This window comes from Catenulispora sp. GAS73 (assembly GCF_041262085.1).
In the GTDB taxonomy this organism is placed as follows: Bacteria; Actinomycetota; Actinomycetes; order Streptomycetales; family Catenulisporaceae; genus Catenulispora.
The window spans coordinates 115,344-173,014 of the sequence record NZ_JBGCCM010000016.1; the positions used below are offsets into that span (position 1 = coordinate 115,344).

At 69.0% G+C, this 57,671-nt stretch carries 48 protein-coding genes and 1 pseudogene (2 of these 49 cut by a window edge); 35 read left to right on the forward strand and 14 right to left on the reverse strand.

The features are described from left to right. Positions 1 to 211: the 3' portion of an EthD family reductase gene (locus ABH935_RS24260; RefSeq protein ID WP_370380212.1), read on the forward strand. Its footprint begins 113 nt before the window's first position; only the last 211 of its 324 coding nucleotides appear in the window; the start codon falls outside the window, past its left edge; its stop codon occupies positions 209 to 211. A gap of 76 nt (positions 212 to 287) precedes the next feature. Here the strand turns inward: ABH935_RS24260 and ABH935_RS24265 are convergent, their stop codons facing one another. Both ABH935_RS24265 and ABH935_RS24270 read right to left on the reverse strand, forming a co-directional pair. Next, positions 288 to 692, reverse strand: coding sequence for a PIN domain nuclease (locus tag ABH935_RS24265; protein WP_370380213.1), 405 nt, complete (start codon positions 690 to 692; stop codon positions 288 to 290). 23 nt (positions 693 to 715) lie between these two features. Further along, a complete protein-coding gene (locus ABH935_RS24270) occupies positions 716 to 922 on the reverse strand; it encodes a type II toxin-antitoxin system VapB family antitoxin (protein WP_370380214.1) in 207 nt (68 codons plus the stop codon). A gap of 136 nt (positions 923 to 1,058) precedes the next feature. Between ABH935_RS24270 and ABH935_RS24275 the strand changes: the two genes are divergently transcribed. From ABH935_RS24275 to ABH935_RS24295, 5 genes are all read left to right on the forward strand, one after another. Beyond that, entirely contained in the window at positions 1,059 to 2,351 is a 1,293-nt protein-coding gene (locus tag ABH935_RS24275; RefSeq protein ID WP_370380215.1) for a deoxyguanosinetriphosphate triphosphohydrolase, read from the forward strand. Between the two features lie 21 nt (positions 2,352 to 2,372). Further along, the gene (gene dnaG / locus ABH935_RS24280) at positions 2,373 to 4,517 is read left to right on the forward strand and encodes a DNA primase (RefSeq protein ID WP_370380216.1); all 2,145 of its coding nucleotides are present in this window, start codon (positions 2,373 to 2,375) and stop codon (positions 4,515 to 4,517) included. Between the two features lie 127 nt (positions 4,518 to 4,644). Continuing rightward, positions 4,645 to 5,817: an RNA polymerase sigma factor gene (locus ABH935_RS24285; protein WP_370380217.1), complete on the forward strand. Its 1,173-nt coding sequence runs from the start codon at positions 4,645 to 4,647 to the stop codon at positions 5,815 to 5,817. A gap of 101 nt (positions 5,818 to 5,918) precedes the next feature. Next, positions 5,919 to 7,571 (forward strand): FGGY family carbohydrate kinase, encoded by a 1,653-nt coding sequence (locus ABH935_RS24290; RefSeq protein WP_370380218.1) that lies wholly within the window; start codon positions 5,919 to 5,921, stop codon positions 7,569 to 7,571. 259 nt (positions 7,572 to 7,830) lie between these two features. After that, entirely contained in the window at positions 7,831 to 8,775 is a 945-nt protein-coding gene (locus ABH935_RS24295) for a hypothetical protein (RefSeq protein WP_370380219.1), read from the forward strand. An 895-nt stretch (positions 8,776 to 9,670) separates the two neighbouring features. Here the strand turns inward: ABH935_RS24295 and ABH935_RS24300 are convergent. Then, positions 9,671 to 10,630: a hypothetical protein gene (locus ABH935_RS24300; RefSeq protein WP_370380220.1), complete on the reverse strand. Its 960-nt coding sequence runs from the start codon at positions 10,628 to 10,630 to the stop codon at positions 9,671 to 9,673. 377 nt (positions 10,631 to 11,007) lie between these two features. Here ABH935_RS24300 and ABH935_RS24305 point away from each other — a divergent pair, with 377 nt between their 5' ends. The 3 genes from ABH935_RS24305 to ABH935_RS24315 all read left to right on the forward strand — a co-directional run bounded on the left by ABH935_RS24305 (position 11,008) and on the right by ABH935_RS24315 (position 13,844). Beyond that, positions 11,008 to 12,282 (forward strand): alpha/beta fold hydrolase, encoded by a 1,275-nt coding sequence (locus ABH935_RS24305; RefSeq protein ID WP_370380221.1) that lies wholly within the window; start codon positions 11,008 to 11,010, stop codon positions 12,280 to 12,282. Between the two features lie 75 nt (positions 12,283 to 12,357). Further along, positions 12,358 to 13,491, forward strand: a complete 1,134-nt coding sequence (locus ABH935_RS24310) for a hypothetical protein (protein ID WP_370380222.1) — start codon at positions 12,358 to 12,360, stop codon at positions 13,489 to 13,491. 119 nt (positions 13,492 to 13,610) lie between these two features. Then, complete coding sequence (locus ABH935_RS24315) at positions 13,611 to 13,844, forward strand: anti-sigma factor (RefSeq protein ID WP_370380223.1); 234 nt, start codon at positions 13,611 to 13,613, stop codon at positions 13,842 to 13,844. Between the two features lie 7 nt (positions 13,845 to 13,851). Here the strand turns inward: ABH935_RS24315 and ABH935_RS24320 are convergent, their stop codons facing one another. Beyond that, positions 13,852 to 14,592: an RNA polymerase sigma factor gene (locus ABH935_RS24320; RefSeq protein WP_370380224.1), complete on the reverse strand. Its 741-nt coding sequence runs from the start codon at positions 14,590 to 14,592 to the stop codon at positions 13,852 to 13,854. Positions 14,593 to 14,808: 216 nt separating this feature from the next. On the opposite strand from ABH935_RS24320, the gene ABH935_RS24325 reads away from it, so the two are divergent. After that, complete coding sequence (locus ABH935_RS24325) at positions 14,809 to 15,978, forward strand: lactonase family protein (protein WP_370380225.1); 1,170 nt, start codon at positions 14,809 to 14,811, stop codon at positions 15,976 to 15,978. A 339-nt stretch (positions 15,979 to 16,317) separates the two neighbouring features. Next, positions 16,318 to 16,908 carry a hypothetical protein gene (locus ABH935_RS24330; RefSeq protein ID WP_370380322.1) on the forward strand — a complete coding sequence of 197 codons (591 nt, stop codon included), beginning with the start codon at positions 16,318 to 16,320 and terminating at the stop codon, positions 16,906 to 16,908. Between the two features lie 238 nt (positions 16,909 to 17,146). On the opposite strand, the gene ABH935_RS24335 is transcribed toward ABH935_RS24330, so the two are convergent. Then, positions 17,147 to 19,591, reverse strand: a complete 2,445-nt coding sequence (locus tag ABH935_RS24335; protein WP_370380226.1) for a putative Ig domain-containing protein — start codon at positions 19,589 to 19,591, stop codon at positions 17,147 to 17,149. A gap of 402 nt (positions 19,592 to 19,993) precedes the next feature. Between ABH935_RS24335 and ABH935_RS24340 the strand changes: the two genes are divergently transcribed. Further along, positions 19,994 to 20,842: an alpha/beta fold hydrolase gene (locus ABH935_RS24340; RefSeq protein ID WP_370380227.1), complete on the forward strand. Its 849-nt coding sequence runs from the start codon at positions 19,994 to 19,996 to the stop codon at positions 20,840 to 20,842. Between the two features lie 46 nt (positions 20,843 to 20,888). On the opposite strand, the gene ABH935_RS24345 is transcribed toward ABH935_RS24340, so the two are convergent. Then, positions 20,889 to 22,142: an arginase family protein gene (locus tag ABH935_RS24345; protein ID WP_370380228.1), complete on the reverse strand. Its 1,254-nt coding sequence runs from the start codon at positions 22,140 to 22,142 to the stop codon at positions 20,889 to 20,891. Beyond that, positions 22,139 to 22,363, reverse strand: coding sequence for a hypothetical protein (locus ABH935_RS24350; RefSeq protein ID WP_370380229.1), 225 nt, complete (start codon positions 22,361 to 22,363; stop codon positions 22,139 to 22,141). The genes ABH935_RS24345 and ABH935_RS24350 overlap by 4 nt, the downstream gene beginning before the upstream one ends. A gap of 724 nt (positions 22,364 to 23,087) precedes the next feature. On the opposite strand from ABH935_RS24350, the gene ABH935_RS24355 reads away from it, so the two are divergent. Next, positions 23,088 to 24,110: a LacI family DNA-binding transcriptional regulator gene (locus ABH935_RS24355; protein ID WP_370380230.1), complete on the forward strand. Its 1,023-nt coding sequence runs from the start codon at positions 23,088 to 23,090 to the stop codon at positions 24,108 to 24,110. A gap of 48 nt (positions 24,111 to 24,158) precedes the next feature. On the opposite strand, the gene ABH935_RS24360 is transcribed toward ABH935_RS24355, so the two are convergent. Next, entirely contained in the window at positions 24,159 to 24,896 is a 738-nt protein-coding gene (locus ABH935_RS24360; protein ID WP_370380231.1) for a family 16 glycoside hydrolase, read from the reverse strand. A gap of 425 nt (positions 24,897 to 25,321) precedes the next feature. Between ABH935_RS24360 and ABH935_RS24365 the strand changes: the two genes are divergently transcribed. Continuing rightward, positions 25,322 to 27,379, forward strand: coding sequence for a choice-of-anchor P family protein (locus ABH935_RS24365; protein ID WP_370380232.1), 2,058 nt, complete (start codon positions 25,322 to 25,324; stop codon positions 27,377 to 27,379). A gap of 222 nt (positions 27,380 to 27,601) precedes the next feature. Next, positions 27,602 to 28,141: a hypothetical protein gene (locus ABH935_RS24370; protein WP_370380233.1), complete on the forward strand. Its 540-nt coding sequence runs from the start codon at positions 27,602 to 27,604 to the stop codon at positions 28,139 to 28,141. A gap of 59 nt (positions 28,142 to 28,200) precedes the next feature. Here the strand turns inward: ABH935_RS24370 and ABH935_RS24375 are convergent, their stop codons facing one another. Continuing rightward, the gene (locus ABH935_RS24375; protein ID WP_370380234.1) at positions 28,201 to 30,030 is read right to left on the reverse strand and encodes a cell wall-binding repeat-containing protein; all 1,830 of its coding nucleotides are present in this window, start codon (positions 30,028 to 30,030) and stop codon (positions 28,201 to 28,203) included. Between the two features lie 408 nt (positions 30,031 to 30,438). Between ABH935_RS24375 and ABH935_RS24380 the strand changes: the two genes are divergently transcribed. From ABH935_RS24380 to ABH935_RS24405, 6 genes are all read left to right on the forward strand, one after another. Next, entirely contained in the window at positions 30,439 to 31,242 is an 804-nt protein-coding gene (locus ABH935_RS24380) for an IclR family transcriptional regulator (RefSeq protein ID WP_370380235.1), read from the forward strand. A gap of 106 nt (positions 31,243 to 31,348) precedes the next feature. Next, positions 31,349 to 32,002: a hypothetical protein gene (locus tag ABH935_RS24385; protein WP_370380236.1), complete on the forward strand. Its 654-nt coding sequence runs from the start codon at positions 31,349 to 31,351 to the stop codon at positions 32,000 to 32,002. Between the two features lie 340 nt (positions 32,003 to 32,342). Further along, positions 32,343 to 34,745, forward strand: a complete 2,403-nt coding sequence (locus ABH935_RS24390) for an IPT/TIG domain-containing protein (RefSeq protein WP_370380237.1) — start codon at positions 32,343 to 32,345, stop codon at positions 34,743 to 34,745. Between the two features lie 264 nt (positions 34,746 to 35,009). Beyond that, positions 35,010 to 35,219, forward strand: a complete 210-nt coding sequence (locus ABH935_RS24395) for a hypothetical protein (RefSeq protein WP_370380238.1) — start codon at positions 35,010 to 35,012, stop codon at positions 35,217 to 35,219. 319 nt (positions 35,220 to 35,538) lie between these two features. Then, a complete protein-coding gene (locus tag ABH935_RS24400; RefSeq protein WP_370380239.1) occupies positions 35,539 to 36,066 on the forward strand; it encodes a SigE family RNA polymerase sigma factor in 528 nt (175 codons plus the stop codon). Positions 36,067 to 36,071: 5 nt separating this feature from the next. After that, complete coding sequence (locus ABH935_RS24405; RefSeq protein ID WP_370380240.1) at positions 36,072 to 37,244, forward strand: hypothetical protein; 1,173 nt, start codon at positions 36,072 to 36,074, stop codon at positions 37,242 to 37,244. A 288-nt stretch (positions 37,245 to 37,532) separates the two neighbouring features. Here ABH935_RS24405 and ABH935_RS24410 read toward each other — a convergent pair whose 3' ends face one another. After that, complete coding sequence (locus tag ABH935_RS24410) at positions 37,533 to 38,240, reverse strand: hypothetical protein (protein WP_370380241.1); 708 nt, start codon at positions 38,238 to 38,240, stop codon at positions 37,533 to 37,535. A gap of 566 nt (positions 38,241 to 38,806) precedes the next feature. Then, complete coding sequence (locus tag ABH935_RS24415; protein ID WP_370380329.1) at positions 38,807 to 38,959, reverse strand: hypothetical protein; 153 nt, start codon at positions 38,957 to 38,959, stop codon at positions 38,807 to 38,809. 169 nt (positions 38,960 to 39,128) lie between these two features. Between ABH935_RS24415 and ABH935_RS24420 the strand changes: the two genes are divergently transcribed. The 9 genes from ABH935_RS24420 (at position 39,129) to ABH935_RS24460 (ending at position 45,988) form a co-directional block, all read left to right on the forward strand. Next, positions 39,129 to 39,773, forward strand: coding sequence for a hypothetical protein (locus tag ABH935_RS24420; protein WP_370380323.1), 645 nt, complete (start codon positions 39,129 to 39,131; stop codon positions 39,771 to 39,773). Positions 39,774 to 39,897: 124 nt separating this feature from the next. Then, positions 39,898 to 40,224 carry an SPASM domain-containing protein gene (locus ABH935_RS24425; protein ID WP_370380324.1) on the forward strand — a complete coding sequence of 109 codons (327 nt, stop codon included), beginning with the start codon at positions 39,898 to 39,900 and terminating at the stop codon, positions 40,222 to 40,224. A 25-nt stretch (positions 40,225 to 40,249) separates the two neighbouring features. After that, positions 40,250 to 40,444 carry a hypothetical protein gene (locus ABH935_RS24430; protein ID WP_370380242.1) on the forward strand — a complete coding sequence of 65 codons (195 nt, stop codon included), beginning with the start codon at positions 40,250 to 40,252 and terminating at the stop codon, positions 40,442 to 40,444. Positions 40,445 to 40,702: 258 nt separating this feature from the next. Beyond that, the gene (locus tag ABH935_RS24435) at positions 40,703 to 41,701 is read left to right on the forward strand and encodes a hypothetical protein (RefSeq protein ID WP_370380243.1); all 999 of its coding nucleotides are present in this window, start codon (positions 40,703 to 40,705) and stop codon (positions 41,699 to 41,701) included. A 222-nt stretch (positions 41,702 to 41,923) separates the two neighbouring features. Beyond that, the gene (locus ABH935_RS24440; RefSeq protein WP_370380244.1) at positions 41,924 to 42,886 is read left to right on the forward strand and encodes a helix-turn-helix domain-containing protein; all 963 of its coding nucleotides are present in this window, start codon (positions 41,924 to 41,926) and stop codon (positions 42,884 to 42,886) included. Positions 42,887 to 43,044: 158 nt separating this feature from the next. After that, positions 43,045 to 44,001 (forward strand): hypothetical protein, encoded by a 957-nt coding sequence (locus ABH935_RS24445; RefSeq protein ID WP_370380245.1) that lies wholly within the window; start codon positions 43,045 to 43,047, stop codon positions 43,999 to 44,001. 5 nt (positions 44,002 to 44,006) lie between these two features. Next, positions 44,007 to 44,531, forward strand: a complete 525-nt coding sequence (locus ABH935_RS24450) for a PH domain-containing protein (protein WP_370380246.1) — start codon at positions 44,007 to 44,009, stop codon at positions 44,529 to 44,531. 520 nt (positions 44,532 to 45,051) lie between these two features. Beyond that, positions 45,052 to 45,339 carry a DUF6294 family protein gene (locus tag ABH935_RS24455; protein WP_370380247.1) on the forward strand — a complete coding sequence of 96 codons (288 nt, stop codon included), beginning with the start codon at positions 45,052 to 45,054 and terminating at the stop codon, positions 45,337 to 45,339. 31 nt (positions 45,340 to 45,370) lie between these two features. After that, positions 45,371 to 45,988: a hypothetical protein gene (locus ABH935_RS24460; protein ID WP_370380248.1), complete on the forward strand. Its 618-nt coding sequence runs from the start codon at positions 45,371 to 45,373 to the stop codon at positions 45,986 to 45,988. Between the two features lie 71 nt (positions 45,989 to 46,059). On the opposite strand, the gene ABH935_RS24465 is transcribed toward ABH935_RS24460, so the two are convergent. Together ABH935_RS24465 and ABH935_RS24470 are read right to left on the reverse strand one after the other, a co-directional pair. Then, on the reverse strand, positions 46,060 to 49,107 hold the full coding sequence (locus ABH935_RS24465) for a tetratricopeptide repeat protein (protein WP_370380249.1): 3,048 nt from the start codon (positions 49,105 to 49,107) through the stop codon (positions 46,060 to 46,062). Between the two features lie 180 nt (positions 49,108 to 49,287). Then, positions 49,288 to 49,740 carry a hypothetical protein gene (locus ABH935_RS24470; RefSeq protein WP_370380250.1) on the reverse strand — a complete coding sequence of 151 codons (453 nt, stop codon included), beginning with the start codon at positions 49,738 to 49,740 and terminating at the stop codon, positions 49,288 to 49,290. Between the two features lie 162 nt (positions 49,741 to 49,902). Here ABH935_RS24470 and ABH935_RS24475 point away from each other — a divergent pair, with 162 nt between their 5' ends. From ABH935_RS24475 to ABH935_RS24485, 3 genes and pseudogenes are all read left to right on the forward strand, one after another. Further along, complete coding sequence (locus tag ABH935_RS24475) at positions 49,903 to 54,333, forward strand: S8 family serine peptidase (RefSeq protein ID WP_370380251.1); 4,431 nt, start codon at positions 49,903 to 49,905, stop codon at positions 54,331 to 54,333. Positions 54,334 to 54,641: 308 nt separating this feature from the next. Then, positions 54,642 to 54,764 (forward strand): annotated as a pseudogene (locus ABH935_RS24480) (helix-turn-helix domain-containing protein); the annotation flags it as partial. A 296-nt stretch (positions 54,765 to 55,060) separates the two neighbouring features. Next, positions 55,061 to 55,507 (forward strand): hypothetical protein, encoded by a 447-nt coding sequence (locus tag ABH935_RS24485; RefSeq protein WP_370380325.1) that lies wholly within the window; start codon positions 55,061 to 55,063, stop codon positions 55,505 to 55,507. 82 nt (positions 55,508 to 55,589) lie between these two features. Here ABH935_RS24485 and ABH935_RS24490 read toward each other — a convergent pair whose 3' ends face one another. Then, on the reverse strand, positions 55,590 to 56,267 hold the full coding sequence (locus ABH935_RS24490; protein WP_370380252.1) for a DUF4352 domain-containing protein: 678 nt from the start codon (positions 56,265 to 56,267) through the stop codon (positions 55,590 to 55,592). Positions 56,268 to 57,027: 760 nt separating this feature from the next. On the opposite strand from ABH935_RS24490, the gene ABH935_RS24495 reads away from it, so the two are divergent. Continuing rightward, complete coding sequence (locus ABH935_RS24495) at positions 57,028 to 57,339, forward strand: hypothetical protein (protein ID WP_370380253.1); 312 nt, start codon at positions 57,028 to 57,030, stop codon at positions 57,337 to 57,339. A 207-nt stretch (positions 57,340 to 57,546) separates the two neighbouring features. Further along, on the forward strand, positions 57,547 to 57,671 hold the beginning of the coding sequence (locus ABH935_RS24500) for a hypothetical protein (protein ID WP_370380254.1). It continues 292 nt past the right edge of the window; the window shows 125 of its 417 coding nt (coding positions 1-125); the start codon lies at positions 57,547 to 57,549; its stop codon lies beyond the right edge, outside the window.

Genomic DNA, 57,671 nt, shown 5'->3' on the forward strand with positions numbered 1-57,671 from the left:
GCTGCGCTCCTACGCCATCACCGACAACCCCGTCCCGGTCCGCGGCGAGCCCTTCTTCCGCATCGCCGAGCTCCGCTGGGACACGATGGACGACCTGCGCGCCGGCCTCGACTCGCCGGAGGCCCGCGCGGTCGCCGCCGACGTCGACAAGCTGGCCGTCTACGCGACCTGCCGCAACATGGTCATCGAGCCCTTCGAGGAACTGCTTTAAAGACAGCAGAAGCAACGGCGAGCAGCAGCGGCCGCCAGGGCCCCTTCCCAGGCGGCCGCAGCGGTTCATGATCTTCTTAGTCCACTGTCCCCGCCGGAGCCACCCACCGATGCGTGAACGTGTCACCGGCCAACGCGGCGATCTGCTCGAAGTCCTGGTCATAGTGCAGCGTGGTAGCGCTATGGCGCTCGGCGACAGCGCAGATGAGGAGATCGGTGGTGGACAGGGCGCGGTGGTTGCCGCGTGCCACGGCCTGCCGGCGCAGGTTCAGCGCACGCGTCCACGCTTCGTCATCGCACGGCAGATAATCGAAGCCTGACAGGAAGGAACGAAGTTCCATCGCCTCCTTTCCATTGCGGGCGGAGTACATGACCTCCATCTCGATCGGCCCGGTGACAGCCAGCAGCCCGCGCTCGTGCAGCGGATCCAGCACGGCGGCGACCGAAGGCTGACGCCACCGGGCGAACGCGGAGTTGTCCACGAGGAACAGGGCCGTGCGATGGTTCACGCGGTGTCCGTTTCCGTGCCGGCCTTCTGGTCCTCGATGAGGAGTTCCCCGGACTTGAGCATGTCGATACCCACCTGGCGGCGGCGGCGCTTCACCACGTCCTCCAGGGCGGCCCGCACGGCTTGCGCTTTGACGGTGGTTCCGAATATCTCCATGACCTCGGCAACGGTCGCCTCGTCCAAGTCGATGACGGTTCTGGCCATGGTGGGCTCCTCGCGCTGGCGATATCGTTTCCCGCGTAAAAACGATATCATTTCGCGGTCCTGCCGCCGAGCCAGAGTCACCGCGCCACCGCCGAGTCTTCAGTTTCCGTTGGCCCGCGCGGGTTACCGTGGGGCGGTGACCGATGCCAAGACCGACGCTTACACCGACGCCGACCGGCAGCGGCACCTGCCGGACCACCCCAGCAACAACCGCCGCACCGCCTTCGAGCGGGACCGCGCCCGGGTGCTGCACAGCTCGGCGCTGCGCCGGCTGGCGGCCAAGACCCAGGTGGTGGCGCCGGGCTCGAACGACTCGGCCTTCGGCGCCTACATGGACAGCCCCCGCACCCGGCTCACTCACAGCCTGGAGTGCGCGCAGATCGGCCGGGAGCTGGGCAAGGAGCTCGGCGCCGATCCGGATCTGATGGAGACCGCCTGTCTGTCCCACGACCTGGGCCACCCGCCGTTCGGCCATACCGGCGAGGAGGCGCTGGCCCTGGCCGCGGCCGAATGCGGCGGCTTCGAGGGCAACGCGCAGTCCTTCCGCATCCTGGTCCGGCTGGAGGCCAAGGCGCTGGGCCCGGACGGCGAGCCCGGCGGGCTGAACCTGACCCGGGCCGCGCTGGACGCCGCGACGAAGTACCCGTGGACCCGCGCCGAGGGCCAGGCGCGCGGCACCGGGAAGTTCGGCGTCTACGCCGACGACGAGCCGGTCTTCGAGTGGATGCGCACCGGCGCCACGCTCGGCCGGACCTGCTTCGAGGCGCAGGTGATGGACTGGTCCGACGACGTCGCCTACTCGGTCCACGACCTGGAGGACGCGCTGCACGCCGGCCACCTGGTCCCCAAGAACCTGCTGTCGTTGGTCGAGCAGACCGAGCTGTTCGAGCTGACCGAGATCCGTTACGCGCCGGGCGCGAGCGCGGCCGAGCTGTCCGACGCGCTCGGCAGGCTGATGGCCCTGGACTACTGGCCCGGCGACTACGACGGCTCCTTCGCCGCGCAGGCCGCGCTGAAGAACGCCACCAGCAGTCTGATCGGCCGCTTCTGCCAGTCCGCGGCCGCCGCCACCCGCGACCGGGCCGGCGAACTCGCCGCCGACGGAGCCACCGGGCCCCTGACCCGCTACGCCGCCGACCTGATCGTCCCCCGCGAGACCCGCCTGGAATGCGCGCTGCTCAAGGCCGTCACCGCGCGCTACGTCATGCAGCGCGACGACGCCCGCGAACGCCGCCGGCTCCAGCGCGAACTGGTCTCCAGCCTGGTCGAGGGCCTGTCCGCGCTGCCGGACCACCTGGAGCCGGCCTTCCGCGCCTGGTACGCCGACGCCACCGACGACTGCACCCGGCTGCGAGTGGTCGTGGACCAGGTCGCGTCCCTCACTGATGACGCCGCGTATGCCCTGAGCAGGAGAATGGGTACCGTCTGACAGCGCCTATAAACTCTGTCTGTGGCTGGACGGATCAATGACGACGACATCGAGCGAGTACGCAAGGCGGCCTCGATCGTCGATGTCGTCGGCGCCGTGGTCCAACTCCGCAACGGCGGCGGCGGGAACCTGAAGGGCCTGTGCCCCTTCCATGACGAGAAGTCGCCGTCCTTCCAGGTCAGCCCGGCCAAGAACTTCTACCACTGCTTCGGCTGCGGGGTCGGCGGCGACGTCATCAAGTTCATGATGGAGTACGACCACCTCACCTTCGCCGAGGCGGTCGAGCGGCTGGCGAGTCAGTACAACATCGAGCTGCGCTACACCGAGGGCGGCTACACGAAGCAGGGGGAGGGGCGCAGCGAGCGCACCCGGCTGATCGACGCGCACAAGGTCGCCACCGAGTACTTCGTCGACCAGCTCTCCACCCCGGCCGCCGCCAAGGCCCGGGAAGTCCTGAGCGCGCGCGGCTTCGACGCCTCGGCGATCGAGCAGTTCCGCGTCGGGTTCGCCCCGGAATCGTGGGAATCGCTGGTCCGCCACCTGCGCGCCCGCGGCTTCACCGACAAGGAGATCCTGACCGGCGGTCTGGCCTCCGAGGGCAGCCGCGGCGCGATGGACCGCTTCCGCAACCGGCTGATGTGGCCGATCGCCGACCTGTCCGGCGACGTCATCGGGTTCGGCGGGCGCCGGCTCACCGACGACCCGGACACTCCGAAGTACCTCAACAGCCCCGAGACGCCGATCTACAAGAAGTCCTCGGTGCTCTACGGCCTGGAGATGGCGCGCAAGGAGATCGTCAAGCAGGAGCGGGCGGTCGTGGTCGAGGGCTACACCGACGTGATGGCCTGCCATCTGGCCGGCGTCCCGACCGCGGTGGCCACCTGCGGCACCGCGTTCGGCGAGGAGCACATCAAGATCCTGCGACGGCTGCTGGCCGACCGGAACCAGTTCCTCGGTGTCGAGGTGGTCTTCACCTTCGACGGTGACTCCGCCGGGCAGAAAGCCGCTATGCGTGCCTATCTCGACGAGGACAAGTTCGTCACGCAGACCTTCGTCGCCGTCGAGCCCAGCGGCATGGACCCGTGCGATCTGCGGCTGGCCAAGGGCGACGCGGCGGTGCGCGAGCTGGTCGCGACCCGGACCCGGCTGTTCGAGTTCGTGATCCGTGCCGAGCTGGCCAAGCAGAACCTCGACGAGTCCGAGGGCCGGGTGCACGCCCTGCGCACCACCGCGCCGATCGTGGCGAAGATCCGCGACTCGGCGCTGCGCAACGACTACACGCGCCGGCTGGCCGGCTGGCTCGGGCTGGAGGAGCGGGACGTGCAGGCCACGGTCCGCCGGCTGCTCGCGGCTTCCGGGGTTCGGCCGGAGGTGCCGGTCTCCGGCGGACCGGGCGGTGGCGGCCAGGGCGGCGGATACGGGTCCTCTCCGGGCCGTGGCGGCGACTGGGGCGACCGCCGGGGGAATCAGGGCTCGAACAGCCGGCGCGGCGGCTACGGAGGCGGCCAGGGCGGTTCGGGCGGCCGGGACGGCGGCGGCTACGGCGGCGGTCGCGGCAGTGGCCGGGGCGGCGGACGTGACGACCGGGGCGGGTACGGCGGCCGCGACGATCGAGGCGGCTACGGCGGCGGTTATGGAGGCGGCGGATACGGCTCGCCGAACCAGGACGGCCTGTTCGGCGCCGAGGCCGCGACCGTTCCGGGACACCGCGATCCGGTCGCCGGCGCCGAGCGCGAGGCGTTGAAGATGGCGTTGCAATTCCCGCAACTGGCCGGCGTCACTTTCGACGGCCTGGCGCCCGAGGAGTTCACCGTTCCCGCGTATGCCGCGGTGTGCGCCGCGGTGCGCGCGGCCGGCGGCTGCACCACCGGCAATGACAACAACTGGACCGGCCGGGTTCAAGATCAGGCCCCTGACGACGCCATCCGCGGCCTGGTCACCGAGCTGACCGTGGAGCCGGTGCACTCGCGCGGCCCTGCGGACGAACGGTATGTCGCCGAAGTCATGACAAGGGTCCGCATCCACACTGTCGACCGCCGTATCAAGGGCGTGAGATCCAAACTGCAGCGGTTGAATCCCGTTACCGGACAAGAGGAATACAACAAACTCTTCGGTGAACTCGTGGCGTTGGAGCAATACAAGCGTGGCCTGGCGGAAGTCTCATAACGGTCACGGTTTCGTGACCGGCGGGCGACACTGATCTTGGACTGGTTTCCGTTATCTGGGATAGCTCTGCGGCGCGCGGGGTAAGCGTGTGGCGAAGACGTCGCGAACCCCCACCTTGGAGCTTGTCGTGAACAGTGCTGTCGCACAGGGACCGGTGGCCCTCCTCGACACCCTCGCGCCGACCCCCCACCCCACTTCTTCGTCCGCGGCTGAGGCCCGGACCGCTGTCGGTCTGGGCGAGCCGGAGGAACTAGGTCCCCTGCGAGTCCCAAGCCCTGCCGGGCCGGAGATCGCAGAGCTCGAAGCGGTGCTGGAGGAAGAGGCCGAAACCGAGCCGGAGAAGGAAGCCGAGGCGGATTCTAAGGTCAACGCCTGGGCCGACTCCGCCGGACCGGCCGGCGACCTGTTCCGGCAGTACCTGCGGGAAATCGGTCGGGTGCCGCTGCTCAACGCGGTGCTGGAGGTGGAACTCGCGCAGGCCGTCGAGGCCGGCCTGTTCGCCGAGGAGAAGTTGACCTACGAGACCCACCTCAAGCCGCAACTGCGCCGCGAACTGGCGATCCTGGTCCTGGAGGGCCAGGCCGCCAAGCGCCGCCTGATCGAGGCGAACCTGCGGCTGGTGGTGTCGATCGCCAAGCGCTACCTCGGCCGCGGCATGTCGATCCTGGACCTGGTCCAGGAGGGCAACCTCGGTCTGATCCGCGCGGTCGAGAAGTTCGACTACACCCGCGGCTACAAGTTCTCGACGTATGCCACCTGGTGGATCCGGCAGGCGATGAGCCGCGCGCTGGCCGACCAGGCCCGCACCATCCGGGTGCCGGTGCACGTGGTCGAGCTGATGAACCGCGTGGTCCGGCTGCAGCGCCGGCTGTTGCAGGAGAACGGCGTCGAGCCGTCGCCGGACGACATCGCGGAGGTCCTGGGCGTCGCGGTGGAGCGCGTCGTCGAAGTGCTGCGCCTGGCCCAGGAGCCGGTGTCGCTGCACGCGCCGGTCGGCGAAGAGGACGACGTGGCGCTCGGCGACCTCATCGAGGACGCCGACGCGGTCTCCCCGGCCGACTCGGTCGCCGTGGTGATGCTGCGCGAGCACCTGGACGCGCTGCTGTCCACGCTCGGCGAGCGGGAGAAGCGCGTGGTGCAACTGCGCTACGGGCTCACCGACGGCCAGCCGCACACGCTGGAGGAGATCGGGCGCACGTTCGGCGTGACGCGGGAGCGGATCCGGCAGATCGAGGCCAAGACGCTGGCCAAGCTGCGCGGGCACACCTACGCCGATCAGCTGCTTGACTACCTGCGATGACGGTGGGTCACCAACAGGACACTGAATCGCACCGGACCTGCGGAACTCCTTTGGGCGGGACCTGTTTCCGGCGCGCGGCGCATACGGCATGATCTGGCGTCATGCCGATCGTCGCGGGTATCGATTCCTCGCCCAGCACCACACGGGTCGTCGTCTGCGATGCCCTGAGCGGGAAGGTGATCCGGAAATCGGCGGTGGCCCACCCCGCCGCCGGTGACGACGACCCGCGCGAGTGGTGGAACGCGCTCGTCAAAGCCTGCGACGGCGACATCCTGGACGGGGTCCAGGCGGTCGCCGTCTCCGGGCAGCGCCAGGCGCTGGTCGCGCTGGACAACGCCGGGGGAGTGGTACGCCCGGCGCTGATGTCCACCGACTTCCGCGCCGCCAACTCCGCCGACGACCTCGTCGTCGAGGGCGGCGGGCCGGGCGCCTGGGCGACCGCGGTCGGCTCGGTGCCGACCGCCGCCTTCCCGATAGCCAAGCTGCGCTGGCTGGCGCAGCGCGAGCCGGAGAACGCCGCGCGGGTGGCCGCCGCGCTCCAGCCGCACGACTGGCTCACCTGGCTGCTCCTCGGCGCCTCCGCCGCGCCGGTCACCGACCGCGGCGAGGCCTCCGGCACCGGCTACTGGTCGCCGTTCTCCAACGACTACCGCACGGCCCTGCTGATCCACGCCTTCGGCCGGGAACTGGCCGTGCCGCGAGTACTCGGCCCGGTCGAGCCGGCCGGGACCACCAACGCCGGGGTTTTAGTGGCGCCCGGCACCGGCTCGGCGATGGCGCAGGTGCTCGGCCTGTCCGCGGAGCCCGGCGACGTCGTGATCAGCGTCGGCGCCACCGGCACGCTGTTCGCCGGCGGCCTGGAGCGCCCGATCGCCGACCCGAGCGGCACCGTCTCCGGGTTCGCCGACGCCACCGGCGCCTTCCTGGCCATGGCCCGCACCGGCGAGGCGATGCCGACGCTGGAGGCCGCCGCGAAGATGACCGGCGTGGACCTGCAGGGCCTGTCTCGGCTCGCGCTGGAGTCCACCCCCGGCGCGCAGGGCGTGGTCCTGGTGCCGCCGATGGCCGGCCAGCCCGGCTCGCTGACCGGACTCCGGCTGGCCCGGATGACCGCGCCGAACCTGGCTCGCGCGGCGGTGGAGGGGATGCTCTGCGGGATAGCCGAGGGCCTGGACGCGCTGGGCGCGCAGATGGCCGCGGTGGGAACCCCGCTGCGGCGCGTGATACTCACCGGCAAGGGCGCGCGGCTGGACGCGGTGCGGCTGATAGCCCCGGCGATCTTCGGGGTGCCGGTCGCGGTCGCGGTGTCCGGCTCGTTCGAGGACGGACCCGGCGGCGGCCTGACGTCCACCGGTGTGTTCGCGGCCCTGGACGCCACCGGCGTGCCGCGTCCCGGGTCGGGGCGGCCCACCGGCGCGGTGATGCTCGGCGGCAGCGAGATCATGGCGATCGGCGCGGCCCGGCAGGCGGCGTGGGTGCTGGCGGCGTCCACGGCGCCCGGCGGCGAGGCGCCGAAGGCGCCGCCTACGTGGAACGAGGCGGTGATGTTCAAGGACTCGCCGAACGTTAAGGCTGGTATTGGGGCAGGGGTGCGGGCGCAGTATGCGGGGGCTCGGGAGGCCATGATGGCGTCTATGGAGGTGCTGGCTACTCCGACGCCGCCTGGGGGTGGGGGCTCGGGCGGGGGTGCTGGTGCGGGTCAAGGTGGGAATGCCGTAGGAAGTACCGTCCCGGCTGGGGTACTGCCGCAGTAGCCTGCGCTCTCCGTGTGAGGACACACCAGGGGGAGCGATGCGTGGGTGGGGAACGGCTGGGTGCAGGGGGTCGGCGGGCAGGGCGATACTGGGTTTGTCATTGGCGGGATCAGTGGGGTTGGCGGGGTTGGCAGGATTGGCGGGGCTGGCGGGCTGCTCCACCTCCGGGACCGTGGGTGCCGTCGGGAAACCCTCAGGCAGCACCGCTCCGACCGGCGGGCCCAGCAGTAGTTCGGCTGCGCCGACGCATCAGTCTGGGGTGCCGGACAGCTCGACCTCGGCCTCGTCGTCGGCCTCGTCGTCGGCGGTGCCGGACGCCACCGTGTCCCAGGACGATGCTGCGGCGGCGCTGAAGGCGTATCAGGCTGAGAACAACGCCGCGAACGCTGCCTTGGACACCACCGCGATCGCTAAGGCCGAGAGCGGATCGTTGCTGGCACTGGACCAGTGCAACATGGTCTACGACCAGGGCGCCGGGGGGACCCGGGCTAAGCAGGACGAGGCGGCGATCGCGCTGAACAACGCGGCGTTCTATCCCGTGCGCGCTACGGATTATCCGAGGGCGTTCTTCGCCACGGCGACAGGCGTCCAGTCCGGTCAGCCGAACAGCTCGGTCCTGATCCACTTTATACAGGATAAATCGGGCGCGCCGTGGCTGGTGGACTTCGACGTGGCCCTCACCTCGGGCCAGCAGTGGCCGGCGTTCGCCGTCGACTCCAGCGGCGCGCTGGACTACACCGCGACACACCTGGACCAGCTGGCGCTGAGCACGGTGGACTTGGCCGCCGCCGACCGGACCGTGCTCGCAGATAACAACGCGGGCCAGCCCGGCTCGCCGTTCCTCAGCGACGACGCGACGAATGCCGAGCAGAAGTGGATCACGAACGAGGGTAGTAGTGAGGCCGGCGCCACCTCGTCGTTGACGGTGACTACGGATCTGAACCCGGCGCCGACGTACATCCCGCTTAAGGACGGCGGTGAGCTGGCGCTGTACGGGACCCGGACCGCGGTGCGCACGGCGGAATCGGGGCACACGTTCACGTTCGGCGATCGGGGGTGGGCGAAGGTGGCGGGGGCTGACAGTGTGGTCGGGGGCTTTACTGCGGAGGCGGTGTGGATGAACGCTGCGATCGATCCGGCGGATAGGGCGGCGAAGATTCAGAAGATTGCTTACGGCGGTGGGTTGGTTTCGGTGCATGGGTGAGGGGCTTGGGTGGTTTTGCGGGTGCGGGTGCAGGTGCGGTTGTTTTGTTGGTTTGCAGGCGATTTTTACGGCTTCGCGCAGGGGATGATGGCCTCGCAGGGGACGCAGTTCGGTTGTGCCCCGCAGGTCGCGCTGGCGGGTGGCGGCTGGCGGTTTTGGTGTCGGTGTCGGCGGCGCGTGCTATATCTATGTATAAGGGGCGATAATTCCATAACAAAATGCCGGCATGATCGACTCGCACACCAGGCTGCGCTGGCGGCTGGCGGTTTTCGTGGGCAAGACCGCGCGGCGGTCCGAGTCACTGCGCATGTCGTAGGCGGCAATCGTCGTGCGTGGTGGGCACCTTGAGGCCTCCGGCGGGCGCTCTACAGCGAGGGGGCGACCCGTGCGACCTGCTGTCTGGCGGCGGCCCGCGACTGGTCGGCTCCCTTTACGCTGTTGCCTGCGTCGCGCTGCTTGCCGGCGGTCGCTGCTTGTGGTCACCAGGGTTCTGTGCCCCTCGCCACGTCGTCGCCTTACGGAACCAGCCCGGTTTGGTGGCGTCAAGCCGCATCGCTGTTGCTGTGGTGCTGCCTCGTCCGGCTGGACACCACCAAACCGGGCAGGTTGGCTTCGCCCGCCGACGCGGCGAGGGACCCAGAACCAACACCCCGCATGGTCCTTCGGACCCCCTCACCGCGTGGTCGGCCACGCTGGCCCGTCGCCCCCGAAGTCTCAGCTCCGACTACCGGCTTGGCAGCTGTGCCGCTGCGGCCGGGCGCTGGGCGCTGGCGCGGTCGTGCGCGCCGATAGCGCAGGGCCGGCCCCCGCGCGGACGGGGACCGGCTCTGGCGTTTCTCACTTCAGGAAGCTGACCCGCGTCGGATCAGGCATCCGTTTGGTGACCGTTGGTTCCTCAGCCCGACATCGCGCAGCCGTTGGCTGCGTTGCTCCACGTCGGCTGCATGGCGAAGCTGCCGGTGGAGAGGCTGATCGAGCCGAGGTTGTACCAGGCGCACAGGTCGCCGTTTTCTTCGCCGTCGCTGGCTACCCAGCCTGAGGAGGGCTGGGGGTCGGTGGCTGATTCGGCGTATTCGTGGCCTTCTACGATGCTGAAGCCGTCGAGCTGGCTGGAGACGCTGTTCGCGCCGCAGCTGCTGCCGGCGTCCAGGACGTACGGCATGTTGGTGTAGGACACCGTGCCGTCGTAGTCGTGCCAGGCGCAGAAGCCGGAGTTCGGGAAGCCGTCGGGGTTGGTGCCGGAGGGGCTCAGCACCACGATCTGGGTGTCGCCGGTCGGGGTGATCCCGAAGTGCGACACGCCGTTCTCTGCCTCGGCGGCGATGTCCGACTGGGCTGCGGACTGCGGGGCCGCGTTGCCGTCGTCCACCCAGGTGCCGGCCAGGACGGCGCCGCCGAAGGTCGGGCCCGAGCCGGAGTTGTCGGTGTACTGGCTGGTGACCGTCGACCAGGAGTCCGAGCTGGTGCCCAGGCCGCTGAACAGGTTCTGCATGTAGCTCTGGACGCCGTTGGAGTCACTGTCCCACTGGGAACCCCAGAAGACGAGGTACACCTGGACGTTGTGCTGGACGGGGCCGCCGCCGTAGTTCAGCGGACCGCCGGTGCCGCCGGACCGGGGCGACGAGAAGGTGTGGACCCGAGAGGCCGTCGACGCTGTCGACGTCGACCGCATCGGGACGATGCCGAACCGGCCGTGCGGCTGCGGCTTGTGGTGCTTGGCCGGGGCGGCGGTGTGTGCCGCCGCGGCCGATGCCGTCCCGCCGCCCAGGGCGGCCAGGCCTGCGGCCAGCGCGAGGGCGCCGACCACGGCCATGCTCCGGCGAAGCCGGCGCGGGGCGAGGTTCCGTTCACTCATTTCCCAGTACTCCATTCCGTCGCACCTGGAAGCACGCGGGCAGGGGTGGGGCCCGCGGACTGGTGGCGACTGTGGGGGAATCCGGGCGGAGCGGGATGGTCCACCCGGCGGAGCAGCGGGATCAGTGACTTGATGTCAGGTCTCTGAACCCACTGCGACGGAACCTAGCGCCGACCGCTGGAGCGGTCGAGGAATGATCGGGTCAAAGATGTCAAGAAGGAGTAAAGGTCCGTCCATTGCGTCCATTCAGTCACACCAGTCACTTGCGTCACAGAACTGCGGGGGTGGCGCGAAGGGAGCCCGTGAGCAGCGCGTGAGAGAACAAGGGCAGGAGGGGGGATTCGGCAAGGGTGGGTGCGTCGGGGATGCTTGACCCCATGCCCACCTCGCTCAAGGTCACCTTCACCGGCGGCGGCGACACCGCCCTGGCCGCCCGTCTGGAGCTTCCCGACGGCGCCGAGCCTCGCGCGTACGCGATCTTCGCCCACTGCTTCACCTGCGGCAAGGACGCCGTCGCGGCCTCCCGCATCGCCCGGGCCCTGACCGACCACGGCATCGCCGTCCTGCGCTTCGACTTCACCGGGTTGGGCCAGTCCGGCGGCGACTTCGGCAACACCGGCTTCAGTTCCAACGTGCAGGACCTGGTCGCCGCGGCCGACTACCTGCGCGCCGAGCACGCCGCCCCGAGCCTGCTCGTCGGCCACTCTCTCGGCGGCGCGGCGGTCCTGGCGGCCCGGCACCTGGTCCCTGAAGTACGCGCCGTGGCGACGATCGGCGCGCCGGCCGACCCCTCGCACGTCGCACACCTGCTGCGCGACGCCCGCGACACCATCGAGCGCGAGGGCGAGGCGACGGTCTCGCTCGGCGGCCGCGACTTCTGCGTCCGCCGCAGCTTCCTCGCCGACATCGCCGACCAGCCGCAGGCCGAACGCATCCGCGACCTGAAGGCCGCGCTACTGGTCATGCACTCCCCGCAGGACGAGGTGGTCGGCGTCGACAACGCCCGGCAGATCTTCGACACCGCGCGGCATCCGAAGTCGTTCGTCTCCCTGGACGGCGCCGACCACCTGCTGACCCGCCGCCCTGACGCGGAGTACGCGGCGTTGGTGCTCGCGGCGTGGGCCTCGCGCTACCTGCCTTCGAAGGATTCGAAGGATTCTGTCGCTGAAGCGCAACAGACCAACTTCGAAGTGCCGCAGGACACTGCGGTAATCGTCACCGAGACCGGAACCGGGGCCCTGCAACAACTGATCACCGCCGGACGCCACCACCTCGTCGCCGACGAACCGGTGCCGATCGGCGGCGACACCGGCCCGAACCCCTACGATCTCCTGCTCGCCGCATTGGGCGCCTGCACCTCGATGACCTTGCGGATGTACGCGGACCGCAAGAGCCTGCCGCTGGAGAAGGTGACGGTCGCCTTGCGCCACGACCGGATCCACGCCAAGGACTGCGAGGAGTGCGAAAGCACCGCCGGATTCATAGACCGCATCGATCGCGTGGTCCAGCTTGAGGGTCCGCTGACGCAGGAACAGCGGGCGCGGCTTCTGGAGATCGCGGACAAGTGCCCGGTGCACCGGACGCTGACGTCCGAAACCGTCATCCACACATCGCTTCACAGCGATGATCAAGCCCTGACCGGCGAACAGTAACGAATCAAGGCCCTGTCGCCTCTGGTATCACTGGAGGCGGCACTTCGTCGTCTCCGGACGCGGAGGTGAATGACCATGTTCTCTAAGACCAGGTCGCTATCGGCGCTGGCTGCAGCGGGAGCGCTGGCCGTGATGACGGCCGGCGGCGCGCAGGCCGCAGCCGGATGGCAGCAGGAGCCGGTACCGATCCCGTCCGGCAACATCGCCGCGCTGACGGCCGTCGCGCCGCACGTCACGTGGGCCGCCGGATTCGAGGTGACGTCGACCGGCGGCAAGACCGAGCGGCTCAATCCGGTGGTGCTCTCCCGCGACGACCGCACCGGCCGGGGCTGGCAGCGTGTGGTGACGCCGGGCGACACGGTGAGCTCGCGCGTGAACGCCATCTCCGCGCACGGCAAGGACGACGTGTGGGTCGTCGGGGACAACGACTCCGGCAACCCTGTCGTCTACGGCGCCCCGATCTTCACCGAGCACTGGGACGGCCATGCCTGGAAGACCGCGTCGGCCCCGGTGCCCTCCGACACGCTCGCGGCCAGTCTGCTCGGTGTCAGCACCCTGAATCAGCACGACGCGTGGGCCGTCGGCGCCGTGCAGCGGCTCGACGGGAACGTGTCCACCGGCGAGAGCGTGATCGAGCACTGGGACGGATCGTCCTGGCAGGCGGTCAAGCTGCCCGTCGACCCCGCCGCCACCTACCTGTCCTCGATCAGCGCGAGCGGCCCGAACGACGTGTGGGCGGCCGGCTCCCTGAACCAGCAGTCGGTGATCCTGCACTTCGATGGCAAGACCTGGTCCCAGGTGCCGAACCTGCCGACGGCCACCGGCGGCTCCGAGTTCGACACGATCGCGGCCGACGGCCCGAACGACGTCTGGGCCGCCGGCGACAGCGGCACCGCCTCCGGCCCGCTGGTCGAGCACTTCGACGGACACTGCTGGACTCAGATCGCGGCTCCCGGCACCGGCGAGATCTTCGCCATCGCCAAGACGCGTTCAGGCACCGCGTTCATCGGCTACACGCGGAACACCGGCGCGCCCTACGGCGAGGCGTACGACGGCCGGACCTGGACCGATCTGAACCTGCCGGCGCTCGGCGTGTTCGACTCGCCCTACGGCGCGGTCGCGGACGACGGCACGCTCACGGTGTCCGGGGCCTACGACACAACGGACGGCGCCATGCACCCGCTGATGGTCAGCCGCCCGTACAACTAACTACTCAAGGCAGTCGGCGCCCCGCTGACTACGTCCTGATGCTTTCGCTCGCGGCCTCGCATGCTCCCGGGTCGGCGTGATCCAATGGTGGAACGGCCGCCGACTCGGGAGGAGACCCCATGGACTGCGACGAGTTCGTAGAACTGGTCACGGACTTCCTCGAAGGTGCCCTCCCCGACGCCGACGAAGCGCGCTTCGTCGAGCACCTGACCGCCTGCGACGGCTGCGAGACCTACCTCGCGCAGTTCCGCCAGACCATCGACACCCTCGGTGAGCTGCCTGCGGAGTCCATATCCGGCGAGGCGCGCGACAAGCTCCTCACTGCCTTCCGCGGGTTCCACCGGGGGGAGTGAACGCGGTTCAGCCCCGGCCGCAGTCTCGGAGCGTCGGCCTCGCAGCCTCGGCCCCGTGCCGCCCGGAACGCCTCGGCCGGCTGCTCGTGCCGCTGTGCCGTTGTGGCTCGACCGGGGCGAAGTACGTCTCCAACCGCGTTCGCACCGCGGCCCGCGCTCGATGCAGGATCACCCGCTGGTTCCCCGGCGAGATGTTCAGCAGGTGGCAGACCTCGTCGGAGGTGTAGCCCTCCACGTCCCGCAGCGTCACCACGACCCGATGCCGATCCGGCAGCGCCGCCAGCGCCTCGCCGACGACCCGCCGCACCTCGCCGTGCAGCGCCTCGCTCTCCGGCAACGCCCACGCCTGCGGCTTCTCGCCCGGATTCCAGTGCCCCGGATACGCATCGGTGTCCGGCCGGAAGCGTGACGGATCCACCGACGGTCCCTCGTCCTCCGGGATCAGGCTGCTGAACGGCAGCGTCCGGCTCTCCTTGACGCCGCGTCCCTTGGCAATGTTGACCAGGATCCGGAACACCCACGTCTTCAGCGACGAGCGGCTCTCGAAGCGGCCGAGTCCCTGGATGACCCCGAGCCAGGACTCCTGCACGACCTCTTCGGCGGAGTCCCCGGTCGAGACGAACGAGCGCGCCAACCGCAGCATCGACGGCGACCACGCGTCCACCACCAAGCGGAACGCCGCCTCGTCCCCGACGCGCAACCGCGCGACGAGCTCGGCGTCCGGCGGTAGCCGGGACGGATCCCCCACGACGACTCCCTGCGGCTGCGGTCTGCGGTCTGCGGTCTGCGGTCTGGCGATGGAAACAGTAGCCCGTTCCGGCCCGGTTCCATGATCAGTTCCTCGACTTGTAAGGACTCTCAAGTCGGCGGCCTGTAACGCCTGGCCCGGAAACGGAACTGCACATGTGTGCGGACCTGAGTCCGCCGCATCTGTATGAACCGCGAACGAGGAGTGCATCCCGTCATGTCCAAGATTTCCCGTCGCACGAGCCTGTCCATAGCAGCCCTCACCTTCGGCGGCGCGGCCATCGCGCTGACCGCCGCCCCGGCGAACGCGGCCACCTCGGACGCTGCCTCGGCCCCTGCCGTCGCCGCTCACACCGTCAACGGCTCCGACGCTGTCTTCGTCCAGACCGACAACATCGCGGGCAACCAGGTGGCCTCCTACCACCGCGCCGCCGACGGCACTCTGACCCTGGCCCACACCTACAACACCGGCGGTCTCGGCGGCATCCTCACCGGCAGCGCTGTCGACCACACCGCCTCGCAGGGCGCGCTCACCTACGATGCCGCGCACCATCTGCTCTACGCGGTCAACGCGGGCAGTAACACGGTCTCGGTGTTCGCCGTCCACGGTGCCGGGCTCACGCTGAGCCAGGTCGTCTCCTCCGGCGGTGCGTTCCCGGTCAGCGTCGCAGTGCACGGAGACGTCGTCTACGTGCTGAACGCCGAGAACGGCGCGAACATTCAGGGCTACCGGGTCTCGGACGGCCGCCTTGAGCTCCGGAAGGACTGGAACCGTCCGCTCGGCCTGGACGCCACCGGGACACCGCAGTTCACCCACACCCCGGGCCAGGTCGGCTTCACCGGCGACGGCCGGCAGCTGGTCGTGACCACCAAGGCCGCGAGCAACGACGTGCTCGTCTACCGCCTCGGCTTCGACGGCACCCCGGCACAGAGCCCGACCGTCAACTCGTTCCCCGGCACCGTGCCCTTCGCCTTCGTCGCCACCGGCCGCCACGAGATCGCCCTCGTGCAGGCCGGCGCCGGCGCGGTCGTGAGCTACCGCGTCGCCGCCGACGGCACGCTGACGCAGCAGTCCTCCTACGCCACCGGCCAGGCCGCGAGCTGCTGGATAGCCCGCGACGGCGACCTGCTGTTCGCCTCCAACGCCGGCAGCGCCACCGAGACCGGCATCCGCCTCGGCCGGGGCGGCGCCCTGACCGGCCTCGGCAACACCGCCACCGACGGGGGCACCGTCGACGCCGCGGCCGCCGGCCACAACCTGTACGTGCAGACCGGTGCCAAGGGCATCGTGGACGAGTACTCGGTCGCGCCCGACGGCTCGCTGACCGCGATCGGTTCGGTCACGGTGGCCGGCGGGGCTGGCGGCGAGGGGATCGCAGTGGGCTGATCAGCCGCGGTCCGCGATCGGGTCTGCCGCACGGCGCGCTGACCAACGTGTTCGCGAAAGCGGGGACGGCCACCCCACTTGGGCCGTCCCCGCCGCTTGGATCCGCGCTGCGGCCAGCCTAGCGTCAGGGTACTGATTACGTCCGGTGTTCGGCGATGCCGGTCGATGTTTGTTCACAACCTCGCCATCGCTTGTTGAGGGCATACGTGGGTAAATGCAGTTGTGAATCCGCAACCTGTGACATCCCCGCGACCATCTACGAGCACTGCGACCACTGCGTCGGCTGCTCGTGCCTCCCGGAGAGGGACCTGGCTTCTGGCCGCCGCGGCTGCCGCGTTGATGTTCTGGTGCGCCGGTTGCAGCAGCCAACTCCGTGCCGGCGGCGCCAATTCCGGCGGTAAATCCAGCAGCGCCCCCACCACCGCGGCGCAGGGTGGCGGCACCTCGCCTCTGGCCCGGACCCGGCTGGCGCCCGGCACCGTCACCATGCCCGCCGCCGGCATGCACTGCCACATGACCGGCAGCACTCCCACGACGTACCGGCCCGACCCCGCGTGCACCCCGGGCACCGTCGAGGACACCGTCACGCAGAACAACATCGACTCGACCATCTGCGTCACCGGCTACACCACCAAGATCCGCCCTCCGGCATCAGCCACCGACAAGGTCAAGCGCGACCTGTACGGCGCCTACGGCGTCCCGGACAGCACCACGTCAGAGCTCGACCACCTGGTCTCCCTCGAACTCGGCGGCAGCAACGACCCCAGGAACCTGTGGATAGAGCCCGGCTCCCTCCCCAACCCGAAGGACACGGTCGAGAACGCCCTGCACAAAGCCGTCTGCGACCACAAGGTCACCCTGGCCGCCGCCCAACAGGCCATAGCGACGAACTGGACCACGGCGCTCGCTGTCACGGGGGCTGGTAAGTAGCCTCCCGGCCCTCGCGCCGCGATCCTCTACACGCCGCACCCCGCACCCCGCACCCCGCACGCCGCACCCCGCACGCCGTCCGCAGCGCCCCAACCTCTCACTCGCGCCAGCTGCTGCGCGGGCTGCCCGCGCGAGAACCAGCGGAGCCGAGGCCCTGAGCGCGTAAGGCGGAAAGCCCGGATGGGCCGGCGTGTGGATTCACTCCCGCGCGCCGGCCCATCCGGTCATCCGGTGCTCGTCAGCCGAAGCTCATCGCGATGTTGTCGACGTACCCGTCATCGCCGGTCCCAGCCTGCCGCGTGTAGTTCACAGTGAACGTCACGCTGCTGGTCCCGACCGGCACCGTGCCAGTCGCCGTCTCCTCCACCAGCTCGGTCTGGTTGCCCCGCTGCGCCGCCGTGACCGGCGCGAGTGTCGCAGTGCCCAGCGACGTACCCGAGGCGTTGAGGAACGTCGCGACCAGCCCCGCGTTGTCGCCCTGCGTCGAATAGCCACCGATCCACGCCGACAGGCTGTACGGCAACGTGCCGCTGGCGATCCGCGACGCCTGCCCGCTGACGCTCACCGTCTGCGACATCGAAGCCGTCGCAGTGCTCCCGCCGTCAAAGAAAGCCTTCCCGCCGACCCCGGTCGGCTGTGGCCCCTCGGCAGCCGTCGGGAAGCCGCCGGACGCGCCATAGCAAACCTGCTGCGGCTTGTTCTTCAACGTCCAACCCTGAGCCGGCGTCCCGGTCCCGATCGAGCTCTGGCAGGACCCTGTCTCAGCACCCGGATTCACGATCGGAACGCTGTACGCGTTCGGGTTGGCAGCGACCGCCCAGCTGAAGCCCGCCCGCCCGGAAGCCCCGGTGCCGTCGGTGACGGTCACCGCCACAGCGCCAGTCCCAGCCGTCGTCGGAGTCCCGCTGATGACGCCGGTCGAGGCGTTCAGCGAGAGCCCAGCCGGCAGGCCGCTCGCCGCGTAACTCAAGGTCTGCCCGCCAGCCGAGTCGCTCGCCTGAATCTGCAGCGGGCTGATCGCGGTACCAGCGGTCGAGCTCTGTGCGCCCGGGTTGGTCACCGTGACCGTGTTCCCCGGAGCGCCGTTGGTGAAGACCTCGTTGTAAGGCGTTGCCCACTTGTCATTGTTGGTCATCGACGACGTCAGCCCGAGCGCCCCCTCGATCACCCGCGCCGTGCTGTAGTGGTCGTACCGGCTCGGGTCCTGGTACCCGGCCTTCACCGTGCCCTGCGACCCGATCACGATCGTCGCGACCTGGTTGCTCTGCCCCGGCCCGAACCCGCCGGGGGAGTTGGCCCCGTCCTCGTCCCAGGTCAGGACCAGCAGCGACTTCTGCTGCGTCCACGCCGGCGAGTTGAAGATCGTCGGCAGGTTCTGGCTCAGCCAGGTGTCGCCGGAGGCGATCCCGCAGCCCTCCATGTCGTAGCAGGAGTCGGCGTCGGCCCAGACGAAGTTCGGCGTCGTCGCGGTCGACGCCAGATCCGTGTTCATCAGCTGCGGTAGCGGCTGCCAGTGCGCCTGGCAGTAGGCGTTGTCGCTCTGCATCTTCGGGTCGTAGTAGAACGGCACGTCGTCGCTCTCGTAGTTACCCGAGTTCGAGGTCTGACAGTTGCTGGTCTGCGACTGGACGTACTGCTTCCAGGTCTTCCCGGCCCCGTCGAGGTAATAGTCGAGCCCGTTGTTCGTCGCGGCGCACGTCGGATCGGTGATGCAGTCGGCGCCTGGCGTGCTGTGGTTGCTGCGGCCGAAGGAGTTGCCGAACGCGATCGCCTCGTAGTTCGGGTCCGAGCTGTGCGTGTTGCCGTGGTAGTTCGTCAGCAGCGAGCCCATCGGGACCAGCGTGTTGTTGATGTACGGCGCGGCCGAGTCGCCGATGATGCCGGCGCCGCCGTCGACCGTGTTGGAGGACGCCGAGTAGTTGTTGTTCTCCATCATCACGACGAACACGTGGTCGTAGCCCGGGACCGTGGACGCCGGGACGCTCAGCGTCGGGGCGCTCGCGGCGGTGTCCAGGCTCAGCGCCAGGTCGTCGGCCATGCCGTCGTTCTGCGTGCCGGTCATGGTGAAGTCGACCGTGGTGGTGATCGACCGAGTCCCGACCGGGACGGAGGCCGTGGCGGACTTGGCGACGAACGAGGTCGTGCTGTTGCGGTCGGCAGCGAGCACCGGGCCGATCGAGGAGGTGCCCAGGCTGGTGCCCGAGGCGTCCCGGTACGTGATGGTGACCTGCGCCGCGTCGTTGTAGGCGGCGACCCCACCGAGGCGGGCGGAAAGCGTCGAGTGCACTCCGCCGGCGTCGATCGCGGTCGCGGCGCTGGAGACGTCAGTGGTCTGCGTCATCTCCGACGAGCCGCGCGAGCCGCCCTGGAAGTAGGCGGTGCCGTCCGCGCCCGGCGTGCTGGTGTTCGCGCCGTTCGTGGAGTTGTAGCAGTTGATGACCGGGTCGCCGGAGGTGAGGCCCCAGCCGGGGACGGTGGTCTCCTCCCAGCCGCCGGGGCTGCACTGCGAGGTCTCGGCGCCGCCGTTGAGCAGCAGGTTCGTGCCGGCGGGGGAGGAGGCGCGCGCAATGGACTGCGCAGCCGTCGCGGCCGATGCGGTACTGGCCACTCCAGCGAGCGCGCTCGCGGCGGCGACGGCCAGCGCGGCCGCCGAGGTTCGGAACAGGGGTCTGGATCGGGGCATGACGAACTTCCTCGTCGTCGAAGACAGGGTGGGGAGGGACAGTCTGCGCAGACTGGAGTGAGCGGCTCACCGCACATCGAAGACGCGGGGCAGCGCCGGGACAAGGTGTTGCGCGAAGAGTTCACAAAGACGGCGGCTATCACCGTCATAGCCCATATCGATGGGCTATAGCCGCAGCTCACGGTCCTGATAGCAGGCAACAGCGGCCCGGCGTCGGCGAAGGTGAACATAAGGTGGACGACCGCGCGGCTGAGAGCGGGACCCCGGCGTGCCGGGCAATGACCGGTGTATGCCTGCCAATCAGCGTCGTCGCGAATCTAAGTCACATTACGGAAGCCGCTCCGAAAGCCCTCCTCCTAGTGTCCATCGCATGCCACACCGATCCACTGTGTGAGGAGTCCCATGAGTACAGAAATGTCCCGCCGCAAGGTGCTGGCCGCCGGAGCGGTGCTGGCTGGGTCGGCGGCGCTGGCCGCCAGTCAAGAAGGAACGGCGGCGGCCGCGGCCCCGGCCACCACCGCGAAGGGGAGCCCGAAGGTGAAGCCCACGATCGTTCTGGTGCACGGCGGCTACGCCGACTCGTCCTGCTGGAACGCCGCCATCGCGGAGCTCCAGCACCGCGGCTACACCACGATCTGCGGGGCGAACCCGCTGCGCGGCATCCCGACCGACGCCCCGTACATCGCGAGCCTGCTGGACTCGATCACCGGTCCGGTCGTGCTGGTCGCGCACTCCATGGGCGGAACGGTCATCACCAACGCCGCCGCCGGGAAGGCGAACGTCAAGGCACTGGTCTACATCTCGGCGTTCGTGCCCGACGTCGGCGAGACGCAGGGCGACCTCATCAACAAGTTCCCCGGCAGCGAGGTCCTCCCGGTGAGCGTGCCGGTGCCGTACACCAAGGCCGACGGCACCACCGGCACCGACCTGTACCTGAGCAAGGACGGCCAGGCAGCCTTCGCGGCCGACATCCCCACCGAGACCTTCCGGGTGCTCCAGGCCACGCAGCGGCCGTTCGACGCCGCCTCCTTCACCTACCCGACCACCGCCGCGGCCTGGAAGACGATCCCGGTCTGGGGCCTGGTCGCCGGCCGGGACAAGGCGATCCCGCCGGCGTGCGAGCGCTGGATGTACACCCGCGCCAACGCCCGCAAGATCGTCGAGGTGCCGACCTCGTCCCACGTCGCGATGCTCAGCCACCCGAGGATCGTGGCCGACCTCATCAAGGACGCTGCCGAGGCCGTCAGCTGACGCTCTCACGGCACCTGCCCCGGTCTGCTCGTGCGGGCCGGGGCATTCACAGTTCGCGGCCATTTCGGCGGGGTGCGGTCGCAGCGTCGAGAACGCGCAGGATCAAGTCCGCCGCCGTCAGCGTCGAGGTCTCCCGGTCGCCCGGAATGAGCTCCACGAAGTCCATGCCGATCAGGCGCCGGTGCGCGGCCAGGTGTTCCAGGAGCGCGACGAGTTCGGCGTGGCCGAAACCGCCGGGCAGCGGTGTGCCGGTGTCGGGCAGTGCGGACGGATCCAGGCCGTCGGCGTCGACGGTCAGGTAGTACGGGATGTCCATGGGCAGGTCGGCCAGGACGGTGTCGGGATCGGTCAGTACTGCCGTGCGCCCCGGCCACACGCGGACGTGCTCCGGCCGCTCGATCTCGTACTCGGTGAGCTGGCGGATGCCGAACTGCGCTAGCACCCCGAGCCTGGTGTCCCCGACCACCCAGCTCATGAAGTTGCCGTGGTGGCAGTCGCGGCGCCAGTCGTCCGTGCGCGGGGTCGCGAAGTCGGAGTGCGCGTCGACGTGCAGCACCCCGACCCGGCCGTGAACGTCCAGCGCCGCGGTGATCAGCGGCAGGCTGATCGAGTGGTCACCGCCCAGCGTCAGCACGAACCGTCCGGCCTGGAACGCCGAGCGCGCCAGCCGGTGCAGGCCCTCCAACGAATCGCCGTTGCGGGTGTGCACCGGCTGGGAGATGTTCGCCAGGTCGGCGATCCGGACGCCGTCGAGGACGGCCCGGCCGCGCAGCGGGTCGTGCAGCCCGCGCGGCCGTCCGTCGGCGTCGCAGCGGTACTGGAACAGGGCCGTGCTGGTCTGCCGCAGCTCGTCCGGGGCGAAGCGCGAGCCGGGACGGTGGGTGGAGCCGACGTCGTACGGCATGCCGATGACCACCACGTCCGTCGTGTTCCCGGTCAGCGCCGTCGGCGCGTCCAGCACCGGGGCGCCGAACAACCCGGTGCCGGTGGACGCCGGTGACGGCGTCGGCGCCGCGGCTGCGGCGGTGCGGTAGCCGACGAGCAGCCCCGCCTCCTCCAACGCGGTCACCGCGTTCCGCGCGGACTCGCGGGCGGCGCCGGGGATCGCGGCGACCACCACGTCCACGGAGGACGGCATCGCGAACCGGGCCGCCAGTTCGGCCAGAGCCTTGCCGAGCCTGATCTCGTGCCCGCTCTCGGGGTTCCAGAACACCTGGCCGTCATCGCGGCCGCCGGTCCGGATGTATCCCGGCGCGACGACGAGAACGCGGCGGGAGTCCGGCGGCAGATCCGTGTTCATGCGAACGGTGCTGCTTCCAGGCGCCGTGGCTCCTCGCCGACGTGCTCGAACGCGAACTCCTCCGGGGCCGGGATCCGGTCGAACCGCCCCGAGTCGGCAACGCGGGGGAAGCGTGCCGGGATCTTCAGGGTGAAAGTGGTGTTGGTCTGTAACACGTCGGGCAGCGGCGGGACAGTGACCGGCATGGCGGACGGCGCATCGGCGGCGACGTAGGCGGACATGGGTCCCTCCTGGCGATCAGGACCGCTTGCGCGGCGGTCGGGCGGGAATGGTCACCAGCGTGTACCGCACCGTGGCCTAGGGTCGGGCCCGTTCTGGACTCAGTTCTCGAACGTGGCGGCCGACGTCGCCTCGTGATCCTGCGGCGTGCTCGATTCCTGCACGGGTTTCCCCTTTCTCAGGGCGCGGTGCACCGGTGCCTTCACGCAAGCCGAATGTGATCGTCTCGGCGTGAAGCTAATCAATGTCGCAGTCCATTGTCTAGACAAAGCGGATGGCTCGCTTGGACAGTCGAACGCGGTTGAACGCGACGGCGTCGTCTCCTTCATCACGAGCGGCGCCGCAGAGAGGTGCAGTCGTCAGCTCGACTTCTACTGCCGGGAATCCTTTTCTCGCCTTTTCCGGGTGTGAGATCAGTCCGCCGGTTAAAGCCAGCCGTTCTTGGCGGCCTTAATCCCGGCCTCGAACCGTGATTCGGCGTCCAAGCGGTCCATGAGGTCGGCCACGATGCGGCGGACCCCTTAGGCGCTTCACCGGCTGGCGAGGGCCAGAAGCCCTTGCGCTACGGCCCCGGTGACCACGTCGCCGCTGACCAAGTCATCCGATGTTTCCTCGTGCACATCGCCGACCGGGGGTTGATTCGTGCCGTCACAGGGCATGATGGTCAGGCCAATCGCGCGCTCACGAACGGACGGCACGGCAGGCCCACGAGCGAAAGGTCCGAGGATGGCGTCGACGATCCGGGAGGTGGCCCGGCAGGCCGAGGTGTCGATCGCGACCGTCTCCCGGGCCCTGAACAGCCCGCACCTGGTCGCGGAACACACACGCAACCGGGTCGTGGACACGGCGCTCCGCCTGGGCTACCCCTCGCGCCGTCCGCGCTCCGCCGGGGCCGGGGCCGGTGTCAGGGCGCCGGCCGCCGGGCGCATCGGGTTCGTCGGCGCGGTGCTCCCCGACCTGGCGAACCCGTTCTACCCGGCGGTGCTGTACGGGATCCGCTCGGAGTCGGTCCCGGCCGGACAGCACGTGCTGTCCCTGGACGCCGCAGAGGATCCCGCCGCCGAGGCCGACCTGATCCGCATGATCGCCGGCCAGGTGGACTCCCTCGTCCTGCTCTCGTCCCGCCTGTCCGACGACCGTCTGCGAGCTCTGAGCATCCCCGGCCGTACCGTGCTGTTCAACCGGCTGACACCGGGGCTGCCGGGGGTCGTGGTCGACTATCTGGACGGCATGCGCCGCGTGATGGCGCACCTGGTGTCCCTGGGTCATCGGCGGATCGGGTACGCCGGGGGCCCGCGGGCGTCGTTCGCCGACGCCGAGCGCCGGCGTGGCCTGGCGGTGTCCGGCCACGCGGCGGGATTGCGCGTCGTCGACCTCGGCCCGTATCCGCCGTACTTCTCCTCCGGCGCCCGGATCGCCGACCGTGCGCTGCGCGAAGGCGTCACCGCGGTCATCGCGTTCAACGATCTCATGGCCCTGGGCACCCTGGTGCGGCTGCGGGAACTGCGGATCGACGTCCCGGGGCGGATCAGCGTCGCCGGCTTCGACGGCATCCCGCTGGCCGCCGCCGGCACGCCGCGCCTGACGACGGTCGTCCCGCCGCTCGGCCGCGCGGGTCGGACGGCGATGGCTTTGCTGCGGGCGGCCACCGACACCTCCGCGTCCGCGGCCAAGGCCGCACCGCGATGGTGCGTCCTGCCCGTGCGGCTGATGGTCGGCACGTCGACCGCTCCGCCGCCGGGGCTTTGACCGCCTTCGGCGGGCGTGCGTATCAGCCTTCGTAGCGACGTGATCCGCTCACTTCGTCGTGATGAACGCGCCCGGGCTCTGCACCACCGGTGATTCCAGATACAGGCTCCGGTACTCGTCGTGGATCCCGGCGTTGTGGACCTGGATCGCCAGCGGGCCGACGCGGCCGGCTGTCGGATCCTTGAAGTCCAGCACCTCGGTCGCCTTGCAGGTGGCCGCGCCCGGCGCCAGCGGGCAGCAGGCCATGCGGGCGACGCCGGTGGCCTGGTCGGCGATGAGCTCGCACTGGGCCCACGCGGAGACCGGGATCTTCGGGTGCGGCAGCTGTTTGAACTCGCTGCCGCCGCCGTTGTTGTGCCCCGGACGGTAGTCCCAGTGGCCGCCGTTCGGCGGCTGGAACTGGATCGCGCTGAGCGCGTCGCGCAGCGGGGCGGTCGTGCCCCAGATCAGGACGGTCGGCGCGTGGTTCCCGCTGACCTGGCGGACGTTGAAGATCCAACGGAAGGTGCCGGCCTGCTTCACGTTGTAATAGATCCAGCCGCGGGCGGTGCCGTTGCCGTGGATGGCGCCGCCGACCACGGACCATTCCCCGGCCTGCGCCTGCGTCCACCCGGTGAGGGTCGTGCCGTCGAACATGGAGACCAGGTGCGGGTCCCCGTACGGGTTGGAAGTCGGCGCACCGGCGTTCCGGGCGGGCGCGGCCGCGGCCGCGGCGGCGGCGGGTGCGGCGATGGCGGCGATCACAGCGGTGAAGGCGGCGGCGACGGTGCGAGCAGATCGGCGCATGTCTGGTCCCTTTCCGGGGCGTCGTAAGAGCCGTAAGAGCACTGACACAGCGGATGCTCGCCGCACGCCCCGTATCCGGTCAATGACGCCGCGGTTGTTACAGCGGTTGTTTCAGGACCGTCACGCGCATACGCAGGGGCCGGATTCAATACGCTTCGCCCGAGGCTGTGAAACACGATGAAACAGCCGGGAATCGGTTGCCGCGCCGTAGCCGCCCTTCAGGTCGTGAGGAACGGCGCGGGCAAGTAGGTGATGCCCCGCCCGTGGCGTGGGCCTGCCCCGGCGCGCTACTCGACGCCCCCGGCGCGCCAGCGCGACGGCGAATCAGAGCTCGAATAAGGTCACCGACGCACGGCGCCGTCACCGGGTGCTCCCGGCCGACCGCGTCGCGTAATGGTTCCGTCTCGGGTACAGAAGGGGTGCACATGTCAGCAACCTCAAACAGCCTGCGCCGGGCGCTGGCCTTCCTCGGAATGCTGGTGCTCACGCTCGCCGCGGCGGCGGTCGGCCCGGTCGCCAAAGCGCACGCGGCGGCGAACGTCTCTGTCGAGCTCGGCTACGCGGACAACCTGCGGCCGGCGCCCGACCACTTCCCGACCCCGTGGTCGGGCGGACCGGGTGTCGTCTTCAACGGCTGCTCCGGCAGCTGCAGCTTCGACGGCGGCGCGATCCGCTTCATCAACAACACCGGGATCCAGGTGCACGTCGACTACGTGAAGGTGCACTTCGGCACCTGCACGTTCGATCTCTGGAACAAGAACGTCCCGCTGGCCGCGGGTGATTCGCTGATCGACACCCAGACGATCAGCGGGCCGTCCGGCGGGTGCCCCGCCGACGGCAGCTTCGACACCTCCGACGTCGGGCCGAACGGCGCCAACTGGTCCGGAAACTGCACCCAATCCGGCGTGTTCCCGGTCGTGGAGTTCTCCATCGACGGCCAGGTGTCGAGCCTGCAGGACGCCGGTCAGATCCTGAACACCAAGGGCGTCGACGGCGCTTCCTGCGGAATGGGCAACGAGTCGCAGCAGTGGGCCCCGATCGGCAGCATCCCGTGCCCGGGCACGACGCTGAGCCTGGCGCCGCCGACCCAGACCGACGCGGTCGGCTCCTCGGCCACCGTCACCGCGACGTTCGCGAACAGCTGCGGCGACCCGTTGCAGGGCGCGCAGATCGACTTCGCGGTCGCCAGCGGTCCGGACGCCGGCACGACCGGCAGTGCCGTGACCGATGTCGCCGGGCACGCGAACTTCAGCTATCCCGGCGCGGCCACCGGCACCGACGTCGTCGGCTCCTCGGCGACCAACCCGGCCGGCACGATCGCCTCGAACACCGTCAACGTGGTCTGGATCAAGCGCGTGGCCACGCTCACCATCAACCCGTCCTCGACCACCAGCGACTTCAACGATCCGGTCACGGTGTCCGGCACGCTGACCGACAGCGCCGGCCCGATCGTCGGCGTCCCGGTGACGTTCACCCTGAACGGCGCCGAGACCTGCACCGGCACCACAGCGGCCAACGGATCGGCGTCCTGCTCCATCACGCCGCTCGAAGCCGCCGGCCCGTACATGCTCACGGCGAGTTTCGCCGGGTCGGCGAGCGACCAGCCGGCGAGCGCCGGCGCGCCGTTCACCGTCACCCGTGAGGAGACGACGCTGGTCTACACCGGCAGCGCGCACGCCGCGAACGGCCAGCCGTACACCCTGTCCGGGACGCTGAAGGAGGACGGCGTCACGCCGATCGCCGGCCGCACGGTCGCGTTCACGCTCGGCAGCGGCGCCTCGGCGCAGAGCTGCTCGGGGACGACCGACGCCGCGGGCAACGCCTCCTGCACCATCGCTTCGGTGAACCAGCCGAACGCCGCCACCGTCCCGGCCGGCGGGGTGTTCGCCGGTGACGCGTACTACCTCCCGGCCTCGGCCTCGATCAGCGGCGGCGTCGCCTTCACGGTGATGACCGGCCACGCCTTCGGCCTGTCGTCCTCGGGCCTGGTCGGCATCACCCCGACCCCGGAAGCCGGTCCGGTGTCGACCACGGTTCCCAGCAGCAGCAACCCGCCGTGCGTGGTGACCATCAGCGGCCTGATCAACGCCGGCACACTGTGCGCGAACGTGTCGACCGCGATCAGCCCGAACTCCTCGACGGCGAACGCCTCGGTACAGCACGTCGGCATCGGACTGCTCGGCCTGCCGGCGATCCAGATCGGCGCGGTGACCTCTACCTCGCACACGCTGTGCAGCGGCAGCGCCGGTGACGCGACCGTGGCGTCGATCACCGTCGGCGGCATCGCGGTTCCGATCAGCGTGCACCCGGGCCCGAACACCACGGTGAACGTGCTCGGGATCAAGCTGATCCTGAACGAGCAGGTCGCCACCAACAGCGCGACCGACCACTCGCTGACCGTCAACGCCGTGCACGTGATCGTGCCGGGGCTGCTGGACACGGTGGTGGCTTCGTCGACGAGCGACATCCACGCGTGCTTCTAGCTTCGAGAGATTCGCCGCTCGGGAAGGAGTGAGAACGGCGGACGGCCCGGCCGGGATGATCCTCGGCCGGGCCGTCGGCGGTGCTGGGCCTCGGTGCGGCAGGTAGTGCACGCCGGTGGCTTTCCGGACGTTGCTCCGGGCAGGCGGACGAACTAGGGTTTCGCGCTGAATCAGAATCCTTATTCGATGGCCTGGGAGGAACCCGTGGACAGGAAACGGCTCGTGTCATGGATCACCGTGCCGGCAATCGCCGTGGGCACGTCGGTCCTGGTGGCGGCGGCACCCGCCCACTCTGCTGTCACCGCCATCTCCTGCACCGGGTGGGACCACGCCACCTTCAGCCCCGGCCTGACCAACACCCTCCGCTCCACCACCGTGACCAACGACGAGGACCTGAACGTCATCGACGCTTTCAGCCCGACCGGCAGCTGTCTGGCCGTCGGCTCCGCCGCGACAGCCGGTGAGCTGGACGTGGCCGTCGTGGCGCCCGTGAGCTGCACGCAGATCATCAGCCTGGCCGGCACGCACACGATCGCCTGGAACGACGGCCGGTCCTCGACGATCCCCTACACGGCGACCATCGTGCGCGGAAACTCCACCACCGTCATCACCCTCACCGGCACAGTCAGCTCCGGGGAGTTCTCAGGAGACTCCGTGGTTCAGACGTACACCGCCCTGAACACCGCCTTCGCGGCCTGTAGCAGCCCGGCCGGCCTCCCCAGTCTCGACCTCGCCCTGACGCTTACCATCACCGGGCTCTGAGGGCTGACAAGACTCGCGTTGCGCACGCACTTGACGCTCTGCCCCCGCTGGCTCCTCGACTACGGCAGCGCCGGTGCGCTCCGGTTGTCGAAGAAGTTCCACTGCCCGGACACGCCCACCATGTTCGCCAGGCTCGCCGCCGCGTTGGCCGACACGACTCCGGTGTCGCCGTTCACGACCACCTGGTTGATGGCCGCGGCTTCGGTGCGCACGTAGTCCGCCTCCGGCCCGGGGATCGTCGAGTTGGCCGAGAGCAGCAGCGGCCCGGCGGAGGCGCCGACCAGGGCCCCGCCGGCCAGTGCGTCCGGCCAGTTGTAGCCGGTCGCCAGGCCCACGACGTGCGGCGCGTTCCCGGCGGTGAAGAAGGTCTGGGCGACGGCGGCGGCGGTCGCGAACCGGTCGGGGCCGGCGGCGGACTGAACCCGGTCGGCCGGGAACCGCGTCCGCAGCGCGGCGACCCCCTGGTCTCCGATTCCGACCAGCTGGGTGGTCGGCCCGACGTGGGATGTCAGATACGCGGCGGTGGCTGCCGGCAGCACCGTGTCGTTCGAGAGCAGCACCACGGTTTCGGGCGTGGCGCCCGCGGCGGCTCCGGCGGCCAGTGCGTCCGGGAAGTTGTTGCCGGTGGCGACCAGGATCCGGTCCGGCTTCGTGCTGATCGCGCCGGCGATCTGGGTGGCTGTGGCGTAGCGGTCGGGCCCGGCGAGGCGGCGCACCTGGTATCCGAGCCCGGTGATCTGGGCTTCGACCTTCGCCGACAGCGCGACGGTGTCTCCGAGCACGAACACCGTGCCGCCGGGCGGGAGCGCGCGGCGGATCTCGGCGGCGGTGCGCGAGTCCAGGCTCGCCGTCGGGGTCAGCAGCAGCGGGCCGCCGAGATGGCCGGCCAGTGCCGAGCCGGCGAGGGCGTCGGCGAAGGTGTCGGAGCGGGACAGGACGACCGCCTTGGCGACGCGGCCTCCGTTCTGCCCGGTGCCGTCGGGCTTGGGGGTGTCGTATCCCAGGCGCGAGGCGTCCACGGCGGTGTCGATGCGGTCGGCGCCGCCGACCCGGTCGACGGTGGTTTTGCGGATCGTCTGCCAGGTCGGCGCGCTGTCGCCCAGGCCGGGGCCGGGGTCTGAGATCGGTGCCTCGGTCAGGGTGTGGGAGTCGATGACCCAGATCCGCGAGCTGATGCCCGGTGCGAACCCGCCGAAGGTGATGTGGGACCCGTCCGGGGCCCACGCCGGATGCGAGGCCTTGACGCCGCTGGTGCCGATCAGGCTTTCCTGGCCGTCCATGGTCTTCGCGAACAGCGTGTCGTTGCGGATGTACGCCAGCCTGGTGCCGTCGGGGGACCAGGCCGGCGACTTGCCGGCCGCGAACTGCGTCGGGACGCCGGAGAAGCTCCAGATGAAGACGTTGTCCTGGCCGCCGATGTTGCGCACGAACGCCACGCTGCCGTCCGGGCCGATGGCGGGTTGGGAGTCGTTGGTGCCGGTGGGTGCGAACAGCGAGGTGTCGCCGCGTCCGTCGGCCCAGCCCGAGAAGATCTGTGCCCCGCCCGCCCGCCGGGTGAAGAAGACCTCCCTGCCGTCGGGCGTCCAGGACGGTTCGCTGTCGACCGCACCGGGTCCGGGGCTGCTGATCCGCACCGGCTGCGTGCCGTCGATGCCCGCCACCCAGATGGCGTTGGTGGCGAGGTCGGCGAAGGCCACGCGGCTGCCGTCCGGCGACACCGCGGGCTCGAAGATCTGCGACGTCGCCGACAGCCCGTTCCCGGACGGGTGGTAGGCGTGCGAGCCGGAGCCGTCGGGATTGGTGATGACCAGCCCGTTGGTGCCGGTGCGCGTGTAGATGACGGAGCCCGAGACGATGTCGACCGCGCGGGCCGGGGCCGCGGCCTCCACGCCTGCTACGAGAAACGCCGATGTCGCGGTGAAAGCCAGGATCCTTGCATGTCGTCGCACGAGATTGCCTCTCTGGAGTGGGTCGCGCTAATGGCGGTGGCCGCGCACGAGGTGGCCGCCAGCAGCGCTTCTATACGGGCCACGGCATGCAGGACGTCGTCGGGGACGGGATCGACGCCGTCGGCTGTCATGAAGCCGGCTGTCATGAAGCTGACATGCTCCAGAGCCGAACCCAAGCAGCCGCGCCCGGGCCCGATGCGGCGGTGATACTCAGACCTCTTGCATGTCCCCTCATGACAGACCACAGTTCCTTATGGCTGGCCAGGGGCTCAATGCCGGCGTGTCACTCAGTGACACGCGGGGACTGTCGCCAGGTGTGCGCCACTCATCGAAGGGGACGAATCCGGCATGGACGACCGCACCGTCATCGGCCGCGCCGCCGCGATCCTCGACGCGGTCGCCGGCCACGACCACCCCGTGACCCTGGCCGAACTGACCGCCGCGGTCGGCATGCCCAAGCCGACGGTCCGGCGTATCGCAGCCGACCTGGTGGCCCGCCGCTACCTCGAACGCGGCGCCGACGGCTACCGCCTGGGCGCGCACCTGCTGGAGCTCGGCGTGCGCGTCGCCGAACAGCACGGGCTGCGTATCGCGGCGGTGCCGCACCTGCAGGATCTGTTCGCCCGCACCGGCGAGATCGCCTGGGTCATCACGTTCACCACGAACACGTTCACCATCGTCGACGCGGCCTACGGCCGGAGCCGCGCCGAGGACATCGCCAGGCGCGGCTGGCCCAGCGACCTGCGCAGCACCGCCGTCCTGGCCAGCGCCGCCGGCCGGGTGCTGGCCGCCGAGAGCCCGGAGCTGCTGGCGTCGCTGCGCTCACAGCGGCTGCGGCGCTTCACCTCTGCGACCGTCGCGTCCTGGAACCGGATGGAAGAGATCCTGAAGGACGTCCGCGACACCGGTGTGGCGATCGAGCAGGACCAACTCGGCGCCGGCTACGGCTGCATCGCCACCGCACTGCGCGACGGCTACGGCACAGCGGTCGGCATCATCGGCGTCACCGGCCGCACCGGCGGCTTCCAACCGATCCGCCTCAGCCACGCGTTGCAGACGGCCGCCGACGACATCGGCCAGCGACTGACCGGTCCAGAAACCCGCCAACCCGTCCCGCTCAGCAGGGCCGAGCCACCGGCGTTCCGGGTATGAGCTGCAACTACACCAGCATCTGCCCGTCGCCTCCTCTCACTCCAGTTGCCCCGCCGGCGTTAACGCCGTGACTCTGTCGATGATGTAGGTCTGGCAGTGTTGGCGCATGGTCGAACGTGAGGATTCCCGTCCTGGTGACTGGTCGGCGCATGCGCTCCAGCTGTTCCTGACCACTGTGTGGAGCATGGTCGTCGATGAGGACAGCTACACCGGCGGCTACCCGTCGTGGATCGAATCCCGGCTACGGGGTCGCGAGCGGGGAAGCGTTCCTGACGGTGCGTCGCTGACGGCGTTGGACCGGATCCTGGCGTGCGGGGTGGATCCGGAGGATCTAACCGATGTGGTGCGGCAGATGCAGCACGAGCTTGTCCGCAACGTATGCGAGCTGATCGACGATCCAGGGCTTTCGGGTATTGGACTGGATGAGGACTGGTCCGAGCAGGTGGACTTCCGCTGGGAGCTCGTAGCGGTCCGCACCACAGGGCCGGCAGGGCGCGCCCCGATCGATGGACTGCATTCCTCGCTCGACGAGTTCGACCCCAGCGGCCGCAGCGGCGGGCCGCGCGGCCGGCCCATTCCCGCTCGGCTGCCTGGTTACCCGCTCCATGCCAGGCTGGCCGTTGCCCAAGCACGTGCGGGTGACCGCATCCAAGCGATCAACACCTGGCGGAAGGCAACCGGCGCACCTGTGATGGAGGCGAAGGCAGCCATCGATCTCCTTCTCGACCAGCTGCGACAAGATCCAGAAAGCGCGCCCTGACGCTCACTGAGCGATCGCGATTGCGATCGTCGTGGTATCGCGGTCCGGGCGGATTCGCCAGGCTCGGGCGGTCCTGACACGGATGCGGATTTCGAGTAGAGATGATGGGGGACGTCTCAGGGTTCGCATATCCTCCGTCGGTCAGACCGGACGGCACCCCTGGGAACTGTCGGCGGCCCGGACCCGCTGCCGACGGCGTACGGCCGCACACCCGGTGACAGGCGGTATCTCAGCCGCCGATATCGCGGTGCAGCCATGGCGCGTCCGCGCTCGACCGCGCCGCGGACGTCAGGGCCCGCCGGGCCCATCCGCCGGCACGGGTTCGAAAGGGGGGGACTTGATGTCCTCGACCACCCACCGGCCTCGCGGACGGTTTCGCAGACGCCTGACATCCCTGGCCGCGACGGCCGCGCTCAGCGTGGCCGGCATGGCCGGTATGGCCGCGTTGGCCGCACCCGCGGATGCGGCACCGTCCGGCGTGACGACCGCCTACGTCGCCGACCAGTACAGCGGCACCGTATCGGCGGTGAACACCGCCACCGGCACGGTCACCGCGACGATCCCAGTCGGCGGCTTCCCGGAGGCGCTGGCCGTCAACTCGGCCGGCACCACCGCCTACGTCGCCGTGGCCATCACGAACGTCGTCTCGGTCATCGACACCTCCACCAACACGGTGACCACGTCCATCCCGGTCGGCTCCAACCCGTCGGCGATCGTTCTGAACCCGGCCGGCACCCTGGCCTACGTCGCCAACGAGAGCGGCCACACGGTCTCGGTGATCGACACCGGCACCGACACCGTCGTCGCGACCATCCCGGCGGCCTCCGGCTTCATGCTGTCGATGGCGATGGACCCGGCCGGCACCCACGTCTACATCGGCTCGTTCGGGCCCTCGGCCCTGACGGTGATCGACACCGGTACCAACACGGTGTTCGCGACCGTCCCGGTGGTCGGGAGCGGCTACGCGGTGACCGTCAACCCGGCCGGCACCACCGTGTACGTCGGCACCGCCCAGGCCAACACCATTACCAAGGTCGACACTGCCACCGACACGGTCACCGGCACCATCGCCGACGCCGACGTCACCAGCCTGGCCTTCACTCCCGACGGCTCGAAGCTCTACGCGGTCAGCCCCCAGGGCAAGGACGTCACGGTGATCGACCCGGCGACCGACACCATCACCGCCACCATCAGCGGCGGGTTCGCCATCCCGGGCAAGGTCGCGGTCGACTCGACCGGCAGCACCGCTTTCGTCACCGACGTCGGCTCCGGCAACGGCTCGACCCCCGGCGCCTTGGACGCCATCGACGTCGCCACCAACACCCTGTCCACCATCGTCCCGAGCATCGCCGGGGGTCCTGACGCGCTCGCTGTGCACACCGTGCCCCCGCCGACGGTGACCTCGGTCAGTCCGAGCCACGGCCCGGAGGCCGGCGGCACCACGGTGACCATCACCGGCACCGGCCTGACCGGCGCCACGATCACCTTCGGGACCGGGCACCCGGCCACTGGCGTGGCGTGCACCGCGACGTCCTGCACCGCCACCGCCCCGGCCGAGGCCGACGGCACTGTGGACGTGCAGGCCACCACGGCCTATGGCACCAGCGCCACCGGCAGCGCGGACCGGTACACCTACGATGAGCCCGCCCCGACCGTCACCGGGATCAGCCCGGCGTTCGGGCCACTGGCCGGCGGCACCAGCGTGACCATCACCGGCACTGACTTCACCGGGGCGACCGCGGTCGCCTTCGGTGGCACCCCGGCCAGCTCGTTCACCGTCACCAGCGACACTTCGATCACCGCCACCGCGCCTGCTGAGAGCTACGGCACGGTAGACATCACCGTGACCACCGCCGCCGGCACCAGCACGGCCGGCGCCGCCGACCACTTCGCTTACGTCAACGAGATCGCCAAGGTCACCGCCGAAGGCCGCCTGGACGCCGGTGGCGGCCGTGACGCCGAGTTCGGGTTCTCCGCCCGCGCCACCCAGGCCGGCGGCCCGATCAAGAGCCACCTGACCTACGAGAACCAGACCGCCGGAGTGAAGATCGGCCACGCCGCGTTCACCGTGCTCTACCTGGCCAACGCGACCACCGCGCACGCGGAGGGCACCGCCACCTGCACCGTCGGCGGCACCAGCAGCCCGTGCACGGTCGTGGTCAACGCCGTCGACAACGGCGACCCCGCCGAGCATGACGACGACAGTCTGCACCCGGACACCTTCACCCTGGCCTACACCATCGGCACCAGCACGACCACGGTCGGCGGGACCATCGAGGACGGCCACGTGGAGATCGCCCCGGAGACCCGCGGCACCAGCGGCACGACCGGTGCCGCGCGCACGGTCGCCACCGCCGCCACCGCCGGGCTGCTGAACGCCAACCCGGTGGCCGGCGCGTTCACCGGCGGGTTCAACGCCTCGCTGCTCGGAATCACCCTGACTGGCGGACACTGCGCCACCGCGGCCCTGGTCTACACCGACGGCACCGCCTCAGGCGGCCAGAGCTGCCTGCTGCTAGGCCTGGCCGGAATCAACATCGACCTCAACCTGAACGCCACCAACGGCACCCTGTCCGGCGGCACCGCCACCCTGACCGGCACCGCCACCGTCGTCGTGGCCGGCCTCCTACCCGTGCAACTGCCCGCCGTCGCCACCACCACCGGCTCCGGCCTGCAACTGACCGTCGCCGGCCTCACCCTGCCCACGTTGCCGATCGGCGCCGGAGCCATCGAAATCGGCTGACCCACCCGGAAAGACCGGCCCCGAACCACCCACGCACAGCAACCTCGGCACGCGCCGACCAAGGTGCCCGGCCGCGGCCGGGCACCTTGGTCGGCGCCCCTCCGCTCTTCCTGTGAAAGCCATTCCAGGGATTGGGCCCGGGAGAGGTACGAGCGATACGTGCACGCTCCCGTGACTGCCACGTCGCGGCGCGCGGCGGCCCTTGCGGAGACGCGGTCAGTTCGTCTTCACGGCGGGCGGCGGCAGGTGCACCGTCATGATCAGGTGGCAGGTGTCGGTGCCTGCGCCGCGGTAGGTGTGCGCGTCACCGAACACTCCACTCACGTCGCCTTCATCCTGGAAACCCTCCAGGCCACCCACGACGCGGACCGCCTGAATACCGCAGCCGACCAGCTGCGCGCCCTACTGGCGCCGAACGCGGATCACGTCACCGTGCAGTACCTCAGCCCGGCAAAACCCCAAGCCGGCACCTGAGCCCGCACCGGGTCACCGGCGGCAGGTGCCGTTACTCACTGCACCGGCGCACGCCAGCGGTGTGGCTCGCGAACAACCCAGCGCACGTCCCCGCGCCTTGATCACGCGCGCGTGTCGGATGTCGTCGCGGTGCGCCAGGGCCCATTCGTGCAGTGCGGTGATCGGGGCGAGCATGTACCTACGCCAAGTGCATCGACGGATACTGATGGCTGCGTTCGTGCCGTCGTCGCGTGAGGTGCGAAATGAGTGCGTGCAGCAGATCGGCGACCCCAAAGCGTTTTCTATGCAGCACGCCCATCCGCCGCTCATAAGGACGCCGATGACGATTGCTTCGCCTACGTTCGACGACTATGTCGCGTCCCGGGGGGCGGCGCTGCTGCGCCTGGCGCTCATGCTCACCGGTGACCGCCATCTGGCCGAGGACCTGACGCAGGACGTGCTTGTCCGCGTCTATGGCCGTTGGTCGCGCGTCTCGGGCATGACGCAGGTTGACGCCTATGTACGCCGCACCCTGGTTAACACGCACGTGAGCTGGCGGCGACGCCGCTCCAGCGGCGAGGTGCCGTTGGCCGAGCCGTCGGACGCGGCCCGCGCGGGCGCCGCCGGCGATGACGGTTCCGAGGCCGCGGCGGACCGGGACCAGGCGTGGCGGCTGCTGGCGACGTTGCCCCGCAGACAGCGGGCGGTGCTGGTGCTGCGGTACTACGAGGACCTGTCGGACCGGGAGATCGCCGAAGTCCTCGGATGCTCGGCGGGCACGGTGCGCAGCCAAGCCTCGCGGGCGCTGGCGACGTTGCGCGGGAGCCTCCAGGACGTAGCCGCCACCGGCGGCGTGAGAAGGGACTGACGATTGTGGACGAGCTGGACGACCTGCTCCGGGACACCTTCCGGGCACGCGAGGACGAGGCAGGCGACGCCACCGGACTGGCGGCGGCGGTCAGGAGCGGTCACGCGCGGCACACCGTCAAGCGGCGGCAGCTGCTGGTGGTGGGCACCGTCGGCGTGCTTGCGGCAGGCGGGAGCTCCGCGCTGGCGCTGGCACGGCACGGCTCAAGCGCCCCCAACGGTGCGGTGTTCGTTGCGGCACGGGACGGCAACGGCCGGCCGTCGGTCACGACCTCCAGCCCAGGCGGATCGGCCACGAGCCCACCGTCACAGGCCGGCACCCGTGCCTGGTCCTCGCACGGCCTGCAGGTCCGCGTCCCCCAGGACTGGAAAGCGAACCAGACCCAGTGCGGGACCCCGATCGCACCGACCGTGCTGATCGGCGGCGGTGCCGTCCCGGCCTGCGCGCTCAACCACGCCCCGGCCGTCGACGTGGTCGCGTTCGGCACCGCGACGGTCCTGGACCCCGATCCCGAACCCGCCCTGCACCCGACGACCGTCGGCGGCCACGCCGCGAAGACCGGCACCGAACGGATCCCCGACGGACGGACGGTCACGCTCCTGGTCGTACCGGACCTCGACGTGTCAGTCACGGTGAAGAGCAAGAACGCCGCACTGGTGGCTGGCATCGTCGGCTCGGCCCAGATCGTGGACACCGATGCCAACGGATGCGCAAGCCAGGCCACCACGGTCGAGCCCGCCGGGAAGCCAGCGCGCTCCGGCGCGCAGACCACGATGGTCCCCGATAAACCGATCAAAGCGACCGTCTGCCACTACGCAGCGCCCTATACCCCGGGCCAGGCCGCCTTCAACGGCCCGACTTTCCTCACCAACAGCAGCGCCATCGCACCGGACCAGATCGGCAAGCTCACCGATACCATCAACACCCTGACGCCGGGCCAGGCCAGATGGACCGGCCTGCCCGGCTCCTGCCCCCCCGCCGCCCACGACGGCTACCTGTTCCACTTCACCTACGCCTCGGGCCCGCCGCTCGACGTGTACCTGCACACCTCGGACTGCGACCACATCGGCTTCGACAACGGCGCGATCACCGGCTACCTCTCCCAGAAGTTCGTCGACAACCTGCAGGTGTTCCTGCCCGACATGGCATTCCAAGCCCCGGACGACGCGATCAAGTAGTCCCGAGGCGCTCGACGGCCGCTGTTGGATGTGGGCCGCCGTAGACGGGAGGCGGCGGCCCTGGTGTCTGTCAGGGATCTCACTACGGGTGCGCCGCCTGGGACTTGACCCCCGAACCCGCGGATTGAGAGGAGGACTTTCGAAGTCCGCTGGTAGGGGCACCGGCAGTCTGTTGATGGCGGATCGGGATGGTCCAGGGTGGTCCAGGGTGGATGGAACCTCTGGGCAGCAGATGTGAGCCACTGCCCATGAGGCGTCCTTCGGACCTCGTGGCGTCGGACCCGGGCTTCACTCGTAGCAGGCGAAATAGTGCCCGGTTGAGTAGTTGCTGCCGTCGTTGGCGTTTGCACTGTTCAGTGGAACGTTCTTGCCCGAGCCGGGCAGCTCGATGACGGTGACTCCGCCCACGGCGAAGGCCCAAACGTCGTAGACGGAGCTGGGGTCCGATGCACACTGGGAATCGATGGAGGTGTAGTCCATGGTTCCGGTCTGGGCGCTCAGCCCGGTTACCGGACAGGCGCCGTACGCGTGACCGCAGATGTTGTTTTGAGTTACGTCGATACCATTTTGTGCATCGGCCATTTGCACTCTCTCGGAGATGTTCGCGCACTGCACTTTGACGTTCGAGCTGTTCTCGCAGAGGAGAATAGCCTGCGCGTTCACGCCGTACGGCAGAGCAGCGCCGGGGCCGCCGTCGATGATTACGGTGAGGTTCACGCACACCACAGCTTGGTTGCCGTACTGGTCTTTGCCGATCACCTTGCACGAGTGCGCCTGGTTCTGGCTCGGGGTGATGGCATACAGGATGGGAAGGCTGCTGGCCGCGTTGGCGCCGCCGGTGTTGGCAGGCGACGGCCTGAGGGCTGAGCCGACGGCGTGGGAGGCCGGGATTCCCCCGGTTCCGGTACCGGCTCCGGCTGTCGGGATCCCGAGTGTGGTGGTGAGGGCGAGGCCGGTCAGTACGGCGGCCGTGCGCAGACGCGGGCGCGTGGTCATGAGAGTCTTTCCCCTTTCGACGCATCCCCGCCAGGGGACGCCAGCCTGGTCGTGGTCGGGTTCTACTGCCGTGGCCGGGCCGCACGTCGGCCTTCGCCGTTGTCGGCGGCACATGACGCCGATGGGACCGAAATAGGGGTCCCGCTGTGCGCCCCGGAGTAGAACCTCATTTCAGTGCGGGATCAGCGTGGCATCCCACGCCGCTCCGCTTCGGCCAGTGGACCAAGCGTCAAGGAACTGGCGACGCAATGCTAAGGACGGCGGCCTCGGCGCACCGGCATCGTTGTCGCCGAGCCACCGGTAGAGCCGACAACGTTCAGGGGAAGTCAGATGGCTGCGATACCGATTGAGATCCAGTCAGCTCCGGCCGACGGTTCGGAGGCATCGTGCTGTGGCGACACGGACGGGTGCGGATGCTCGTGCCAAGGCCTGGACGCCGCCCAGGCCGCGGTGCCGGCTGGCGAACCTGCCCGGCCGGTCGGTGTCGCCACCCGGCGGGTTTTGCGGACGAGCAGCTATGCCATCTACGTCGACTTGCCCCGCAACGATGCAGAGATGCTGCTCGTTCACGGGTACGCCGGGACGTTCGACAAGGTCTCGAAGCGGGTCGCGACGTTCGTCAGGGCGCTGGAGGACCGCCACGCGCCGAAGCCATTGTACGGAGACTGGACCGCCGACGAGGCAGTCGAGGAGAAGCCGGAGCTTTCGGACGAACTCATCGAGGTCCTGCTCAGGCGCGGATACCTCACGTACCTGAGCCGCGAGGAAGAACTGGCGAGGTTCGAGGCCATCGCGGACGGCATGCACGCGCAGCCCACCCGGCCCAGCTACGTGATCATGCCCACCTACGACTGCAACCTCCGCTGCTTCTACTGCTTCCAGGACCACATGCGGACCAACCCGGACTTCGCTCACCTCCTGCAGCGCATGACGCACGACATGGTGGACCGGATCTTCGACGCGATGCCGCAGATCGAGGCCACGCACGGGATCGCGCCGGAGGACGGCTACATCCGCCCGATCACCCTGTTCGGCGGCGAGCCGCTTCTCCAGCAGAATCGTGATCTGGTCGAGCACATCCTCGCCAGGGCCCAGCAAGGCGGTACCCGGGGACTCACTGTGGTGACCAATGCCACCGACCTGGGCGCCTACGAGGATCTGCTGGGACCGGAGAACCTGGCCGATCTCCAGCACTCTGGACGGCGTACCCGAGGAGCACGACAAGCGCCGCGTCTACCCGGACGGTCGGGGATCGTTCGCCGCGATCGCCGACAACGTCACGATGGCGCTCTCCCACGGAGCGCGGATCAGCATCCGCCTGAACGTCGACCGGGTCAACGTCGGCCACCTGCCGCGGCTCGCCCGGATCTTCGAGGACCGGGGATGGTCCGGCCACCAGAACTTCGTCGCCTACACCGCGCCGATAACCGGGGGCAACGGCAAGACAGAACGAGAGACGCTCTTCTCCAGCTGGGAACTCGATCAGGCGCTGGACGAACTGCGTGCCGCCGAGCCGTCGATGAACGTCATTGACCGGCCGGACGACCGTCTGAGAAACAGAGTCCTGTCCTTGTTCTCCCACGGCGGTCACCCGGGTGGCCAGCCGACCTTCTGCGGGGCGCACACCGGCATGTACGTCATCGACCGGTTCGGCGACATGTACGCCTGCTGGGAGCGGACCGGCAACCCCAAGATCCGGATCGGGCGGATCGCTCAGGACGGCACGATCGAGACCTCCGAGGCGATGTCCTCGCTCTGGCGGAACAGGACCGTGACGTCCAACCCGGTCTGCAAGCAGTGCCGGTACGCGCTGTACTGCGGCGGCGGCTGTGCGGTGCTCGCGGAAGGACGCACGGGGCGTCTCGACCGGAACTACTGCGACGGGTTCGGGTTCCGCCTCCGGGCGATGGTCGCTGAGGCGTACACGGATCACGCCGCGGGCAAGCAGGCGGGGCGAAGCGTCGCGCCGCTGTGTGACAACTGACAACCAACCATCGAAAGGACCTGTAATGGATGCCGCCGAAGCGACTCCGCTGGAGATCGAGTCACTGAACCTGGCAGACCTCGACGTCACGGCGCTCGACGCCCGGCTTGAGGTGACCACGCTGCTCCCGCAGGTGTGCATCACCAACGGCTGCCCAGTCAATTGTTCGTGCTACGCCCCGCCGAGCTGCACCAACTACGTCATTGTTTGCGGCGGGTAGACGGCACGGCTTTCGCAACGTGGACGGGACGACGTAGTGGAAGCTGCTTGGCTGGACGCCGAGGGCGCCACCCAGACAGTGGTCTGCCACGTAAGCGCAGACTGTTGTCTGCGGATGTCGCCCTCGGCGTATTGGCTCTTCGCGAACCTCCGCGAAGGCAGAACCCATGAAGAGATCGCGACTCTCGCAGCGCGCAAGTTCGGCTCCGCGCCTCTGCTTGCCGATGTAGCACGGGCCTGCGATGCGATCCTCGCGAAGGTGGACGAGCAGACCAGGATCGTCGAGGCGCGCAAGCGGCGGCGCTATGTGTTCCGGATCCGTTTGCTCCCCGAATCGGTGGTCGGCCGGCTCGCCCGCCGGTTTCATGGAGTATTCGGTCTCTGGGGAATCCTGACCTACGTGGCGCTGATCACCACCGCCGGCATTGCTCAGGCCGTCGCGGACGGGCCGCGGCAGCTGGCCCGCTTCCAACCGGCTGACGACCTGGCAGTCGTGCTGCTGGCGTATCTGCTCGCACTGGTCGCGCACGAGTTCGGGCACGCAGCCGCGTGCTCCCGCTACGGGGCGAGGCCGGGCGGTATCGGCTTCGCCTTGTATCTCGCGTTCCCCTCCCTCTACTGCGACGTCACCCGGGCTTGGCTGCTGTCGAGGTGGCAGCGGGTCGTGGTGGACGTCTCGGGGGTCGTGTTCGAGTCGGCGGCCGCTGCGGTGCTAGCCATCCTGGGCGGCGCCTTTCAGCAGCCGGCGTTCACGTTCGCGTCGTTTCTCGTCCTCAGCAACCTCGTCTGGGCGCTCAATCCGTTCGGGCGATTCGACATGTACTGGGCCCTGACCGACGCGATCGGCGTCGTCGACCTGCGTGCCGAGAGCCGGCGCGTGGTGCGCGGCCTGCTACGCAAGGACCGGGACGGCTGCACCGAGCAGACTTGGCGGCGCGTACTCGTCGTCGGCTACGCGATCTGCACCATGGGGATCATCGGAGTCTTCATCTATTACTCCCTCCGCGTTGGTGCACCGCTGGTTGCCCACATGCCGCAGATCGTCCACCAGGTCCGCTACGACGTGCTGCAGGGACGATTCGGGACCGCGCTCGGCACCGTCATGGAGCCTGCGACGATGCTCCTGCTCCTCGCAGTGATGCTGTATCGGACCGGCACCGCGGGGATCCGCTTGACGCTCAGGCAATGGCTGAGGTTCCGTGCCCGGGCACAGGTAGGTGGCACCGGCTCGGACGGTACGCCGCCGGCAGCGGTCTGATCGACGCCTTGAACAGTGGCGCGGGCGCGATGCCGGCATCAGCCGCCGCGCTCGTTGGTCGACTGCGGCAGGTGTGTCACCTCGGCGTGTTAGGGCCGTGTTAGGCGCCAATTCCATAATCGTGATCGTCCTGCTGGGCAGTACCACCAGAAACGGGGCTTTCGCCATGTCGCGATCCGTCAACGAGGCGGCGATCACGTGTTCCTGACCATGCTGCGCACTATGGACCTGCCTGCCCCTGACCGCTTCCCATGGTGGCGTGAGCAGTTGGCCAAGGCCACGGTTCCGACGGTGGTCAGCAGTCCGCACGCCGCAGATTTCCGTGCCGAAGTGATACTGGCCCGGATGGGGCCGGTCGACCTGTCCATCCTGACCCACCCCGAGGCGCGAGCGGTGCGTACACCGGCTCTCGTGCGCCGTTCCGATCCGGGGGTCTACGGGCTCTGTCTGATCACGGCGAACGAAGTCCACCTGGCCCAGCGCGACCGCGAGTGCCGAGTGGGACCGTCCGACCTGCTGCTCTACGACACCTCACAGCCTTACGACGCCCGCGCGCTGCCGGGCCCCGGGACCCGGCCCGGCAGGATGTTGGTTCTGCAGTTGCCCAAAGACGCGCTGCCGCTGCCCCCGCAGCAGCTGAACCGCCTGCTCGCGCGCCGGATGCCCGCCGGCACCGGGATGAACGCGGTCCTGGCCGCCTACCTCACCAGGGTCGCCACGGCCATCGAGAAGGCGGAAGTGACCGAGCAAGAGGCCGGGCGGCTGGGGGAGGTGGCGCTCCATCTGGCCGCCGCCGCTCTCGCCTCTCAGATCGAAGCCGAAGATCTGCTGACCCCCGAGACCCGCGGGCAGGCGCTACTCGCCCAGATCGAGGCCTTCATCGAGTACAACCTCGGCGACCCGGACCTGACCCCCGCCGTGATCGCCGACCACCACCACATCTCTGTCAGCTACCTGCACAAGCTCTTCCAGCCGCGGGACCTCACCGCCGCTGCCTGGATTCGCCGCCGGCGCCTGGAGCACGCCCGGGCAGATCTCACCGATCCACGGCTCCGCAGCCACCCCGTCCAGCTGATCGCAGCCCGGTGGGGCTTCCGCCACGCGGCGCACTTCAGCCGCGCGTTCCGCACCGTCTACGGCATGTCTCCACGCGATTGCCGCCACCGGGTGCAGGGCTGGGAGTAGACGTGGTCATGCAGCGGGTACGGTGAACAGGGCGGCGCGAGGTGGCAGTTACTGGCGACGATGCGTTTCGCCGCGATGAACCGCACCGGAATCGTGCCACCCTGCTTCGTTTGACAGTAGGTCAAGCGGGATCCTGAGCTGCTGTCAAAGCTGTAGCCGTGGCAGGGGATCGGGGTGCTTCAGCAGGCGGAAGCGGTGGTTCGGGCTCGTTCAAGGACACGTTGAAGAACATCCACGCCACGGCGCAGACCAGCGGTTTCATCGAATACCGTGACAGCGCGCTGCTGACCAAGATCAACAAGGGCAAAGACGTCTGGACCAGCCCTTTTTCCCTGCTCTACAACCACGGCGAGGGCCCCTTTCTCCAGTACGGCGGGGAGCTGCCGCCGCTGACCGGCTTCGACGCGCAGCAGGCGACCAGCGCGATCTCCGTCGGCAACCCGCCGAACACGGTCGGGGTCCTGTACGGGTCCTTCGACACCTCGACGATCGGCACCAAACTCGCGGCCTGGGGCTATACGAAGCAGGACCGCGGCGGCGGAGTCACCGCCTGGATCTTCAAAGACGACAACCAGGCCGACACGTCCCAACCCGACACTATGAACGTCGGCCCGGGCATGGGTGGCCGGCTCAACGTGATCTGGGTGTCGAAGTCGAGTATCGCTTACGGCTACATGACATCAGACCTGGCCTCCGCACTACCCGCACAGTCCAAGCCGCTGTCCCAGGACGCCATGGTGGGTCCGCTCACCGACTGTCTGGGTTCGACGTTGATCGCGTACGTGATCACCGATCAGAAGGTGATCTGCGTCGCGGCGCCCACAACCGCCGGCGCGCAGGCGCTCGCGGCGGGGTTCATGAAGTCGGTCGGTAGCGGGCGCGACCCCGAAGGGGACAAGCCGTGGTCGAGCGAAGTGTCCGACGCGCAGACGAAGGTGCTTGGCGGCCCGACACACGTGGTGCAACTGACCGCCACCCAGATCGGTGGAGGACTCCCGTTCGTGGACGAGCCGGTCAACCGGAACGACTACCCGACGCTGCTCTGGCTGCCGACGACATCGAGCCTTCACTGTGGCGGCCGGACCGGCACCGCCTGGAATAGGGGACAGAGATGACGACAGTGCGGCTGGCCTTCATGCGACGATTCCCGGAAGCGATCACCAGCGGGTTGCTGCTGGGGCTGGTCGCGATAGTCGTGCTCGTCGCGGTCGGCGCCGACAACTTCGTCGGTTGGCTGCTCGGGGCAGCGTGTGTCATAGCCCTGGCTGCGGCGGTGCCGTACAGCTACTGGCTCCGGGCCGATGACCGTGGCTTGACCTTGGTACGACTGCTGGTGCGGCGCAGGATCCCGTGGCAGGCCGTCCGGGGTCTTGACCTGAGGTTCCATAAGGACCCGAACACCAACTACCGATATGTGGCCGTTCACATACGCCTCAGCGCCCGCCGCGCAACCCGGCCCAGCATCGCGAGGCGCCTTGGCCCCGGCCCGCTGTGCGGCAGGATCTCGATCGCCGACAAGCCGCGGGAACTGGCCAACCTGTTCGCCCTGTTCGGCGACCGCGGCGTGCCGATCGACGAGCCCGAATACGTGAACTCGGTCCTGGCGGCGCACGGCCTTCCTGCGCTCCCGGTTCCGACTGCGTAACGCGGGCCGGGTAGCGCTCCAGCCCCCGCGCGGGGCTCAGGTCCACGCAGAGGCCGTCAGCGCCGTCCGGACCTGGCCCGGGAGGCGGCCAGCGCCTTGCGGGCCTGCGCCGGCGGCATCGAGGCTGGAACTGCGAAGTGGCGAGGGTCGAGTTGGCGCGTTTACGTCGAGTGGCCAGATCCAGGTTTCCTGAAGTGAGCCAGCTGCAGGGGGCCGCTGCGGGTGGCGTCGCCTGGCAGCCGCAGCCGCAGCCTTGCTACAGCCAAGCGAGCAGTAGTGGCCAGGGGTCATCGTCTCCTGTGACCGGCGTGACGTACAGCGTCACCAGTACCAGAGCGACAACAATCCGCCAACACTGCCGCCTACAACCGGGTCTGACCCTATGTCCAGAGACAGTCGAACCCGGAAGGAGCCTGATGAACATTCCCGGTCGCAGTGGTATGCGTCGCTCGACTCGGCGTGGCGGAACGCTTCGTCCTCGTGCTCGGCATCGTCTGATATCCGAACCGGAGACTGCACGATGTTCCACGGCGCGTCATGGACGCTGTACTCGGACGGGACTGCGCATTTCACCGGACTCGTCACCAGCAGCGACGACAACGACGCGTGGCTGATGTGGATCGACCTGAAGAACTCCTCAGGCCAGTGGCTGGGCCGCCTCGTCGCCAACACCAACTGGGACGATCTGACGAAGTTCGTGAAGAACCTGCCGGATTCGTCGCGTCAGTACTGGTGGGACCAATGGGGCACCTATCCGCCCCAACTCTTCGACCAGACCCAGACACTGACCCTGCTCTCTCACTGCTGATCGCAGAGCACGTCGGCAAGGAAGGAAGACCATGAACGAAACCCCCGACGTCCCGGCACTGCCGCGGCGTTCCGTGCTCGCCGGTACCGTCCTTCTGGGCGCGGCAGTCGCGGTCGCCGAGATCGGACTGGCACCCTCCAAGGCCGCCGCGGCCGCGCCATACGCGTCGGACAACTGGCGGTTCTGCGTCAACTGCTTCAACCTGGTCTCGACCGACTACACCGCCACGAGCATCTGCCCTCGCACCAGCGGCCCTCATCAGCCGATGGGCTGGACCTTCATGCTGGCCTACAACCTGGGACCGGACGGTATCGGCGAAGACGCCACCGACCAGGCTAACTGGCGGCACTGTTTCCGCTGCGCCTCGGTGTACTGGGCGTACAGCAGTTCGCGGCACTGCCCGGCCGGCGGAACGCACGCCTACGACAACACCACCGGCTACTACGCGCCGCAGTACCTGCTTCTTCACGACGTCGGGATGCCTGCCGGGACGCAGAACCTGTGGCGGTTCTGCTCCAAGTGTTCCGCGCTCTTCTACAACGGCTACGCGTACAAGGACCAATACGGCTTGTGCCCGTACGACAACGTCTACGGTCACTCGGCTGCGGGCTACGACTTCGCCCTCCAGGTCTCGAACTACGACTCCTGATATCACGGCGGCGGCTGCGGGAGCCGTCGGAGCCGGGGCCGCCGCGCCGGGCGGGGAGGTGCGGCGGCCCCCTATCGCTCCCCTACTCGCAAGCGCGCCAACGCTTCCCGCGTAGCGACCACCGACTCATGCGTCTCGTCGCCCAGCGCGGTGAGCTGGTCGGCGAGGACAGACCGCAACAGTTCGGCGGCTTGTTCGGGCCGGCTGGCGAGCTCAAGTACGAGGGCGAGTTCGTATCGCCGGTTGAGCGTGTCGGTGTGCATCGGGCCGAACAGTCGGCGCATGCCCTCGATCACTTCCTCCAACTCGGCCGCCGCGCCCGCGAAGTCGCCGAGGTCGGTGAGGACGCGGCTCAGCCCGTGGCGGGTGGCCGCTGTGTCGCGGTGGTAGGGGCCGTGTGACTTGATTCGGTCGGTGAGTAGTCCCTGGAGGGCAGCGGCGGCGGTGGTCAGGTCGCCGGCCTCCCGTTGACGCATGGCGGTGTTGAGCCTCAGGACTGACACGTCCCGGTGGCCCGCGCCCAGCGCCAGGCGCATGTCGTCGAGCACCTGCTGCATCTCCCGGGCCGACAGTGCGATGTCCGGTCGGAACAGTGCCAGCTGGCCGCGCAGCTCGAAGGTTTCCGGATGATCCGCGCCCAGTTGCCTGACGGCCTGTGCCACGAGGTCTTCCAGCTCGCCGATCGCGGTGCTGGTGTCTCCGGTCTTAGAACGCCAGAAGACGAGCTGGGCGCGCGTGCCGGCGATCGCCCGATCCTCCGGGTCGAGGACACGCCGCTGGTCCTCCAACACGATGCCGAGCTCTGCGACGGCCTTCGCCGGGAACCCGGCCTGGCCCCATTGGTAGCCGAGGTTTCGCCGCACACTGATGGACATGGGATGGTCCCGTCCGAGCGCCGCGGCGGTGTCCGAGGCGAGCGACGCGAGGCTGGTGATCGCCTCCTGGGCCTCGCCGGCGTCGCCCAGCCACACAGCGAGCTGGTTGCGCAGGGCCAGGGTGTCCGGGTGTTCCCGACCGAAGAAGTCGACCGCCTGCGAGGTCAGCCGGCGGCACAGCCGGATCGCCTCGCTGAGCTGGACCGTGTGGCCGAGGCTGTCGATCGTGCGCATCATCACCGGATGGATGCCACGGGCCGGGTCCCAGATCGCAGCCGGCCAGTTGTCCTGCAACGCCATCGCGTTGGCGCGCAGGAGCTGGCCCTCCTCGACGTCGGCCGCGGGCCAGATCTCCAGGATCGCGTGCGCCGAGGCCCGCGCGACGTCCGTCGACTTCTCCGGCCCGAGCACCTCGCGGACGGCCCGCTGCACGAGTGCGTGCACGCGGATCATCCCCTCGGTGTGGGTGATGAGATGGAACCGGTGCAACCCGCGCAGCCCGTCGCGGATCTCCGCCGGGTCGGGTCTGCGGCCCAGCCGTTCGGCGAGGTAGTCCTGCGATGTCGGCGCGGCGAACACGCCTTCGGGGATGCCGTTGGGGTTCAGTGAGCTGACCATCTCCAGCAACGGTTGCGCGAGGCCGACCGGGGGCAGCCGATCGGCGGCCTGGATCGAGATGAACCAGGTCGTCGCCACCGTGTGGGAGTTCCCGTCATACAGGGCACCCTGCGACGGGAACAGGTCCGTGAGCCTGCGTTTGCGGTCAGCGAACCGGGCGCGGTAGTCGCTGCACGGCAGATCGAGGTCGATCATGTAGGCGGCGGCATGGCTGAGCGCCAGCGGCAGCGCGCCCAGGTCAGCCACGACGCCGAGCACGTCGTCGGCGAGGTACGGGACGTGTTCGAGCTTGCGTCGCATGTACGCCACGGCTTCAGCCTCGCTGAACACCGAGACCTCGACGAGATTGCGCCCCGCGAGCAGATCCGCGTCCCGCCGACGGGTGGTGACGACGGTGCGCCCGTTGGGTCGGGTGGGCGGCCACAGGTCGCGGATGTCCGCCGGGCCGGCCAGGTCGTCGAGCACCACCATCCAGCGCAGATCGGTGTTGGCCAGGAAGGACAGCAGCCGGGCGGCCGTGCGTTCAGGCGCCTCGTCGTTCGGGCCGAGCGCAAGCGCCGACCCGGCGAGCACATAGTCCGAGACGACGGAGTCACGGCTGGTCGCCGGCACCCACAGCATCAGGTCCAGGGCGCCGGCCGCCAGGAGCTGTCGGGCGAACTCTGCGGCGAGCTGCGTCTTGCCCACCCCGCCGAGACCGGCGACCACTTGGGTCAGCACAGTTGTCTGCCCTGGCCCGGCCGCCGCGTGCAGTACTTCGGAGGTTGCCCGGTCTTGGAAATTGTCGGCACGCGGCGGCAGCTTGCCGATCCGCAATGGACCACTCGGCGTCCGGCCGGAGGCGGGGCCACCGCCGACTCGCGCACCCTGCGCGCGGCCGGGTACAGCCAGATCGCCACGCAGGATGCCGAGCTGCACCTGCGTGAGCTCCGTCCCGATCTCCAGGCCGTCTTCCTTCACGATCTGCTGGTAGGCCCGCCGATGCAGGTCCAGCGCGTCCTTGGGCCGCCCGGTGAAGTACAACGCGCGCATGAGCGCGGCGACCAGACGCTGATCGTGCAGGTTGTCATCGGCGAGGCCGCGCAGCGGCTCGACGGTGACGTCAGGGTCTCCCGCGTCGATCTCCGCCCGCGCCCAGGCGGTGAGGATGTCGCGGTACCTGTTCTGCCAGCGCAGCCGCACGCCGTCGGCCCATCGCGACTCCAGCCCGGCCAGCGGTGTCCCTTGGGCCAGTTGCCGGGCCTCCCGCAGCAGCCGCAGTACGCTGCCCGGTTCGGACTCGGCACGTGCCTGCGATATCAGCCCCTCGACGCGCGAGAGGTCCACGTGGGATGCGTCGAAGTCCAGCACGTACCCCCTGGCGCGGCTGAGAATCTGCACCGGGCGGGAATCGATATGTTGCTTGAGGAGCGCACGCAGTGAGCTGATATGCGCGTGCAGACTCCTCTGCGCCCGCTCGGGCTGCTCGTGATCGTTCCATACCCGGCGCTTCAACTCCTCGGTGGAGACAGGCATGCCGGCGTCGATCGCGAGTGCCGCCAGCACGAGGCAGCGCTGAGGCGGCCCGACCTCGACGACTTCGCCGGGTATCAGAATCCGTATACGGCCCAGGAGACGGATATCCATATGCTGAGCGTAGGGCGACGATATTCCGTCAACAATCCGCTACTGACGTTGAAAGGCTGACTTTCACGATGATGTCGGGTTGACCCGGGGGTAGTGGTGAACGCTGGAGAACCGCATCCGCGTAACGTCTTCGAGCCCGGCCTCCTCAGCGGTCGGCCCGAAAGCGGCTCGGCGCGGTGATCAGGCCGGATTGTCCATGATGGCGAAGTCCACAAAGTCGACGCGCCGGTCGTGCCGGAGCGCGCGGAGCTGTTCGGTGGTGAGTGTCGCGGTGAGCCAGATGCCGGTGACGGTCACGTTCGACGGATCGAGGCCGATCGCGTTCGCCACGTCGTGCGGATCGCAGTCGGCCGTCTTGGCGACGTAGCGGCCGGGTGCCTGTGGATCGGGGGCGATGCCGATGAACGGGGCGAGCCGGTCGGGGTCGGGTTCGAGTCGCTCGACCGTGGGATGCCGCGCTGCCGTCGCACGCTGGGTCCGGGTCAGTGACGCGGTGAATCCGATCGAGCCGGTCCTCAGGATGCGGGAGTCGTCCAGGCGCAGGTCGGCCATCAGTTCTGGAGGCACCTGCCTGTCGAAGGACCTGTGCTGAAGGACGACGAGCGTCTCGCGAAGGTCGGGCTCATCGGTCATGGACTCCTCCGCGATGTCGGGTGTCGGGGTCGGGTGATGACTCCCGGACGGTGAGCGGTACTTACTGTCATGGATATCACTGTGCTTCAATGGGCCTCGTTCGACGGGGCGCTGTTGCGCACGGCTTCGGCCAGCTGATCAACCAGTGTTGCGGGGGTAGTCGTGTCACGAGTCGGATTTCCGCGTGTCGTTTTCTTCATCGCGCTCATATTCGGGCTGACGGTCGGTGTCGTCAGTCCGTCCCCGGCCTTCGCGGGTGCCCCTACCGCGGCCGCGACGGGAACGATTCTCGACCAAGGAGCCGCGGACGCCGTTCCCGGTCAGTACATCGTCGCCCTGCAGGCGTCAGCCATCACCGGCACGGCGACCGTCGCGTCGGTGGCCCAGAGCCTGACGGCGTCCTACGGCGGCACCGTGGGCGACGTGCTCGACGGGTTCCAGATGTTCGTGCTGAACTCGACCGACGCGATCGCGAGCGCCATCGCCGGCGACAGCCGTGTCTCCTACGTCGACCAGGACCAGTACGACCAGGCCGCTGCCACGCCGTCCGTGCCGCCGGTGCAGGACAATCCCGGTTGGGCTCTGGCTCGGATCAACCAGCGCGTGGCGAATCTGGGGAGCGACACTCAGTACGCCTCCGGCTCGTCGGCCGGTGTCTCGATCTACGTGGTGGACTCGGGCGTCAACACCCTGCACCCTGATATGGCCGGTCGCGCGACCAACGTGTTCGACGCCACGACCAACACGTCGGCGAACCTCCCGGCGAACAACGACTGCGCGGTCGATCCCGGACACGGCACGTCGGTGGCCGCCGCCGCTGCGGGCACGACCTACGGGGCGGCCAAGCAGGCTCTGATCAAGTCGGTGAAGGTCTTCACCTGTGATTCCACGGGCCAACCGGTGCAAGGCCCGGGTGCGGTCACCGATGACGGATTGAACTGGATTCTGAACAACGCCCCGATCCACTCGGTGGTGAACCTGAGCCTGGGAAACCCCGGCTTGAACGCCTCCCGGGCCGCAATCGTCAACCAGTTGACGACGAAGGGTTTCACGGTGGTGATGGCCGCCGGCAACCAGGGCATCAACGCCTGCGACGCGACCCCGGGCAGCAAGACCAAGGGCGGGGCCGCTTTGAACGCGATCGTCGTGGGGGCGACGGGCCTGGACAAGACCACGAACCCGCCGACGGACATCATGTGGTCACTGTCGAACTACGGGCCCTGTGTGACGTTGTTCGCGCCCGGGCAGAGCGTCCCCACGGCCTTCAGCCAGAGCACTGGCACGCGGACGGCCTTCGGGACATCCATCGCCTCGGGGTATGTCTCCGGCGCGGCCGCGATCGTGCTGGCCGCGAACCCCTCGTTCTATCAGGAAGACGTCCAGAACGCGCTCCTGAACGACGCCACCACACCGGCCACCAACGGCGTCTCCACGCTGATCACCGGTGCCGCGACGAGCAACCCGCCCTCACCTGACAAGCTGCTCTACGTCCCCCCGCCGCCGTCGCCGTATCAGGCGACAGTGAACGGGCCGGCTGTGTCACAGGCGGTGGGATCCTCCGCCCCCACTTACGACTTCTCATTCGCCGGTACCGCGGGGCAGGTAGTCGAGGTCAACGGAACCGCCGGGGCGTTCAACACCGGCGTCACCCTCGTCGACCCGATGGGAACCCAACTGGGCTCCGGCAGCGCCGCCAGCTACGAATCGGGGCAGGCGGAAAACTGGATCAGCCCTGTCGATCTGCCACTGACGGGCACCTACTCCATCCATGTCACCCCCACCGCGGGTGCGTCGGGCACCGTGTCCGTCCAGGTGCTGACCGCCGTGGCCGTCACGGCGACGGTGAACGGCGCGGCGGTGTCGGCGACGATTCCGACGGCGACTCCCGGTCGCCAGGTGGTGGCCACGTTCTCCGGCACGGTCGGGCAGACCGTCCTCGTGAATGGGACTGCCGGCGGTTACAACGCCGCGGTTTCGTTGGTGGATTCGCACGGTGCGCAGATGGCCACCGGCCAGCACTGGTCGTATAACTCGGGGACCGCGGAGCAGTGGATCTCCCCGATCAACCTCCCGTATACGGGTACGTATACGCTTCTCATCTCTCCCGATGCGAAGGCCACCGGTTCGGTGAGCCTCCAGGTTCTCGCCAGCGGTTCGGCGGTCGTGGCGACTGTGGGCGGTGCGGCGGTGTCGACGACGATTCCGGCGACGACTCCCGGCCAGCGGCTGACGGTGACATTCGCCGGCACCGTGGGACAGACCGTGTACGTGAACGGAACCTCGGGGGCCTTCAACGCCGCGATCTCGTTGGCGGATCCGCATGGCGCGCAGATAGCCACGGGACAGCACTGGTCGTATAACTCGGGGACCGCGGAGCAGTGGATCTCCCCGATCAACCTCCCTTACACGGGTACTTACACGATCTACGTCAGCCCCACCGCGGGCGCGACCGGTGCGGTCGGCTTGCAGGTCCTGAAGTATGCGACTGCTTCAGCAACCGTCGGCGGTGCCGCGGCGTCGGCGACGATCCCGGCGGCGTCTCCCGGTCAGCGGCTGGCGGTGACGTTCGCCGGCACGGCGGGACAGACGATCTACGTGAACGGGACCGCCGGCGGTTACAACGCTGCGGTTTCGTTGGTGGATCCGCGTGGTGGGCAGATGGCCACCGGCCAGCACTGGTCGTACGACCCGGGCATCGCGGAGCAGTGGATCTCCCCGGTCAACCTGCCGTACACGGGTACATACACGCTCTACATCAGCCCCGACGCAAGCGCGACCGGCACGGTCAGCCTCCAGGTCATCGGCAGCTACGTCACGGCGAGCGCCGGAGTCAACGGCCTGCCCGTGGCCCTGACCATCCCGACTTCGACCCCGGGCAAGATCATGGCCGTCACGCTCTCCGGGACCGCCGGAAGCACGATCAGCGTCGAGGGCATCACGGGCGCGGTGGGCGGCTCGCTCTCGATGTACGACCCGCAGGGCGCCCTGGCGGCCACCGGCACGGCGATACCGCTCTACCCCTGCCCCGGGGACGAGGTGCCTGGGACGTGCCCGCAAGTGCTGATCGCGCCGGTCACGATCCCGCTCACTGGGACGTACACAATCCTGTTCACGCCGGCCGCGATAGACGTCGGCACCGTCACTCTCACGGTGACGGGCGTCAGCGGCACCACCTCCGCCCCGACGATCATCAAGGCGAGCGCGGCCGTCGACGGTGCGGCCGTGCCGGTCACGGTCCCAACCGCGGCGGCCAACCAGCGGGTGGCGCTGACGTTCTCCGGAACTGCCGGTCAGGCCGTGTACCTGAACAGTAACTGCGGGAGTTCTTGCGGCAGCTTGAACACGACGTACTCGTACGTGTCGCTGATCGGGCCGACGGGACAACTGGTGGTCCCGAGCGGCGGCGGTCTGGACCCGGGCACGGGTTTGACCCTGCTCGATCCGACCGGGCTGCCGGCCACGGGCACCTACACGCTCTACATCACGCTCGCCTCGACTCTGAGCGGAACGCTCGACCTCCAGCTGCTCAGCAAGCCGGTTGCCGTTTCGGCGACGGTGGGTGGTGCGGTGGTGCCGGTGACGGTTGCCTCGACTGCTGTGGGTCAGCGGGTGGCGGTGACGTTTTCCGGGACTGCCGGTCAGGCCGTCTATGTCAACAGCAACTGCAGCGGGAGTTCGTGTAGCAGTTTGAATACGACGTACTCGTATGTGTCGCTGGTTGGCCCGTCGGGTCAGGTCGTGGTCCCCAGTGGAGCCGGTCTGGATGTCGGTGGTCCGACGACGTTGCTGGCGCCGACCGGGTTGCCGGCTACGGGTACGTACACCCTGTACGTCGCAACCCCGCCGAACCTCTACGGCACGATGAACCTTCAGGTGCTGAGTCAGCCGGTTGCTGCTTCGGCGACGGTGGGTGGTGCGGTGGTGCCGGTGACGGTTCCGTCGACTGCTGTGGGTCAGCGGGTGGCGGTGACGTTTTCCGGGACTGCGGGTCAGGCCGTGTATGTGAACAGTAACTGCAGTGGGAGTTCGTGTAGCAGCTTGAACACGACGTACTCGTACGTGTCGCTGGTCGGCCCGTCGGGTCAGGTCGTGGTGCCCAGTGGAGGCGGTCTGGATGTCGGTGGTCCGACGACGTTGCTGGCGCCGACCGGGTTGCCGGCTACGGGTACGTACACCCTGTATGTCACGACCCCGCCGAACCTCTACGGCACGATGAACCTTCAGGTGCTGAGTCAGCCGGTTGCCGTTTCGGCGACGGTGGGTGGTGCGGTGGTGCCGGTGACGGTTGCCTCGACTGCTGTGGGTCAGCGGGTGGCGGTGACGTTCTCTGGGACTGCGGGTCAGGCCGTGTATGTGAACAGCAACTGCAGCGGGAGTTCGTGTAGCAGTTTGAATACGACGTACTCGTATGTGTCGCTGGTCGGCCCGTCGGGTCAGGTCGTGGTGCCCAGTGGAGCCGGTCTGGACGTCGGCGGTCCGACGACGTTGCTGGCACCGACCGGGTTGCCGGCTACCGGTACGTACACCCTGTATGTCACGACTCCGCCGAACCTCTACGGCACGATGAACCTCCAGGCCTATTCCTACTCGTAGGAGTAGGCGTGAGACAAGCGTGGTGATGCCAGTGCCCTGACCAGCCAGCCGCTTCAGGATGGACTGATCTCACTGTTCTGATCACCGTCCAGCGGCGAACCTCGGTGGCGCCTCCCAGCGCCTTCCAACGGATCGGCCTATGGGTAGGTCTCGTAATCCCAGGTAAAGCCTGTCCTGGCGACTGCGGTGGCGTTGGTGGAGACTCGAATCGCCGCACGATCGGAAGGGAGGCGGTGATGGAGGGTCAGAACGCACTCGGCGATTTCTTGCGCTCGCGCCGTGACCGGCTACGCCCGCAGGACGTAGGCATGGCGACTGGCGGTCGCCGCCGCACTCCGGGCCTCCGCCGAGAAGAGGTCGCGCTCCTGGCGGCTCTCTCCACCGACTACTACTCCCGCTTGGAGCAGGGGCGGGTGAAGACCCCATCCGAGGCGGCTCTGGCGAGCCTGGCCCGCGCGATGCGCCTGAGCAGGGATGAACAGCACCACTTGTTCCGCCTCGCCGGTCAGCGCCCGCCACAGCCGTACTCCCGCAGGGCCTCGCGCCCGGACCGCGCCCTGCGCAAGATAGCCAAACACGGTGGCGAGGTTGTGCTGATCGACGGCACCGGCGATCCCCACCCGCCGCCGTACAGGGAAGGCGAACAGACCGAACTACTCGGGCAAGCACCCCCGCCACGCCCCTACACTTCCTCGCCCTCACTGACGAGAGGGGACGGCTCATCTGGATCTCCGCCGCCAGGCCCGGCCGCACCCACGACACTACTGCCGCCTGCCACGACTACATCGTCGCCGCCGGCGTCGGCGCCCCAGCAGCCCTCGGGTTCCTCGGCGTGGACAAGCCGACCGACCTCGACGACCTGGTCATCGTCACCGGCTACAAGGTCACCCGCTACCGCAGACTCACCACCGGCCAGAAGACCGCCAACAAGGTCATCGCCGCCGGACGCGCCCCCGTCGAGCACGGCTTTGCCCACCTCGTTAGTCCCCTGGCGTCGGCGGCGGCGCCGAACAGCAAGCGGGCCGGGACGGCCAGGCGGTGGTGGGTGAAACGGGCGAGTTGCCAACGGAGCAGCGACTCCAGGGCCCGCAACCGGCTGGCGGGGTCGTCCGGCCGCGCGGCCCGCGCGACGACGCCGCGCAGGTCGAGCAGGACCGGATCGACTGACGCGTAGTCGGACAGCGGTAGCCCGCCACGCAGCAGATCACGCAGGACCGCTCCCGAGGCCCACGGCCAGGAGTTCGAACTTCCGCGACTCAGATGGGAAGCGGGACCACGCCGGGAGCAGGGCCGACTGCGAACTCGCTCACGACGGCGTCGAGTCCGTGGGCGTTGGCGGGGACCATGAAGACGACATCGCCCGCGCAGGACGCGCCGGGGGCGAGTTGGCAGTCGGGGAGGTGCAGACCCTGGGCGCCGGGGCCGTCGCTGACGTACTTCATGCCCGAGGAGTCGGTGATCGACAGTTCCATGTGGGAGAAGTTGTCGGTCTTGGTGCTGACGTTCTTCACCTGGATCGAGACGCGGAGGTAGGCCTGGCCGGCCCACGGCTTGTAGGTCGTGCTTTTCGTCGGGTAAGGGAACTGGACGGACTGGATTGTGACGAGCCAGGAGGCGTAGGTCGTGGTCTTGCCGACGGCGTAGGTCTTGGCGGGGGCCGCTGACGTCGCGGTGGTCGCGGTGGTCGCGGTCGTGCTCGCGGCTCGCGATGGTGCGGTGTGCGACGACGCTGCGGACGTGGATGCGGGTGAGGATGTCTGGGATTCGGACGTTGCCGTCCCACCCGGCGTTGCGGAATCGGAAGCCGCAGAGCTCGTCGCGGGCTGCGTGGCCGAGACCGAGGTGGTTGTGCCCGGATCCGGACGGCTGGCCGCGGTTCCAGAGCTGGAACAGCTGGCGACCATACCGACCATCGCGACGCTGAACGCCAGCATTTGTGCCCGTTTTAATGCGCCTGCCACCGAACGCGAACCTTGCCCTGCCATGATCCCACCCCATCGCCTGTCAGCTGTCATCGGTCATCCGAAGGCTGTAGGTAACCAGATCACGGGGGAGGGGTCCAAGCGGCGATCGTGATCCGTTGAGCGGTCATTGAGGCGGTCGTCCCACCGAGGTTCCGCGACCGTGACCATCACGGACGTCCCCCTCGGCGAGAGAGCTGAGCCGTTCTTCGGCGGGAGTCAGGCGGCTTGGGCGGTCGCCTCAGTATTCTTCGCGCGCCAGCCACCGCTGAATGGTCCGCGCGCTTACGCCGTACCGACTGGCCAGCTCGGCCGTGTCAGGCCTCGCGGATCCTGCGTCGTCGAGCTCGGCCAGGTAGGCGACCAACGAGGCTGCCTGTTTGTTCGCCTTGTTTGCCGCCGGCGCTGGCGTTAAGGCACCCGGCAAGCGTGGCAAACCGGCTGGCGCGAAGGACCTCACGCCAAGAAAGTAGCGAGGACGGCCTGGTCCGTGAACACGTCGACCGATACGCCCACCACGGCCGCAGCCTCGAAGTCGTCGCAACGGCGAGGCCTTCGCGTTCGTCACCGGCTTGCCGCTGTCCCACCCCAAGACGGTTGAGGCGCGGACCGAGCCTGCCATGCAGCAACGAAGCGCTTTCGACCTGGCTACCGCCTTCGTGGACCGCAAACGGCACGAAGCTGCGGGCGGCTTTTGAGGAACTGGCAGTTCGCCGTCACTCAGCGAAAGGCGATGCCGGCAGATGTCGCCGTGATCGTCGAGTGGGTGAGTGGACGTACTCGGCCCGTTGCCGACCTGGAAGACGCAAACACCTTCGAAGACATTTTCTCGAAGGTTGTTCGCAAGCTCGATGGTAAGCCGATGGCGGAGTCGTCCTACAAGCACTATCGGGCGATCATGAACAACTTCCTCGCCTACTGCGTCCGCTTCAAGCAGTTGGAGGTCAACCCGCTGGCGGCAATGGAGATCCCCGACACCAAAGCGAGCCGCCGACCAAGGCGATCATCCCAGTCGACAGGAGGCGCCTCACAGGCCAGGCGGTAGCCGAAGCACCTCTGGTCGCCGTGGGTGGCACCAGTCGCAACGGCCGGGTGCTGGAACTGGCGATGGAGGTGATGTACCGGCAGGCGGGGATGGGACGAACTTGTCCTCTATGAGGCGGCTCCCGAAACTGCCGAGCGCTGGACTGACGACGGCACGCGCAGCCAGCGTCGCGGGTTGAAGGGCAGGGCCTGCAGCGAGAGTCGTCGAGTGCCCGTGCACCCGGTTCTTGAGCAGAAGCTCTCCGCCTACATTGTCGAGAAGGAGCTCAAGCCGGGGACCCGCATGTTCAGTGGGCAGCGGGGCGGCGAACTCGCCTACTCCGTGCTCGACAA

Excerpts from the sequence above, each read along its gene's own strand:
- ABH935_RS24385 (WP_370380236.1), top strand. The coding sequence starts at position 31,349 with ATGGTCGAACGTGAGGATTCCCGTCCTGGTGACTGGTCGGCGCATGCG.
- ABH935_RS24465 (WP_370380249.1), bottom strand. The coding sequence starts at position 49,107 with ATGGATATCCGTCTCCTGGGCCGTATACGGATTCTGATACCCGGCGAA.
- ABH935_RS24430 (WP_370380242.1), top strand. The coding sequence starts at position 40,250 with ATGGATGCCGCCGAAGCGACTCCGCTGGAGATCGAGTCACTGAACCTG.
- ABH935_RS24350 (WP_370380229.1), bottom strand. The coding sequence starts at position 22,363 with ATGTCCGCCTACGTCGCCGCCGATGCGCCGTCCGCCATGCCGGTCACT.
- ABH935_RS24335 (WP_370380226.1), bottom strand. The coding sequence starts at position 19,591 with ATGCCCCGATCCAGACCCCTGTTCCGAACCTCGGCGGCCGCGCTGGCC.
- ABH935_RS24310 (WP_370380222.1), top strand. The coding sequence starts at position 12,358 with ATGTTCTCTAAGACCAGGTCGCTATCGGCGCTGGCTGCAGCGGGAGCG.
- ABH935_RS24400 (WP_370380239.1), top strand. The coding sequence starts at position 35,539 with ATGACGATTGCTTCGCCTACGTTCGACGACTATGTCGCGTCCCGGGGG.
- ABH935_RS24420 (WP_370380323.1), top strand. The coding sequence starts at position 39,129 with ATGCGGACCAACCCGGACTTCGCTCACCTCCTGCAGCGCATGACGCAC.
- ABH935_RS24330 (WP_370380322.1), top strand. The coding sequence starts at position 16,318 with ATGTTCTGGTGCGCCGGTTGCAGCAGCCAACTCCGTGCCGGCGGCGCC.
- ABH935_RS24270 (WP_370380214.1), bottom strand. The coding sequence starts at position 922 with ATGGCCAGAACCGTCATCGACTTGGACGAGGCGACCGTTGCCGAGGTC.
- ABH935_RS24455 (WP_370380247.1), top strand. The coding sequence starts at position 45,052 with ATGTTCCACGGCGCGTCATGGACGCTGTACTCGGACGGGACTGCGCAT.
- ABH935_RS24410 (WP_370380241.1), bottom strand. The coding sequence starts at position 38,240 with ATGACCACGCGCCCGCGTCTGCGCACGGCCGCCGTACTGACCGGCCTC.
- ABH935_RS24490 (WP_370380252.1), bottom strand. The coding sequence starts at position 56,267 with ATGCTGGCGTTCAGCGTCGCGATGGTCGGTATGGTCGCCAGCTGTTCC.
- ABH935_RS24340 (WP_370380227.1), top strand. The coding sequence starts at position 19,994 with ATGAGTACAGAAATGTCCCGCCGCAAGGTGCTGGCCGCCGGAGCGGTG.
- ABH935_RS24290 (WP_370380218.1), top strand. The coding sequence starts at position 5,919 with ATGCCGATCGTCGCGGGTATCGATTCCTCGCCCAGCACCACACGGGTC.
- ABH935_RS24425 (WP_370380324.1), top strand. The coding sequence starts at position 39,898 with ATGTACGCCTGCTGGGAGCGGACCGGCAACCCCAAGATCCGGATCGGG.
- ABH935_RS24495 (WP_370380253.1), top strand. The coding sequence starts at position 57,028 with ATGCCGGCAGATGTCGCCGTGATCGTCGAGTGGGTGAGTGGACGTACT.
- ABH935_RS24470 (WP_370380250.1), bottom strand. The coding sequence starts at position 49,740 with ATGACCGATGAGCCCGACCTTCGCGAGACGCTCGTCGTCCTTCAGCAC.
- ABH935_RS24345 (WP_370380228.1), bottom strand. The coding sequence starts at position 22,142 with ATGAACACGGATCTGCCGCCGGACTCCCGCCGCGTTCTCGTCGTCGCG.
- ABH935_RS24305 (WP_370380221.1), top strand. The coding sequence starts at position 11,008 with ATGCCCACCTCGCTCAAGGTCACCTTCACCGGCGGCGGCGACACCGCC.
- ABH935_RS24315 (WP_370380223.1), top strand. The coding sequence starts at position 13,611 with ATGGACTGCGACGAGTTCGTAGAACTGGTCACGGACTTCCTCGAAGGT.
- ABH935_RS24415 (WP_370380329.1), bottom strand. The coding sequence starts at position 38,959 with ATGAGTTCGTCCGAAAGCTCCGGCTTCTCCTCGACTGCCTCGTCGGCG.
- ABH935_RS24300 (WP_370380220.1), bottom strand. The coding sequence starts at position 10,630 with ATGAGTGAACGGAACCTCGCCCCGCGCCGGCTTCGCCGGAGCATGGCC.
- ABH935_RS24380 (WP_370380235.1), top strand. The coding sequence starts at position 30,439 with ATGGACGACCGCACCGTCATCGGCCGCGCCGCCGCGATCCTCGACGCG.
- ABH935_RS24360 (WP_370380231.1), bottom strand. The coding sequence starts at position 24,896 with ATGCGCCGATCTGCTCGCACCGTCGCCGCCGCCTTCACCGCTGTGATC.
- ABH935_RS24390 (WP_370380237.1), top strand. The coding sequence starts at position 32,343 with ATGTCCTCGACCACCCACCGGCCTCGCGGACGGTTTCGCAGACGCCTG.
- ABH935_RS24440 (WP_370380244.1), top strand. The coding sequence starts at position 41,924 with ATGGACCTGCCTGCCCCTGACCGCTTCCCATGGTGGCGTGAGCAGTTG.
- ABH935_RS24365 (WP_370380232.1), top strand. The coding sequence starts at position 25,322 with ATGTCAGCAACCTCAAACAGCCTGCGCCGGGCGCTGGCCTTCCTCGGA.
- ABH935_RS24460 (WP_370380248.1), top strand. The coding sequence starts at position 45,371 with ATGAACGAAACCCCCGACGTCCCGGCACTGCCGCGGCGTTCCGTGCTC.
- ABH935_RS24325 (WP_370380225.1), top strand. The coding sequence starts at position 14,809 with ATGTCCAAGATTTCCCGTCGCACGAGCCTGTCCATAGCAGCCCTCACC.
- ABH935_RS24355 (WP_370380230.1), top strand. The coding sequence starts at position 23,088 with ATGGCGTCGACGATCCGGGAGGTGGCCCGGCAGGCCGAGGTGTCGATC.